Raw genomic sequence first — 57,126 nt, forward strand, 5'->3', positions numbered from 1 at the left:
GCGCCGCACGGGCGGCGGCGTGCCGTCGCCGCCGGCGTTTTGGCGGACTGCCGGCGCTCAGTGCAGCGCGCCAGGTTCTTGCGGAGTCGGTGCGGCGTACTGCCGGATAAGCCGCACGGTGTCGATATCGGCTTCCCGATAGGCCGACTTGACGATCTCCTGCGTCTGCCGCGCGTCTTCCGTATCGGCCGCCGGCAGGGTGGTGCGGTATTCGAAGCGCAGGAACAACTGAAGATCGTCGGGCTGCTCGATGGTCATCGTCAACGAGCCGCCGACGTGCGCTTCGGTCGCGAGAATGTCGTAGCGCACGCTTTCCTGCGGCGTGAGCGTGACGCGATCGCGCACCGTCGCGTGGCCGTAGTGCAGCTCGCGCTCGAGCGTGCTGTCGGTGCGCGACAGAATCGTGCAACTGTCGAGGCCCATCACGAACAATTGCGGCTGCTCGGCTCGCAGCACGAGACCTTCCCACAGCTGCGCGCGCGTCAGCGTATCGACGAACGGGTTCAGCGGATCGTTAATCTGAATCAGGTGTTCGAAATTCAAGGTGGGGGCTTCCTCTTAAAGCGCTGCAAGCGTCGGATCATGCGCCCCTAATCAGACTGCGACAAGCCCCGTATTAATTTCGATAGGGTGTGTCAGGATCTTGTGAACCGGGCACGCATTCGCGATTTGCAAGAGCCGTTCCCGCTGCTCGCTCGAGAGTTCGCCTTCGAGGTGGATGTCGCGGGTGATCGTCGTGCCTTCCGTGCCCGTTTCCATCGAAAGTTCGACTCGCACCGCGTCGAGCTGCCAGCCTTTGCGCTTCGCATACATCTTGAGCGTGATCGACGTGCACGTGCCGAGACTCGACAGCAGCAGCGAAAAGGGTGTGGGTCCCGTGTCGCCGCCGCCCGCGGATTCGGGCTCGTCGCCGAGCCACGTGTGGGTGCCGTCTTCGAGGCGGACCTGATAATCGAGTGAACCGATGCTGGCGACGACCGTGGTTGTTGACATGCGCTTGCTCCGAAAGCGGGGTGGGGTTTCTGCAGCGAGGTGAATGAGTCGCCTATTGTGACGCGATTTGCCCCATGCGGCCTGCTTGGTAGTCGACGACGGCCTGACGAATCTCCTCTTCGGTGTTCATCACGAACGGACCGTAGCGCACGACCGGCTCGTTCAGCGGCACCCCGCCGAGCAGCAGCACCTCGAGCGGTTCAGCGCCGGCGGCGAGACTGACGGCGTCGCCGTCGTTGCCGAAGACGACCATATGCTGCGCGTCGATCTTGCGCCGCTCGTCGCCATACAGGCCGCTGCCCGACAGCGGGTAGGCGAACACGCGGTAGTCTCGCGGCACCGGTTGCACGACCGATGCCCCGGGCTGCAGCGTGAAGTGCTGATAGAGAATCGGCGTGTGCGTTTCGATCGCCGCGCTGACGCCGAACGCTTCACCCGCGATCACCTTCACACGCACCTTGCCGTCGGCCGACGTGGCAGTGGGAATGCCGGCCGATGGGATCTCCTGATAGCGCGGCGCGGTCATCTTGTCGCGGCGCGGCAGGTTCACCCACAGCTGCAGGCCGTGCACGCGACCGCCTGTGCGGGCGAACGCCGGGTCGGGCATTTCGCTATGGACGACGCCCGCGCCGGCCGTCATCCACTGGACGTCGCCTGCGCGCAAGGTGCCCGAGTGCCCGGCCGAATCGCGATGCACGAACTGGCCTTCCAGCGCGTAGGTTACGGTTTCGAAGCCGCGGTGCGGATGGTCGGGGGCTCCAATGGCCTCGCCCGGCGCGTAGTCGACCGGGCCCATTTCGTCGAGCAGGAGGAACGGATCGAAGTCCATCAGCATGCGAGTCGGAAACGGCCGATGAACGACGAAACCGCCGCCCTCGATCGTACGAACGGCCGGAAAAGTACGTTGAATCGTGCGGATCGTGGTCATGAAAGGTCACCTGGAAATACGGGAATAGCGTTATTTTTGAAACGCAAAGCTATTATATGGAGCGATTCCTGGACTTCTAGGCACCCTTCAGCAATGGATTGTTCTATCAATGGAACGATAAGATGAAACTCGATCAGCACAATCTGAACGACCTGATGTACTTCTCGCAGGTCGTCGAGCACGGCGGTTTCTCGGCGGCCGAGCGCGTGCTCGGCATTTCGAAATCGCGTCTGTCGCGGCGTCTTTCCGAACTGGAGGCGTCGCTCGGCGTGCGGCTTTTGCAGCGCTCGACGCGCAAGCTCGCGCTCACCGAAGCCGGCCAACTGTTCTATCAGCATTGCCGGGCGATGTTGTCCGAGGCGGAAGCCGCAGTGACGGTGGTGCAGCAGATGCGGGCGTCGCCGCGCGGCACGGTGCGCGTGAGCGTGCCTGTGACGGTGTCGCAGACGCTTCTGTCGGGCATCCTGCCCGAGTTCATGCATCGCTATCCGGAGGTGCGGGTGGTGGTGCGCGTGACGAACCGCGTGATCGATCTGTACGAGGATTCGGTCGACGTCGCGCTTCGCGTGCGCTCCGATCCGCCGGAAAACGCGAATATCGTCGTGCGGCCGCTGTGGCGTACCGAGCAGATGCTGGTTGGCGCGCCGAGTCTCTTGAGCCGGGATTCGCCGCCGCTCGTGCCGTCCGATCTCGAGCGCTACGAGACGCTCGATACGCCGAGCTCGGACGGACGCCATGCGTTCCATCTGATCGCGCCGGACGGCACGCGCCACATCCATGAGCACGAGCCCCGTCTCGTGAGCGCCGATTTGCTGATGATACGGGAGGCCGTGATGGCCGGCGTGGGCATCGCTGCATTGCCGGAGATGATGTATGGAGCGGCGTTGCGTTCCGGCCAACTGTCGCCGGTGATGCCGGGCTGGACCTTGCCGACACCGCAACTCTATGCGGTGTTCGTGTCGCGGCAGGGGATGGTGCCGGCCGTGCGCGCCTTTGTCGACTACCTCGTCGAGATGCTCGAAGACGGCAACCATACGGCGGCCGAGTGTCCGGAAGGCCGCCAAGCGGACTTCCTGCGCAAGTTCAAGGCGGTGAGCGAGGCGTCGGAAAAAATCGCGCCGTAACACACGGCCCTTCGCGCCAAGACCGTGGCTCTCGGCTCCGCTGCGTGACGAAAATCGGTTTTGCCATTTAAGCGTCATCGGCGATCAGTAGTTTCAATGGGCGTTTTCTTGAATGCACGCGCTGTGCCGCCTATATTGAAATCCCTTTCGCAGTGGAGATTCCGCTGCGGAAATTGATGGCTGCTCTTATAGCAAGCCTGATAGGGCAGAAACGCGCTGTCCGTGACGACCACGGCTGTCGCATCCGGTGACTCCACGAGCTACTCCGATGGCAAGTGAGCCCGACGCCCGAAGGCGCTGCGTGCGCAAGACAAAAGGCCCTCATCTGACGATGAGGGCCTTTTACTTTGTACGACGCTGTTTGTGCGCTTGTTTGCGTGCTTGTTTGCGTGCTTGTTTGCGTGATCCAGCGGACTACTTCGTTTTCGGTTCGGTCACGAAGCCGATCTTCGTCAGCCCGCCCGCCTGCGCGGCGGACATCACATCGGCGACGCGTTCGTACGGCACCTTGCGGTCCGCGCGCAAATGCAGCTCCGGCTGCGGATCGGCTTGGGCGGCCTGCGCGATGTCGGCGCGCAGCACGTCGTCGGTGACCGGCTTGTCGTCCCAAAGAACGGTGCCGTCGGCCTGGACCGACACCGTCACGTGCGCGGGCTTCGTGTCCTGCTTCTGACTGCTCGCGTGCGGCAAATCGATTTTCACCGCGTGATGGATGGCGGGAATCGTCACCAGGAAGATGATCAGGAGAACCAACATCACGTCGACGAGCGGCGTCATGTTGATTTCGTTCATCAGGCCGTCGTCATCGTCTTCGGCGAATGCGTTCATTGACATCGTCGCTTCACCCTCAGTTCGTGCGTGCGGCGAGGCGCAGGCCGTCGCGCTTCGCCGATGCCACGTGCGAGCCGGTCACGAAGTATGCGTGCAGACCATGCGCGAAGCGGCGCAGCTTGCCGACGACAGCCTTGTTCGCGCGGGTCAGCGCGTTGTAGCCGAGCACGGCGGGGATCGCGACGAAGAGGCCGAGCGCGGTCATGATGAGCGACTCGCCGACCGGGCCCGCGACCTGATCGATGGAGGTTTGTCCCGTCGCGCCGATGACGAGGAGGGCGTGATAGATGCCCCACACCGTGCCGAACAGGCCGACGAACGGCGCGACGCTGCCGATCGATGCGAGCACGGCCAGGCCGCCCTGCATGCGCGCGATGCCGTCGTCCATCGTGTCTTTCAGGCAGCGCGTGATCCAGTCCGACACGTCCATTTTGTCGTGCAGATGCGGTTGCGTCTGATGATGGTGATCGACCGCCTCCTGTCCCGACAGCGCGAGCGCGAGAAACGGGTTGGCGTTCGCGCTCGACGACGACGCGCCGAGCTTCTTGATGCCGTCCGAGAAATCGTCGGAATGCCAGAACGCCTGCTCGGCGTTCTTCGTGAGGCGCTTCAGGCGCACCACGTTCATCCCCTTGATGACGATGACGCACCACGACAAGATCGACATGAAGATCAGCGCGGCCGCGATGCCGCGCGTCACGACATCCCCTTGCACCCAAACGTGCGAAAAACCGTAGTTCTGCATTTCAAGTCCTTTTCTTATTTTCCAATCAATCGTTAAAGCCGAACGTGAACGGCTGCGTATAGGCCGCACGCACCGGCGTGCCGTTTTCGACGTAGGGGCGGCAGGCGCTCGCGCGCATCGCGGCCATGGCCGCTTCGTCGAGGCGGGAGAAGCCGCTGCTCTTTTTCAGTTCGACGTCCTCGATCTTGCCGCTCAATCCGACCACGAACCGCACGTAGGCGGTGCCCGCTTCGCCGCGGCGTTGCGACAGCGAGGGGTAGGCCGGCTTCGTGATGTTGCAGTCGAGGTGGGCGACGTCCTTCGGCGCCGCGATCGCGAGCGTTTCGCGGCCGGCGGCCGGCCCGCCGGGAGCGCCGGTTGCCGGACCCGCCGGTGCTTCGGCGGCTGCCGGGGCTGCCGGGGCTGTCGGGGCTGCCGGGGCTGTCGGGGCGGTTGAAGCTGAGGGAGCGGGTGCCGTTGGTGCAACCGCGTTCGGCGACGGCGCAGCCGCCTGCGGCAACGGTTCAGACTTCGCCTTGGCAATCGGGGCCGGTTTCGGTTCGACCTTCGGCTTGGCGTGCGGCACTGGCGGCGCGGGTTTTGGCGCAGGCGCGCTCGACTGCAGCGCGGCGGGCGCCGCGGCAGGAGCCGGACTTAGCAGCTCAGCGGTAATGGAGCGCGATTCGAGCGGGCGCGCGGGCGGCTCGTTTCGGATCGTCACCAGGAGGGCAATCAGCGCGGCGTGAAGCAGCACCACGACGGTGACCGCCGAGACCACACGGGAATTCATTGGCGTGAGCGCCACCGACGATGCGTCGACGGAAACGGAAGGCTGAACCTGCATGTTAACTGGGTTGGGCGAATGCGCGAACGACGCGCGCGCTGGACCTTGCGCTACGTCGCGTCATTTTCGAAAGATCAAGAGGGAGATGCCTAACGTCACCACGAAACCAAGCAGCAATTCCATCTCAGACTCCTTGAGGAATGAGTGGTCGCTGGCTAGTGTGAGACTGGCTTGCTGACAGGATTCAAACGACAAGCCGGGCGAAAAATTAAAGCGTGCCCGGCCGGGTAAAGCGCTGCTGACGTGATATGGCGCCAGCTTGGAAGTGAGTTAGCGTGCGAAGGCGATCAAGCGGCCTTGCGCTCGTAGAACGTGACCGGAATCGCATGCGTGTGGTGCTCGACGCCGCATTGGCTTTGGCAGACACCGCTTTGCGCCATGACGTCGCGCACGGATTCCTCGCACTTGCCGCAACAGGTGGCAACACCCAACTCGAACTGAAGTTCGTCAAAGGTATCGATGCCTTCAGCGATGGCGGCGCGGATCTTCCGATCGGAAACAGACTTGCACACGCAGACGATCATAGTTAATGAGTACGATAGCTAACGTTAATGCGAACTATTATCATTATGATTGAGCCGCTTGGCAAGCTGCCAGGCCGTTTTTTTTGTAACAAAGCTGGGTCGCTGGCAGGGTTACTGCAGCAAGCGCGGATGGGCGGCGACCTGCCGCCTAACGGCGGCGTGGGGTACAGCGGGGTCGGATCAATAGATGGTCGGCTGAGCGGTCAGGCGGCTTGTGACGCGGTCGCCGAAGTGCGCCGCGATGGCACGTGCACCCGCTCGACCGGTGCTTGAAGACCGAGCAGCGTGCTGGCCAATTGGCGCAGATGCTCGCCGTCGCTGGTCGAGCAGAAGCGGGGCAGCGCAGGCGTCGCACCGGGTTTGGCCGCGCTCGCCCGCAGGCCGTTCGCATCGAGCACGCGCTCGAGCTGCCGGGCAATGGCGATGCTCGTATCGATCAGCATGAGACGGTCGCCCGCGATGTCGCGGATGACGCGATCGAAGAACGGGTAATGCGTGCAGCCGAGCACGAGCGTATCGGCGCCGGCGTCGAGCATCGGGTCCAGATAGCGCTTGAGCAGCGCGCGCACTTCGGACGAGTCGACGTCGCAGCGCTCGATGGCTTCCACGAGGCCATGCCCGGGCTGGCACAGGAACCGGCAATCGCCGGCATAGCGTTCCTGCAGCGCCTGGAAGCGAGCGCTCCTCAACGTGACCTGGGTGGCGAGCACGCCGGCCACGCGTGTCTTCGATTGGAGCGCCGCGGGCTTGATGCCCGGCTCCACGCCGATAAGCGGAATCGTGAGCCGCTCGCGCACGAGCGAGATCGCTTGCGCTGTCGCCGTATTGCATGCGACCACAAGCGCCTTCGCGCCCTGCGAGATCAGCCACTCGCCGATCGCGAGCGTGCGGTCGGCGATGAAGTCGTCGTCTTTCTCACCGTATGGCGCGTAGGCCGAATCGGCGACGTAGATGAGCGCTTCATCGGGCAGTTGCGCACGCACCGCGCGCAGCACGGACAGGCCGCCGAGGCCCGAATCGAAGATCCCGACAGGCGCGGACGACTGGCCGAAAGCGTCTGTCGAATTTCGGGCGGACCCGCTGGCGGGCGTGTCGTGCGGTGCGGTCATATGAGCGTGCGGCTGGAACAAACACGAAGCGCGAATGTTACCAGCTTGGGCTTACGATTCGTCGGCACCGCCCATGGCGGACTGCTGGTAGTTCTGGATGCCGACCTTGTCGATGAGATCGAACTGGGTCTCGAGCCAGTCGATGTGCTCTTCGGTGTCGTCGAGAATCTTCACGAAGATCTCACGCGAAATGAAATCGCGAACGGATTCGCAATAGACGATGGCTTCCTTGCAGGTGCCCTGAGAAATCTGCTCGAGCTTCAGGTCGCACTCGAGGATTTCCTTCGTCTCTTCGCCGATCAGGAGCTTGTGCAGGTCTTGCAGATTCGGCAGGCCGTCGAGCATGAAAATACGTTCGATGAGCCAGTCGGCGTGTTTCATCTCGCCGATCGATTCGTCGTACTCATGCTTGCCGAGCTTTTCGAGCCCCCAGTGCTTGTACATCCGCGCGTGCAGGAAGTACTGGTTGATCGCCGTCAGCTCGTTCTTCAACTGAGCGTTCAGATATTCGATGACTTTTTTATCGCCTTGCATAGTTGTTCCTTGTTGGGGGACTTCGACTCACAACGATAAACGCTGCAGATTGAAAAGCCAAGGTCGAAGTCTTTCGTTGACCGAAAGGGAGATCGCTCGGATCGCCATGAAAAAAGCCAGGCCCGGGGGCCTGGCTTTCGTTCAAAAGACAAGCAAAATCAAGCCGTAGCGACCGGAATCTTGCCGATCTTCGCCTGCCATTCCTTCGGTCCGGTCTGGTGCACGGAGGTGCCGTGGGAATCGACAGCAACTGTTACAGGCATATCGACGACGTCGAATTCGTAGATCGCTTCCATGCCGAGATCTTCGAACGCGAGCACCTTCGCTTCGCGAATCGCCTTCGACACCAAGTACGCCGCGCCGCCCACCGCCATCAAGTAAGCCGCCTTGTGCTTCTTGATCGCCTCGATCGCGACCGGGCCACGTTCGGCCTTGCCGATCATCGAAATGAGACCCGTTTGCGCGAGCATCGTCTCGGTGAACTTGTCCATGCGCGTCGCGGTGGTGGGACCCGCCGGGCCGACCGCTTCGTCGCGCACCGGATCGACCGGGCCGACGTAATAGATCACGCGGTTCGTGAAGTCGACCGGCAGCTTTTCGCCCTTCGCGAGCATGTCGGCGATGCGCTTGTGCGCAGCGTCGCGGCCCGTGAGCATCTTGCCCGAGAGCAAGAGCGTCTGGCCCGGCTTCCAGCTCGCGACCTCTTCCGGCGTGAGCGAGTTGAGATCGACGCGCTGGCTCGTTTCCGTGTTCGGCTGCCACGTGACCTTCGGCCAGGCGTCGAGCGGCGGCGCTTCGAGCTTCGCCGCGCCCGTGCCGTCGAGCGTGAAGTGTGCGTGGCGGGTCGCCGCGCAGTTCGGGATGATCGCGATCGGCTTCGAAGCAGCGTGCGTCGGCGCGGCCATGATCTTCACGTCGAGCACCGTCGACAGGCCGCCCAAGCCTTGCGCGCCGATCCCGAGCGCGTTGACCTTCTCGTGGAGTTCGACACGCAGTTCTTCGATCCAGTCTTGCGGGCCGCGCGCGATGATCTCTTGAATGTCGATCGGGTCCATCAGCGATTCCTTCGCCATGACCATCGCCTTCTCCGCGGTGCCGCCGATGCCGATGCCGAGCATGCCCGGCGGACACCAGCCCGCGCCCATCGTCGGCACGGTCTTGAGCACCCAGTCGACGATCGAATCGGACGGGTTCAGCATCGCGAACTTCGACTTGTTCTCCGAGCCGCCGCCCTTGGCCGCGACCTGCACGTCGACCTTGTCGCCCGGCACGATCTCGTAGTGGATGACGGCCGGCGTGTTGTCTTTCGTGTTCTTGCGCGCGCCTTCGGGCGGGCTCACGATCGAGGCGCGCAGCACGTTGTCGGGATTCAGGTAACCGCGGCGCACGCCTTCGTTGATCATGTCGGTGACGCTCATCGTCGCGCCGTCCCAACGCACGTCCATGCCGACCTTCACGAACACCGTGACGATGCCGGTGTCCTGGCAGATCGGCCGATGGCCTTCCGCGCACATGCGGCTGTTGGTGAGGATCTGCGCGATGGCGTCTTTCGCGGCCGCGCTCTCCTCGAGCTCATAGGCGCGGCCAAGCGCCTGGATGTAGTCGAGCGGGTGGTAGTAGCTGATGTACTGGAGCGAATCGGCGATGCTCTGGATCAGGTCTTCCTGTTTGATGACGGTCATGGCTTGGGCTCTGTGGGGACGGGGTGCTTCGTAGCGCGCCCGAAGGCGAAAAAAAGCGCGCTATTGTAACGCGCCAAGCCTTTTTCCCGCTTCCCCGCTTCCCCGCTTTGCCGCTCAAGGCGTGACGGGCGGCGCGCGCTTGACCTTGAGGCTCGCGAGCCCGATGCCCGCGATGACGCAGGCGAGCGCGACACCGTGCGCGAGCGTCGGACGCTCGCCGAGGAACACGATGCCGTAGACCGCCGCCGCGATGGGCAGCACGGCGCTGAACACGCCGGCAAGACTGCCCCGGCACGTGGCGAATGCCCTTCATCCACAGCCAGAACGAGAAGATGCTCGCCGACAGTCCGTACCAGATCACGAGCGCCCAGACGTTGCCCGGCACGCTCGCATAGTCGAACGAGACGAGCGCGCCAACGCCGAGCGGCAGCATCAGCAGCAAGCCGAACAAGTGGGTGTAAGCGCAGATGTCGATGGGCGCGAGCGTTTGCGTGAGGCGCCGCGAGAGAATCACATAGAACGATTCGCAGCAGACTGCGCCAAGCACCATCAGGTTGCCGGTCAGCGAGCTTTCGCTCGATACCGCGCTATCCGCCGAGCCGCCGTGCGCGAAGTTGATCACGACGACGCCCGTCATCGCGAGCGCAATCGAAATCAGCGCACGTCCGTTCGGCTTCTCGCCGAGAAAGAACCAGGAGAAGAGCGCGACCACGGCGGGAATCGTGCTCGTGATCACGCCCGCCGCCACCGCGCTCGTGCGCTGCACGCCGTTCAACATCAGGAGCGTGAACATGAAGGTGCCGAAGAACGCCTGCAGGAACAGGTTCAGCCATTCGCCGCGCTTCACGCTCTTCATCTTGACGGGGCGAAAGAGCGGCCACAGCACGGCGATCGCCACCACGAAGCGCAGCAGGGCGAGGACGGAAACGGGAACGAAAGCGACAATCGATTTGCCGACGCCGACGTTGCTGCCGACGAGCAGCATCGCGACAATGAGGAGAAAAGCGTAGCGGTTCAAGCTGGAATCCAAACGGGGAGTTCAGTTAGCATTGAGCATTGTAGGTTGACGCTTAATACGGCGTAAAGGCGGCTGCAAGGCGCTGGCGTGACGACCAGCGTTCGGGGCAACCGCTGGGTGCGGTGGCGTTCCCATACGTATGACGTAGGCCGACAGAGCGCTTTTACGTGGCGTAAGTGCGCGGTAAGTTGACGTGGTTATCGTCATGTTTGAGTGCGCGTGCATCCGCATGCTGCAGTGCCGCATCCCTGGTTTCGGGCGTGGCACGTCGACGGCACGTACCGCGGCGAGCGGTACGTGCGAGGGTTTGGGGACAAGCGCAGCGCCAAAGCTGCGCTCACAATACAAGGCGCGCCCAAGTGCGCCGGATACCGGATTCACTTTCACCTTCATGAAGGGGTTGTCGATGTCTACGATTGAATCGGTTCTTCACGAAAGCCGCGTTTTTCCGCCATCCGCCGACGTGGTGGCCAATGCGGCCATTTCCGGCATGGACGCCTACCGGGCGCTCGCCGCCGAGGCGGAACGCGATTACGAGGGCTTCTGGGCGAAGCTCGCACGCGAAACGCTCACGTGGCACAAGCCGTTCACGAAGGTGCTCGACGAAGCGAACGCGCCGTTCTGCACGTGGTTCGAAGACGGCGAGCTGAACGCGTCGTACAACAGCCTCGATCGCCATGTCGAAGCGGGCAAGGGCGGCACCGTCGCGATCATCTTCGAAGCCGACGACGGCACCGTCACGCGCGTCACCTATCAAGACCTGCTGCAGCGCGTGTGCCGCTTCGCGAATGCGCTCAAGAAGCGCGGCGTGAAGAAGGGCGACCGTGTCGTGATCTATATGCCGATGTCGATCGAAGGCGTCGTCGCGATGCAGGCGTGCGCGCGCATCGGCGCGCCGCACTCGGTCGTGTTCGGCGGCTTCTCGTCGAAGTCGCTCAACGAGCGGCTCGTCGACGTCGGCGCGGTCGCGTTGATCACGTCGGACGAACAGATGCGCGGCGGCAAGGCGCTGCCGCTCAAGAGCATCGCCGACGAGGCGCTCGCGATGGGCGGCTGCGAGGCGGTCAAGAGCGTGATCGTCTACCGGCGCACGGGCGGCAAGGTGGCCTGGAACGAAAGCCGCGACTTGTGGATGCACGAACTTGTCGCCAACGAGTCCGACACCTGCACGCCCGAATGGGTCAGCGCCGAGCATCCCCTGTTCGTGCTTTACACGTCGGGCTCCACGGGCCGGCCGAAGGGCGTGCAGCACAGCACCGGCGGCTATGTGCTGTGGGCCGCGCAGACGCTCAAGTGGACCTTCGACTGGAAACCCACGGATATCTTCTGGTGCACGGCCGACATCGGCTGGATCACCGGACACACCTACATCGCCTACGGGCCGCTCGCGCTAGGCGCTACGCAGGTGATGTTCGAAGGCGTGCCGACCTACCCGGACGGCGGCCGCTTCTGGAACATGATCGAGAAGCACAAGGTCACGCTGTTCTACACGGCGCCGACCGCGATCCGCTCGCTGATCAAGATCGCCGACGCTGACGCGAAGGTGCATCCGAAGAGCTACGACTTGTCTAGCCTGCGCGTGCTCGGCACGGTCGGCGAGCCGATCAATCCGGAAGCGTGGATGTGGTACTACGAGAACGTCGGCGGCGCGCGCTGCCCGATCGTCGATACCTGGTGGCAGACCGAAACCGGCGGCCACATGATCACGCCGCTGCCGGGCGCGACGCCGCTCGTGCCGGGCTCGTGCACGCTGCCGCTGCCGGGCATCATGGCCGCGATCGTCGACGAGACCGGGCAGGACGTGCCGAATGGGCAGGGTGGGATTCTCGTGGTGAAGCGTCCGTGGCCGTCGATGATCCGCACCATCTGGGGCGACCCTGACCGCTTCAAGAAGAGCTATTACCCCGAGGAGCTCGGCGGCAAGCTGTACCTCGCCGGCGACGGCAGCGTGCGCGACAAGGCCACCGGCAACTTCACGATCATGGGCCGCATCGACGACGTGCTCAACGTCTCGGGCCACCGGCTCGGGACGATGGAGATCGAGTCGGCGCTCGTGGCGAATCCGTTGGTTGCCGAAGCGGCCGTCGTGGGGCGTCCGGACGAGACGACCGGCGAAGCCGTGGTCGCGTTCGTCGTCTTGAAGAGTGCGCGTCCCATGGGCGACGATGCCGCGAAGCTCGCGAACGAGCTGCGCGCATGGGTCGGCAAGGAGATCGGGCCGATCGCGAAGCCTAAGGACATCCGCTTCGGCGACAACCTGCCGAAGACGCGCTCCGGCAAGATCATGCGCCGTCTCTTGCGTTCGCTCGCGAAGGGCGAGGCGATCACGCAGGATGTGTCGACGCTCGAGAATCCCGCGATTCTCGATCAGCTCGGCGAGTCGCTTTAAGCGGCGAGCGTTGGCGGCGGCGGTGCCGGGCTTCATCGCCTGGCGCATCGAGTCGCTGCACGACGTAGATGCATGAAGTCGAGGCACGGCGCGGACAATCCCAATTGTCCGCGCCGTGCCTTTTTGATACATAGGCGCATGGCCGCGCCCCACACATCACACGCTCTCCCTCTCAACCCTGTGCCCGAACCGCCGCCGGTTACGGACGCGATGGCGCGCGCCCATCGGCGCTATTGGCGCTTCAATGTCGTGTTGATCGCCGTGCTGATGTCGATCGGCTTCTTCGTGTCGTTCGTCGTGCCGGCGTTGGCGCGTCCGCTGTCGGCCGTGCGGATCGCCGGCTTTCGCCTGCCGTTCTATCTCGGCGCGCAGGGCGCGATCGTGATCTACCTCGTGCTGATCGCTGTCTATATCGTGCTGATGCAGCGCGCGGACCGCACGCTGCGGCGCGCCTTCGATGCGGATGCGGCCAACGCCGACAGCGCGACGGAAGCCGTTCGATGACGCTCACGCACCGGCTGATTCGCGCCTACGCGCTCTATACGCTCGGCTTCTTCGCGTTCATCTACGTGCTGTGGCGGATCGAGCGCACGACCGGCGCCGGCGTGTGGGTCGGCTACGTGTTCCTGTTCGTGCCGATCGCGGTGTACGCGGTGATCGGGCTGCTGTCGCGCACGTCCGATCTCGTCGAATACTACGTGGCGGGGCGGCGCGTGCCGTCGGCGTTCAACGGGATGGCGACGGCGGCCGACTGGCTCTCGGCGGCATCGTTCATCGGCCTCGCCGGCTCGCTCTACGCGACCGGCTACGACGGCCTCGCGTACCTGATGGGCTGGACGGGCGGCTACTGCCTCACGGCTTTTCTGCTCGCGCCGTATGTGCGCAAGCTCGCCCGCTACACGATTCCCGATTTTCTCGGCACGCGTTTTTCGAGCAACACGGTGCGCGCGCTCGCGGCGCTCGCCGCGATCCTGTGCTCGTTCGTCTATCTCGTCGCGCAGATCCAGGGGATCGGGCTGATCGCCACGCGTTTTATCGGCGTCGACTTCGCGATCGGCATTTCGTGCGGGCTCGCGGGGATACTCGTCTGTTCGTTCCTCGGCGGGATGCGCGCGGTGACGTGGACGCAGGTCGCGCAATACATCATCTTGATCAGCGCGTTTTTGATTCCGGTATCGATGATCGCGCACAAGGACGGCCTGGGCTGGGTGCCGCAGTTGAGCTACGGCCACTTGATGGAGAAGCTCGAGACGCTCGAGCACGACGTGCGCGACGCGCCGAAAGAGGAGAGCGTGCGCGTGTGGTACCGGCAGCGCGCGGCGCAGATCGATGCGAGGATCGCGGCGCTGCCTGCGTCGTATGACGATGAGAAAGGGCGGCTCGCGAACGACATCGCCGAACTGCGGCGGCACAACGGTCCGTTGCGCGAGATCGATCAGCACGAGCGCGAGCTGGCGGATTTTCCGCACGATGCCGCCGCGGCGCGCATCGTGTGGACGCAGGAGCGCGACGAAATGCTTGCGCTCGCAACCGATCCGGTGCCGATGCACGAGGCGTTTCCTGCCGCAAACGAGGACGATCGGCGCATCCATGAACGCAATTTCCTCTCGCTTCTGCTGTGCCTGTCGCTTGGCACCGCGAGCCTGCCGCATATCCTGACGCGCTATAACACGACGACCTCGGTCAGCGCCGCGCGGCGCTCCGTCGGGTGGACGCTTTTCTTTGTCGCGCTGTTCTATGTGACCGTGCCGGTGCTGGCGGTGTTGATCAAGTACGAGATCTTGTCGAACCTCGTCGGCCATTCGTTTGCCGACTGGCCGCAATGGGTGACGCAGTGGCATCGCGTGGAGCCGTCGCTGATCGGCATCGCCGATACGAATCGCGACGGCATCATCCGCTGGTCCGAGATCCGGATGCAGCCCGACATGGTCGTGCTCGCCGCGCCGGAGATCGCCGGGCTGCCGTATGTGATGTCGGGTTTGATCGCAGCGGGGGCGCTGGCCGCCGCGCTTTCCACGGCCGACGGTTTGCTGCTGACGATCGCTAACGCGCTGTCGCACGACGTCTACTACCACATGGTCGATCCGTCGGCGTCGAGCCAGCGGCGCGTGACGATATCGAAGATCCTGCTGCTGGGCGTGGCGTTGTTCGCTTCGTATGTGGCGTCGCTGAATACGGGGAATATTCTGTTTCTCGTGGGGGCGGCGTTTTCGCTGGCGGCGTCGAGTTTGTTTCCGGTGCTGGTGCTCGGCGTGTTCTGGAAGCGCACGACGAAGCGCGGCGCGGTGGCGGGCATGGTGGCGGGGCTCGTGGTGTGCGTCTATTACATCGTGTCGACCTACCCGTATTTCGCGCAGTTGACGGGCTTCGCCGGGCAGCGCTGGTTCGGGATCGAGCCGATCAGCTCGGGCGTGTTCGGCGTGCCGGCGGGGTTTGCCGTGACGATCGTCGTGAGCCTGCTGGATCGCAAGCCGGATGCCTATACGACGGCGCTTGTCGACTACATTCGGCACCCGTGACCGGGCAGGAGTGGAGGGTAGGTGGCGCGGGGCCCGAAGTTTGCTATAATGCGCGTCCCGCCGGAGAGATGGATGAGTGGTTTAAGTCGCACGCCTGGAAAGCGTGTATAGGTTAATCGCCTATCGGGGGTTCGAATCCCCCTCTCTCCGCCAGAGAATTGAATGAAAAGCCGTTGAATCTGAATGGATTCAACGGCTTTTTTCTTTGTGGCCCCGCGAACGAGCCTATCCGATTTCCTGTGTGAGCATAAAGCGGCTCCTTGGCCGTCAGTTTATGCCTCACACACAGGAAATCGGATAGGCTCGGCCAGTGCCAATCTTTACTCTCTCGTCGAAACGTGCAAGGCCTGTCGAATCGATCCGTACCGTTACCTCGCCTTGCTGTTCCAGCGGTTACCTGTAGCAAAGACCGTCGACGACTACGCCGTGTTGCTTCCTTGGGGCATGTCAGAGCAGTCTGGATGAGTTATAGATTTGCGCGCAGGAAGTCCACGACCTCGTGATCGATCTGGCGATGAACCTCCACTCGATCGACCCCGGGCGCATCCTGACAGATCAGTGCCACACTGGCGGCGACTGCGGCCGGACAAGGATCAATGAAAACGAAGTGGTTGCCTGGCACGATGTGGACTGCAGGCGGTGCGGGCAAGCCTGACACAACGGCAAGGGAGTTGCTCGCAGAACCAAGATAGCTGTCGTCCTGCGGTCGATAGAGCATCGTCGGTATGCGCACAGCGGACAAGCCAGATGCCTCAAACATCATGGCCAGTGGATCCATCAGCACCAGGGCCTTCAGACGGCGATCGACGGGCGGTTGCCAGGCTAACAGGTCAGCGGGTACTGCAGCTCTACCTTGGGTGCCGTTTGCACCATTGCGGGTTGCTGAACGTGGACACGATCCCGGATCATCGTGATTCGCGCAGTACGCACTGGCGTACGCAAAGTCGGGTTTCGCCCCCGCCAGAATCAGCGCAGTGTAGCCACCGGCCGAGTATCCGATCATGCCAATTCGGCCGACATCGGCGCTCGCCGAAAACCGCGGATCTGCGAGGACTGCATTGAGTGCGGCCTCTGCTTGCCGGGGGCGATCAATCAGAATCTGGGCTTGGGACGGAGCCCGGGGATAGCCTGAAGCGTCCCCAAGGTGCGTCGGCAAGACGACGATAAATCCGGCGCGAGCCAGAGCGGTAGCCAATTCACGGTGGCTGAAAGGGCCGCCACCTCGTCCGTGTGAAATCAATACAACGGGAAAGCGGTTATCCGGTACAGGTGGAACATTGCGCGTCGCCTCGACAGTGAACGGGCCTGCTTGCCATGGGACCTCACGCTCGTACGTAGGGTAAAAGACGACCGTGTCGAAAGGATCTGCCTCGCCCACCACCGTCAGACGGATCACCCCCGCGTTAAAACCTGCCGGCGCAGCCAGCGCGGAACAGGTGCACAAGACTGCCAGTACAAGGGTCGCGATCCAACGCATGTCACTACTCCTGGCCAGCCGGAATGAGACGCGAAGGATATCAGAACGCTCTTACACGTTCGATGACCGAAGGGCGTCGTTCATTGATCGCTTACATTGAAGCGGCTTCGACGATAACTACCATCTTGCTGCTGCAGCGTGACCCATTGCTTGTCTCATTGATGCCGCGAGATGTGTCAGCTTTTTTCGTCGAGCATGGGCTCGCAACGCGGCTGAACATCTCAGTCCGCTCTCGTACGGAGCCCTATGGCATCGTTACTCGCAGGGTCGCGGTCCTGTCTCCCCCGCGCGCCATGTGATTGGCGAGCTTGCTGCCGGCGCGCTGACTGGGGAAGCCGCTTAGTTTCAGACCTGCTGAGGGGGAGTATTAGTATTCTTGATACTGTCAACTCACCTGCTGTTTTCTTGAAATCGCCGTCCTACACTGGTTTCTGAAGGTGCATCGACATGAGCACCACACTGGAGACCGGAGACGATTGTGAGCAAACAGGTATTACTCGAAGACTTGCCTCTTCGCCCATTCCACGTCGGAGTTGCATTCAGTGGAACTGGCGGTCAGTTCAGCGATGGCTTCGTGCTGGGCATCATCGGCATTGCCGTCAGCATGGCCGCTGGCCCGCTGCACCTCGATGCGCTATGGATGGGGCTGCTCGGAGCGGCCTCGCTCGCGGGCCTGTTCTTCGGCAGCATGCTGGCGGGGCCGATTGCGGACAAATACGGTCGTCGGACTATTTTCGCGTACGACATGCTGCTCTTCGCGGTCGTCTCTGCCGCACAGTATTTTGTGACGTCACCCTCGCAGTTGCTCGTCTTGCGTCTGGTGCTCGGGCTCATCCTCGGCGCCGACTACGTGGTGAGCAAATCCCTCGTAACCGAATATTCTCCGCGCCGTTATCGCGGCCGTCTGCTGAGCGTACTCGCGGCAGCCTGGGCGGCGGGCTATGTCGGTGCCTACCTCGCTGGCTTTGCCATGCGCGACATTGGCCCTGATGCCTGGCGGCTGATGCTCGCAGCAAGCGGAGTTCCGGCACTCCTGATTCTCCCGTTCCGTCTTATCGTGCCCGAGTCGCCGATGTGGCTGATGAAGCGCGGTCGCGGCGACGAAGCACTGGCCATCATTCATCGCAGGTTTGGCGGCGAGGTCATGCTCTCGACGACAGCAGCCGTATCGCAGCAACACAAGGGCGCCTGGTCGCAGCTGTTCTCGCCCCGCTGGCGCAAGAACACGTTAGTCGGCTGCGTCTTCTACACCTGCCAAGTCATTCCTTACTTTGCGCTGGGCACTTTCGCGCCAAAAGTCCTTGAGGCTCTGCACGTCAAAGACAAGTTCGTGGGCGGCCTCGTCTATAACATCCTGCTCTTCGTGGGTGCTGTGATTGGCCTGCTGATCATCGATAGGCTCTCCCGTCGCACGTTCCTCCTCGGAACCTTCTATCTTGCGGCGCTCAGTTTGGCTGTGCTGACCTACGCCAGCTTTGGGCCCATGGGCACGATGCTCGTCTTCGGCCTCTTCGCGTGCATTCTCTCGGCAGCGGCGAACCTCGAATTTGTCTATCCGCCCGAGCTCTTCCCGACGCACCTTCGCGCGTCCGGCGTCGGCTTGGCGGTCGCTTCGAGCCGCTTCGGTTCAGCCATCAGCACGTTCCTGCTGCCGATCGCGGTTCAACATGTCGGCATCCACACAGCGCTGGGTGTTTGCGTCGCGGTACTGCTCTTCGGTGGCGTCTTCTGCCATTTCATGGCACCGGAAACGGGCAGCGAGAACCTTTCCGACGTGAAGTCCGAAAGTGTCGTTGAGGACGCGCACGAGGCCGCTGAGCAACATGACACATCGTTTGCGACCGCCACGCCGGGTGGTACGAAGACACGCCTCCGATGACATCGGAAGTCGACGGCGTGCCAGATGCGAGAACGTATGCCAAGACGCTCACATGAGGACACGGCATGTCGTCGAACAAACCCATTGATATGCACGCTGTACAAGTCTTCGTCGCTGTCGCGGAAGAGGGAAGCATGTCGGCCGCAGCAACAAGGATGGGCATATCCCAGTCGGGCGTATCGCAAATCATTCGGCAGCTCGAAGACGAACTGGGCGTCGTGCTGGTCAACCGGACGACTCGACCGATGGCGCTGACGCCCTATGGCATCGCACTGAGAAACCGAGGTGCGGTGCTAAGCGAAGAGATCGCCAATCTCAAGGCGCAAGTCGTCGAAGCAGGGCGCGGTATCAAACCCGACTTGCGCATCGGATTGGTCGACTCATTCGCGTCCACGTGCGGTTCGGTTTTTACGAAAAAGCTGCTGGGAAAGGTGTCCCAGTTGTCGATTCGAACCGGGTTGAGTCCTCAACAGGGAGAAGCGCTCCTGCGCCGCGACCTGGACTTGATCGTCACGAGCGACCCGCTGATGGACGCCAATGACGTCGTCCGGTATCGGCTGTTTTCCGAGCGGTACTTTGTGATAACGCCAAAGAACCTCGGAACGCCCGTGAAAACCATCGACGATTTGAGGACATTGACCAACAGCTTGCCCATCGTCAGATTCAACCGGACCTCTCAGGTGGGCATGCAAATTGAACGGTACCTCCGGCGCATCGAGATCCGCGCGCCGATCAGGCTTGAACTGGACAACGCCGATGCTTTGACCTCGATGGTGGCGGAAGGGATCGGCTGGGCCATTACATCACCCATGTGCCTTCTTCAGGCAGTGACTCATGCGGGCAACGTTGCCACTCATGTAGTCGAGAAGTTAGAGCTGGAGCGCTCGCTGTACCTCGTAGCGCGCCGGGACGAATACAACGCTTTCTTCGACGACGCTTGCGATACGGCGCGCGAAGTGATCGAGACGTCGTTCCTACTGAGGCTGACAGCGCTCGGTGGGAACATTGCAAAACTCATTACCGTTGGCGGAAGGAATTCCCATGAATAAGCAAGCACCGGGCGAACATCGAATTGAACGTGACTATGTTGGCGAGGTCACCATTCCTGGCGACAAACTGTATGGCGTGAATACGGTTCGCGGGGTCGACAACCTCACGGTTTCACCCTTGAACATCGCCTACTACTCGGAGTTCCGAGACGCCTTCTCGCAGGTCAAATGGGCCGCGGCATTGGCCAATCGCGACAACGAGGTCATTACCAACGAACAGTGTGAGGCCATCGTTGCTGCTTGCAAGGAAGTCATCGCGGGACAGTTCGACTCCTCGTTCGTGGTCGACCTGATGGAAGGTTCGGGCGGCACATCGACCAACATGAACTTCAACGAGGTCATCGCGAATCGTGCCCAGCAAATCCTGGGGCATGCTGCCGGAAGTTACGAGATCGTTCACCCGAATGACCACGTCAACCGCTCCCAATCGACGAACGATGCCTATCCGGCGGCCTTGAAGATCGCCACGTACGCGATGCTCGGACCGCTTATCAACGAGGTCACGCAACTCGCGGCCCTTTTTGCGAGCAAAGCCACGGAGTTCGCCGACATTCTGCATCTTGGCAGGACCTGCCTGCAGGACGCCCAGCCGATGCGTCTCGGTCAGCTCTTTGGAGGCTACGCATCGCTTACTGAACGTCTGGCGGAGGAGCTTGTCGCGGTGCGCGACAAGCTCCGCACGCTTCCGCTGGGCGGCACCGCAATCGGAACTGGGTTCGGCGCTCCGGCAGGTTACCGCGAGGCCGTGTATATGCATCTCCGAAGTGTCACCGGCGTGGACTATCAGGCGCCGGCAAATCCGTTTGACGCCATGCAGAACATGGACGTGTTCTCGCGCGTCTCCGCCGAACTTCGTACCTGCGCTGTGTCTCTCGCGAAGATCGCTTCCGACCTGACCGTGCTGTCGTCAGGTCCTGTCGGCGGACTTGGGGAGCTGAGGCTGCCGGAGGCACAGGCAGGCTCTTCCATCATGCCGGGCAAGGTCAATCCGGTCCTGCCGATGGCGATGATCCAGTTGAGCTTTGCGGTCGTTGGAAACGACGTTGCCGTAGCTCAGGCGGTTCAGTACGGCGAACTGGAAATCAACCATTTCGAGCCGGTGGTTGCTTCGCGTGTCTTCGACAGCATCGCTTTGCTCACCAACGGCATTCAGCGCTTTGCCGAAAAGTGCGTGAAGGGCATCAAGGCTGATGTGGCGCGCAACGAGAAGCACCTTATGGAATCGATGGCCGTTGCGACTGCGCTTGTCCCAAAGATTGGCTATGCGCGTGTCAGCAAGCTCGCGCGACAATCTGTGGCCGAAGGGCGCTCGTTGGTCACGATTCTGGATGAGTCCGGATTGCTCTCTCCGGACGACACGATCGCGGCTATCCGCAAGGCGTCGTACCCCGTGTTTGGTGCCTGATCAGTCGCTTGCCGAGAACCGGCCCTGGGACGCTTCCGTGGCCGGTTTTCTATTGAATCAAGATGAACGACAGCATGCTAGGAAAAGACGAAGTATTGAAGCTGCTTGAAGAAAGGGAGATTCCGTTTTCGTGCGAGGAGCACGACTCGGTACTCAACATGGCAGAGATCGGGCGAGTGCGCCGTGGACTGGTTTGCGCTTCAAACGCACACGAAGTGGAATGGTGTTCATGAGGCGTGACAGCGATTTATGGCGCCGCCATCATAGCGAAGCGCCGCCCGTCCGGGCGGCATCTCCATGATCGCTGTACTCCGAGATTCCACCACACCGTCATGCGTCGCATCGTTGTTCGCAATTCTCCGGTTCACGGCCGCGGCGTGTTCGCGCTCGCCGATATTCGAACCGGTTCGTTGATCCTCGAATACAAAGGCAAGCTCGTCTCGTGGAAGGAGGCGCAAAGAGCGTATGCGCGTTCAAACGCGGAGGGCGGACACACGTTCTTCTTCGACCTGGACGATGGGCGGGTGATCGATGGCGCGCAAGGCGGAAATTCCGCCAGGTGGCTCAATCATTGTTGCGCACCGAATTGCGCGGCCGAACAAGACGGCGAACGCGTATTCATCCGAGCCATCCGTGCGATCAAGAGCGGTGGGGAGCTTTTCCTCGACTATCGGTTGCAGGTCGACGTGCCCCGCACCGCGGCGGTGAGACGCACGTATGCTTGTCGCTGCGGTTCGGTCGAGTGCCGAGGAACCATGCTGGCAGCATCGTAGACACGCAGGAACGCTTCGGGCATTGGGATTGGGATCGCTATGCCCAACTGCCCCTTTTTCAGGAACTTGAGCGTGTGCGAAGCTCCGACGTGGTAGCGCCTAAAATGGATTCAGGCGCTCTCTCAACCCGTTGATCCACGCCTTGGCCGGTCTCAGAGCGGCGCCATGCCAGATGTTTCGAAGATGTCAGGAAGTGTTTGATGAATTCGACATTCCATGGATAAGCCCGTCATCCTTGCAGTCGACGACGACCCCATCGTGTCCGGCGCGGTCGCGCGTGATTTGCAGGTCGCGTACGGCGAGCATTACCAGATCGTACGCACCGAATCAGGCAAGGCGGCGCTCGACGCCGCGCAAGAGTTGCGCCGGCTAAACCGCCCAGTCGCGCTTTTCATCGCAGACCAGCGCATGCCGCACATGAGCGGTATCGAGTTTCTCGAGCAGGCAATCGACCTGTTTCCCGAAGCCAAGCGCGTGCTGCTGACCGCCTACGCGGATACGGATGCCGCGATCCGCGCGATCAATACGGTGCACCTCGACCAGTACCTGCTCAAACCCTGGCATCCGCCGGAACAGAACTTCTATCCGGCGCTCGACGATCTGCTCGCCGACTGGCAGGCCTCCTATCGGCCCGCGTTTCAGGGTATTCGTCTGCTCGATCATCGCTGGTCGCCGCAAGGGCATCAGTTGCGCGACTTCATGGCGCGCAATCACATTCCATACCGATGGCTGGACGTGGAACGGCACGACGAGGCAGACCCGCTCCTGAACGCGCTGAGCCCCATGCAGCGGCAACTGCCGGTGGTCGTCTTCGAGGACGGCACCGTCTTGAGCCGGCCCACGACCGGTCAGATTGCCGAACAGGTGGGCCTGCGCACGCGTTCGACCACGCCGTTTTATGACCTCCTGATCGTCGGTGGCGGGCCGGCCGGGCTGGCTGCCGCCGTATATGGCGCATCTGAGGGACTTCATGTGGCGATTGTCGAATGCGATGCGCCCGGTGGCCAGGCCGGCACCAGTTCTCATATCGACAACTATCTCGGCTTTCCGGCCGGCGTGACCGGCGCGGAGTTGTCGCGCCGTGCGCTGATGCAGGCGAAGCGTTTCGGCGCCGAAATGATCCTGACGCAACAGGCGGTGGGTCTGCGCATCGACGAGCCGTACAAATTCGTCAGGCTGTCGGATGGAGCCGAAGTGAGCTGCCTTGCGCTCATGGTCGCGAGCGGCGTGTCTTATCGCAAGCTCGAGGCTCGCGGTATCGAGGAGCTGACGGGTGCGGGCGTCTATTACGGTGCCTCGGTTGTCGAGGCTGTCGCCTGCGCCAATCAGGATCTCTATGTCGTCGGCGCGGCTAATTCAGCCGGACAGGGTGCGATGTTCCTGTCGAAGTACGCACGCTCGGTGACAATCCTGTGCCGCGGTTCGTCCTTGAACCCCGACATGTCGCACTATCTGGTCAAAGAGATCAACGAGACGGAGAACATCCATCTGCGTCCCAACACCATGGTGGAGAGCGTGAGCGGTCAGGGGCACCTTGCGCAAATCACGCTGCGCGATGTCCTGACCGGACAAACAGAGTCTGTCCCCGCGACTGGCCTTTTCGTTTTCATCGGCGCCGCGCCCTGCACGGAGTGGCTGCGTGGAGTACTCGAGCGCGACGAGCATGGCTTTCTGTTGACGGGCCGCGTCGTCCTCAAGGCAAGCCGGGGGCAGGGCGGATGGTTGCCTAGGCGCGACCCGTTCCTGCTGGAAACCAGCGTTCCGGGTGTGTTTGCGGCCGGCGACGTGCGTGCCGACTCGGTCAAGCGCGTTGCGGCGGCTGTCGGGGAAGGCACGATTGCGGTGCACTTCGTCCACCAGTACTTGGCGAATCTATGAGCGACCTGGCCACCTTGTTCGAGATGCCGCTCTTCGCGGGGTTGTCCGAAGAGCGCAAGCAATGGCTGTGCGAAAACCTGATCGAGCGTCGCCTGAAGAGGGGCGACGTGTTGATTCGGGAAGGGGAGCGCGTCACCCATCAATACATCCTGCTCGAGGGCGAACTCGTGACGGAAAAAATCGTCGGTGGACGGCCCATGTTCGACGACCGGCGCAGCGCGCCGACATCCATCGCGGAAGCGTCGCTGCTCGCCGAAGTGCCGGCGCCGTTGACCTTCACCGCCGTGACGGACTGCAGATTGGTTGCGCTATCCGAAGACGCGTTTCGCATGCTGCTAAGCGAATGCCAGTCCTACAGCCGGGCCATCTACCGTTCGATGTTCGCGCGCATTAGCGCGTACGACACGTTCATTCTCACGGGCGAGAAGCTGGCCGCACTGGGCCGGCTGTCCGCTGGACTGGCGCACGAGCTGAACAATCCCGCAGCCGCCGTCGCACGCGCGACTGACCAGTTGCGCGCATCGCTCGTTGGCACTGGCGAAGCGATACACGCACTTGTTTCAAGCACGATGCCTGTCGACGTCATGGGGACGTTGAACGAGTTGGCAAGCCGCGCGATACCCGAGCAAGCGAGCCATCAAAGCCCGGTGCAGCAAAGCGAAGCGGAAGGCTTGCTTGCGGATTGGCTGGCTGGACGCGGCACCGCAAAACCGTGGCTCGTCGCACCGCATCTGGTGGCCGCGGGGATCTCGCTGGATGATCTTGCGCCGGTAGCCGCACGCGTGAGCTCCGCGCAGTTCGGCGCCGGCATCCGGTGGCTGGCGGCAAGGCTGGAACTGCGTGCTCTCGCGGACGAGGCGTGGCTCGGCGCCGCGCGTATCTCCGAGCTCGTGAAGGCCATGAAAGACTACTCGTATATGGACCAGGCGCCGCTTCAGGAGGTCGACATTCACGACGGCATCGAGGACACGCTGACGATCATGCGGTACAAGCTCAAGCATGGGGTCACGGTCAAGCGTGATTACGATCGCACGCTGCCACGAGTGCCGGTTTACGGTAGCGAACTCAATCAGGTGTGGACCAACTTGATCGACAACGCAGTTGATGCGATGTCGGGCGAGGGCGAGATCACTATTCGCACGCGCCGGGAAGGGAATCTGGCATCAGTCGAGATCGCTGATACGGGTCCTGGCATCCCGGAGGAGATCCAGGCGCAGCTATTCGATCCGTTCTTTACTACCAAACCGCCTGGCAAGGGAAGCGGCTTGGGCCTGCACATTGCTTACCGAACTGTCGTCAACCGCCACGGCGGCACGATCAATATCGTCTCGCGAGCGGGCGAATCAATATTCCAGGTGCGTCTGCCGCTGGCCATCCATTGAGCGCAGGACGACGGGCTGAATCTGGGGCAGCGCGCGTGCTTCCATCGCGCTTGCGAGAGAATTCAGACCGCGTGTCCCTCGGCTCAAGCGACACCTGTTCCCGCGCCTGCTAACGGCAGCGTCACCCGGAAGGTCGTTTCGCCGGGACGCGAGCTTGCCTGAATCGTCCCGCCATGCCGATTGACCACGATACGGTAGGCAATATGCAGACCTAGCCCCAGGCCCTGGCCCTGAACTTGACTTACCGGCTTCGACGTAAAGAAAGGCTCGAACAGGTGTGGCACCGCTTCTGGCGGGATACCCGGCCCGGTATCGGTAATCTCGACCATGGCGCAGTCTGCATTGCAGCGAGTGCGGATAGTCAAGTCGCCGTGCCCGTCCATCGCCTCGATCGCGTTCGCGATGATCCTCGTCCACACCTGATTGAGTTCGCTGCCATACACGTGCAGACGCGGCAGGCTGCGGTCGTAGTCGCGGAGGATCACGACGCCCTGCTTCAGTTCGTGCGCAAGCACCGTCAGCGTATCCTCGATGCCGTCGTGAATGTCGGTCTCCTGCAGCGGTCCCTGATCCATGTACGAGTACGCCTTCATCGCCTTCACAATGTCCGAGATTCGCTCCGCGCCGCGCTTTGCCTCGTGCATGACCGAGCGAAGCTCCAGTACCTGAGCGATCCACCAGACGCCTGCATCGACCTGTTCCGCGTTCAGGCCGGCAGCCACTTGCCCGAGCTCGCGGGACGTGATCCCGTGTGCAACAAGACACGGCGCAGTCAGCCACGGTTTCGTCACACCATGTGCAGCGAGCCAGTCGCCGAGCAGTGCTTCGGCTTCGCTTTTCCGCAGTGCGTCCACGCCGCTTGCGCCGGTTTCCGATGTCTTGTTCTTCGCCAGTGCTCTCAGCGCGTCCACGGCATCGCGCGGTATCGCGCTCGAGCCAAGCGCCAACGCCGAACTCTCAAGCGCTGAGAGTTCGCCAAGCATGTGGTCGAGCGCTCGCGCAACGGCGGAAGCCGGATTATTCAGCTCGTGGGCAAGCCCGGCCGCGAGCTTGCCCAATGCGTCCAGTTTCTCGTGAGTGCGCCCCGCCGCTTCGAGCGTGGTGAGCCAGTCGGTCATCACGCGGGTGATGACGCGGTTGAAAGGGTCGCACGACATGAGCAAATCGCGGAAGGCCGCCTCCGGAAGCTGAGCGAGCCGGCAATGGGTTGCGGCCCTGAGGGTCGCCGGATAGGGAATCGAAGCAATCACGCATGGGGTGCCTAGGATCTCCGGCGCAACAAAACGTTCGCTCGGCAGGTGTCCCTCCGCTCGTCGCGTTACCGTGACCTCTCCCTCGAGCAGAATGAAGAGACTGGAGCTCAGCTCGCCTTCGTCGAGGATTACGCTGCCTGCCTCGACGGCGAACTCCGTCAGGTTGTCGCTCAGCCATTGCAGCCGTTCCGGCGAAAGGACCGCAAGCACCGGTATCCTGCCCAGCTTGTCGAGTTCGATCATGGTTCGCTCGCCTTACGGCGACACAGTTGCGCTCCAGGAACCGCGGCCGTTTCTCGGTCGTTTCGCGCCGTCGCCGGATGCGGATCTGCCGTCGTCGACATTGATGGCGCCAGCGTGTTCTATCGTACATCGCGGCGAAAAGGCGATCGAATATTTCCCGCGGGCCCTTCCTAACCCTCGCGTTGCCTCGTACGCCGTACAACGACTAGGGTTAACGCCAAATTTCTGGACACGTAATGACGCGTATATTCAGCACGGTTATGCAAACGATTGCATAGGAGCTGAATCGTGTCCCATCTGAGCATTCCGAAAGGCGTTATCGACGACGTGGCGTCCGTCACCGAGGTCGTCAAGGCCGCCATGTCCGGCACGCAAGATTCGCGGCTGAAGGAAATCGTCGACGCGCTCGTCGATCACGGCCATGCGTTCCTGAAACAAGTGCGCTTGACGGACGAAGAGTTCGAAAAGGGCCTGGCATTCCTGAAAGACGTCGGGCAGGCGTGTAACGACAAGCACAACGAAGTGGTCCTGCTCGCCGATGCGCTGGGCTTCTCGACGCTGGTGGCGTTGCTGAACAACTCGGACGCGAGCGAGCGGACTCCGAGCGCGCTACTCGGGCCGTTCTACCGCGCTCGTTCGCCGGCCTACGAGAACGGCCAGTGCATCGCATGCGAAGGGTCGCCCGGTTCGCCGCTGTTCGTTCGTGGGCGCGTGCTCGACAAACGAGGCCACCCGGTCCCCAACGCGAAGGTCGACGTCTGGCAAGCGTCGCCGGTGGGCTTGTACGAGAACCAAGATGCCAGTCAGCCCGACATGAACCTGCGGGGTCATTTCCATACCGATGCAAGCGGCGCGTTCCGCTTCAGGAGCGTTCGTCCCGCGGGCTATCCGGTGCCGACCGATGGCCCCGTCGGTACGCTGCTCGAACTGCAGCAACGTCACCCGTACCGGCCGGCGCACCTGCATTTCGCGATCTTCGCCGAGGGCTACGCGACGCTCGTGTCCCAGGTGTTTGCAGACGATTCGGAACACCTCGAATCCGATGTCGTATTCGGCGTGAACCGCCGTCTCGTCGGGGTGTTCGAGCGTCACGAGAACGGTTCGGGGCCGCACGCGGAGTTCGGCAAGGCGTATTACACGCTCGAATTCGACTTCGTTCTGGCAGAGGGGACGCCGACGTACCCCACGCCGCCCATTCAGTAGAAAGGAGCATTCCCGTGTCCAGTACGCTGCAAGGAAAGGTGGCCGTCATTTTCGGCGGCACAGGAGGGATCGGCGCCGCAACCGCGAAACGTCTGGCCGTTGCGGGCGCGCGCGTGGTGGTCGTCGGCCAGCGCGACGAGACGAAAGCGCGGCAGATCGCCGATACCCTGCCCGGCTCGGGGCACGGCTCGGCGGTCGCTTCGATCACAGATAGCCGCAGCCTGAACGCGCTCGCTGAGCAGGTCCGCGCGCAATACGGACGCGCGGACATTCTCGTGAACGCGTCGGGTTTCACCCAGGCCGTCAAGCACGCCGATCTCGATGCGCTGACCGACGAGCTGATCGACGAGATCATGAAGGTCAACTGGCGCGGCCAGTTCGCCGCCGTCCGCGCATTTCGCGCGCTGCTGGACGAGTCGGGCGACGGTCTCGTCGTCAACGTGTCGTCCATCGCGGGCTCGACCGGCTCGGGCAGCAACATCGCGTACTGCGCGGCCAAGGCCGGACTGGACGTGATGACGGCCTCGCTCGGCCGCGCGCTCGCGCCGCGCATCCGTGTGTTGAACGTGTCGCCCGGTGTCGTCGACACGGCGTTCGTGCCGGGGCGCAGCGCCGATTTCAACGACAAGGCGGCAGCGACGACGCCGCTCGGCCGCATCGGTTCGCCCGACGACGTGGCGGCCGCGATCGAAGCGTGCGCCACGCACCTGACGTTCAGCACCGGCGTGACGATCGTCGTCGACGGCGGCCGACGCCTGAACTGAGTCTCCGGAGACCTGCATGCATTCCCGCAAGACCATCATTACCTGTGCGGTGACGGGCAACCTCACGCGCCCCGAGCAGCATCCCGGCTTGCCGATCACGCCCGAGCAGATCGCGACCGCATCGCTCGAAGCCGCGCAGGCGGGCGCCGCGGCTGTCCACATTCACGTGCGCGACCCGGAGACAGGCCGGCCCTCGATGGGCGTTGATTTGTACCGCGAAGTCATCGAACGGATCCGCGCCGTCGACGACGCGCTGATCATCAATCTCACCACGGGCCCCGGCGGGCGTTTCATACCGAGCGACAACGATCCGAAAATCGCGGCGCCGGGCACCACGCTCTTGCCGCCAGAAAAGCGCGTCGAACACATTCTCGAACTCAGGCCGGACATCTGCAGCCTGGATCTGAACACGATGAATTCCGGGGGCGACGTCGTCATCAATACGCCGAAGAACGTGACGCGCATGGCGAACGTCATTCGCGAGGCGGGCGTCAAACCTGAGCTCGAGATCTTCGATTCCGGCGACTTGCACCTGGCGCGTGATCTGATCCAAGCGGGCGTGCTCGACGGACCCGGCCTCTGGACGATCGTGATGGGCGTCAAATACGGATTCGCGGCCACGCCCGAGACCCTGCTTTATGCGCGCGACCTGCTGCCTGCGGGCGCGGTCTGGTCGGCATTCGGCATCGGCCGCTTCGAGTTTCCGATCGTGGCGCAGGCGTGGCTCGCGGGCGGTCACGTCCGCGTCGGCCTGGAAGACAACATCTATATCGAGAAGGGCGTGCTTGCCGAAAGCAATGCCGCGCTCGTCGCGCGTGCGCGCGAGATCGTCGGCCTGCTTGGCGGCGAGGTGGCCAGCAGCCGCGAAGCGCGCGGCATGCTGGGGCTGTCATGAAGATGGACGCACCCGATATTCGCATGCCGGTCGTCGAGCCGAGTGCTTATGTCGCGCGCGGTGCGGTGCTGATCGGTGACGTGACGATCGGCCGCTCGGCATCGGTCTGGTTCAACTGCGTGCTGCGCGGCGACGTGCAACGCATCGTGGTCGGCTGCCGAACGAATATTCAGGACGGCACGGTGATCCACGGTTCGACCGGCGGCTCGCCGGTGATCATCGGCGATGACGTCACGGTGGGGCACGGGGCGATCCTGCATGCGTGCACCGTGGAGGATGCAGGCTTCGTGGGTTTCGGCGCGCGGGTGCTCGACGGCGCCGTGATCCGGTCTGGCGGCATGCTTGCCGCCGGCGCCGTACTGACATCGCGCAAAGTCGTCGGCGCCGGCGAGCTGTGGGCCGGCAATCCCGCGAGACTGCTGCGCACACTGGCTCACGAGGAACGCGAGGGATTGTTGGCGTCCGCCGCTCGATACGTGGCATTGGCTGAACGTTACAAGGCAGCGAAGCCTGCCTACGTCGTCGTTTAGGAGAACGATCAGAATGAAAAACGTCCGTGTTCTGGAAAAAAGCATCGACATCGATTCGCTGGCGTTGCACATCGATACGCAATCTGTTCCACAGGTCGGGGCTGCGGAGTGTCTCGTCGAGATCGAGAGTGCAGGGGTGAACCCGAGCGACGTGAAGGCGGCGCTCGGCCTCATGCCCCATGCGGTGTGGCCGCGCACGCCCGGTCGCGATTACGCCGGCCGCGTGATCGACGGCCCCTCGCATCTGCTCGGCATGGGCGTCTGGGGCAGCGGCGGCGAGCTGGGCATCCGGCGGGACGGCACGCATGCGCGCTACCTTGCGGTGCCGACCCACAGCGTGCGCGAGAAGCCGGCCAATCTCACGATGGACGAAGCGGGCGCCGTCGGGGTGCCGTTCATCACGGCTTTCGAAGGGCTGCGGCGTGCCGGTCGCGTGAAGGAGGGCGACGTAGTGCTGGTGCTGGGCGCCAACGGCAAGGTCGGTCAAGCCGCGATCCAGCTCGCGACAATGGCGGGCGCGAAGGTGCTTGGTGTAGGACGCAGCGAGCAGCCTTACCTCGGCCATGCCAGCGGCGACGTGAAAATGATCGACGCGTCATCGGTCAACCTTGATGAAGTCGTCCTCGACATGACCGACGGTCATGGAGCGGACTACGTTTTCAATACGGTGGGCAGCCCGTATTTCGAGCGCGCCAACAAGGCAATGGCGGTTCGGGGCACGCAGATTCTCATCTCGACGATCGAGCGGCCGGTGCCGTTCGATATCTTCGCGTTCTATCGCGGGCAGCACACGTACGTCGGCATCGATTCGCTCGCACTCGACGCGAAGGAGGCCGCGCTGATTCTCGACGTGCTGATGCCGCATTTCGAGCAAGGCACGCTCAGGCCATTTCCGATCGACGACGATTTCGTGTTCGATCTCGCCGATGCAACGCTGGCCTATCAGGCGGTGTATCGCGGTGCGGCCAACCGGGTGCTGCTCAAGCCATGAACGTGACCCGCTTCGACGAGGCGCCTGAGTACTTTCCCGCGAATCACGTTCTGATGCGCTGCGTGCGGTTGCAGGGGCACGAGGCCGGGCCGGCAGAATCGCTGTGGCTTGGCGTGTCCACGCTCGAACCGGGCGGATACACGACGATGGACGCGTCTTCCGTCGAAAAGCACTACGTGGTCCTCGCGGGCGAGGTCTGCGTGGCGACCGACGACGGGGAGGTCGCCTTGCGGACGTTCGATTCGTGCCGGCTCGCGCCCGGTGAGCGCCGCGCATTGCATAACCGTTCCGGTCGGCCTGCACAACTGCTGCTGGCGATGCCTTTCGCGCGACCGGCCCCGCGTTGAGCGAGTTCATGCGGCGCGACGGCAATTCGCGGAGGCTGCGCGCGTGAGCGATCGCGCCTGCCAGGTGGCGGACCTGCAACTCGGGCCGTCTGAACGGCGCGATCTCCCGCGTGACGCGAGCGGACGGTTCTTGTATGTCGGGCGCGGCGGGATCTGGGTCGCCAGCGCACGCCGTGCGTACTGCCTGACACGCGGCAGCGGCATCTGGTTGCCGCCTTCGGCTGCGTATCGGGTCTACGCGGCCTATGAGGCGCAATGGTGCGAGTTGCGGGTGGCGCCCGCGCTGAGCGCCGGGTTCGTTCGCCCAGGTCGAGTCGAGCAGTGTTCGAGCGTGCTCGCGTCGCTGCTTTCCTCAGGTGGACGACAGGCGCTCGCGCGCTCCCCGCAGGCGGCCGTCGCGTTGCTGTTCGACGAATTGCGCGCCGCGGGAAACGGGGCGTGGGGGCTCGCCATCGACATGCCGTCGCCACGCAGCCGGGTCGCGGAACTGTGTGATGCATGGATCCTGAATCCGCGCCGTGACATGCGTCTCGACGAGGTGGCCAGTCAGGCGGGGGTCAGCATCCGCACCCTGCATCGGATCTTCGTCGGCGAGCTTGGCACGAGCGCGGGGCGATGGCGCAGACATGCGCAGATCGGCGCCGGCATGTGTGCGCTGGCCCTCGACTTTCCCGTCGCGGAAATCGCTCACGGTCTAGGTTTCACTGCGAGCGCGTTTTCAACGTTCTTCAAGGCACAGGTCGGCTGTGCCCCGCGGGAATGGTTGGCGCAGCGTCGCGCGCCAGCTCAAGAGGACCCAGCATGACCGCCCCGAAGGCGGCGGTTCAGCGCGCCTGGGCCGCTGAGCGCGAACGCGAGGTGGCTTGGCGCGGCGCGGCGGTCGATCCACGCACCATGAGTTCGGGGGGGAGCGTGATGCGCAGCGGCGCGGCGCCCGGCGTCGAGATCATGCCGAGCAGCAAGCGCGCTGCCTGCCGGCCCATCTCGTGATGCTGAATTCGCAATGTCGTAAGCGGGGGATGCAGCATGTCGACGAGCGGCATGTCGTTGTGGCCGATCAGCGAGATGTCTTTGGGACACTCGATCCGGAGCGCTGCGAACACGTCGTAGCAGCCGAGCGCGATGAGATCGTTTGCAGCCACGATCGCGGTGACGTTGCGGTGGGCCTTGAGCAACTGCTCGCACGCGACCCGGCCGGCCTCGCGCGTGAATTCTTCGGCCTCGAAGACGACGGTCGAGCTCAGGCCGTGCTGCTGCGCCGCGATCTGGAAACCCTGAAGCCGGGACAGGCCGGTGGCGAGCCGCTCCGGCCCGGACAAATGCGCGATGCACGTGTGCCCGAGCTTGACCAGATGCTCGACCGCAAGCCGCATGGAAAGGAAGTCGTCGTTGACGACTTCCGGAACCTGCCCGCCGTCCTCGCCGCGATTCACGAGCACCACGGGTACGCCGTCGCGCATGCAGCGGCGCACCAGCGGGTCGTGCCGTGACGCCGTCGCGAGCACCAGTCCGTCCACCTGGCGCTCGAGCATTTGCTCGAGCATGCGCTCCTGGTCCTTCGGCTTGCCGACGACATTGGCGATCAGCACGCCGTAGCCCTCGGCAGCCAACGCTTCCGAGATGCCGCAGACGATCGGCGGAAAGACCGGGTTTTCGATGTCGGGCAGGCAAACTCCGATCACTCTTGACTGACCGCCGCGCAGCGCGGAGGCGAGCCGGTTCTGCCGATAGCCGAGGGACTTTGCGGCCGCAAGCACTCTGCGCACCACTTCGTCGCCGATCAGGTGGCGCGTGTCCGGATTCAGAACTCTCGACACGGTGGAAGCGTTGACGGAGGCTGCGGCGGCGACTTCGCGAATGGTGACGCGGCCGGCGCCGCGCGTGTCTGGTGTATTGGCCATGGAACCCGTTGGTCGATTTCGGCCGATTATAGATGCAAAGGGTTGCTTTCGATGTCGCAGTAAAAACCCTCATGTTTTCAGGCGCTAAAACGCTTGGACATTGCGTGGCTCGCCGGTAGGATATGCACACGTTTGCATGAAGCTGGCGCGAGCCAATCGCTTGATTCGCCTCACGGTCGCGAAATGTGCGCTGCAATATGGGGTCGGAGAAAAGCATCGATTCGCGGGTAGTCATGCAAACGGTCGCATAGGAGCATCTAAACGTGCCGCGACGCTGGCGAGGCCGCTTTCGCGTCGCGGCGTCGGCAATGTGCAGGATTACGTGGAGGGAGACGAACTTGAAAGTAGAACGGATGCCATCAGGCAATAGGTCGCGGGGGCGCATCGCCATCGCGTGTGCCGTCGCGCTTGGTGTGAGTCATGCATCGAGCGCTTTCGCGGCTGGCGAGAATCTTGCCGCTTTCTACAAGAACCAGGTCGATCCGCATTTCGCGCTGGTGCACGCCGGCGTCGATGCGGAGGCGAAGCTGCTTGGCGTGTCGGTGACGCACTACGCGCCGACGCGGCCCAACGATCTCGGGGAGCAATTGAGCGAACTCGAGGATGTGAGCGTAAAGAAACCGGGCGCGGTGCTGTTCATGGGGGTGAACCCGCGCGGCGTGGTGCCCGAGATCGAGAAGCTGAACGCCATCGGCATTCCGGTCGTCAACTACAACGACCGGGTTGCGGGCGGCGCATTCGCGTCGGTGGTCGTGGCCGACGACTTCAATCTCGGCCTCGAGATCGCGCGATACCTGTTCACGAACATGGGGGGCAAGGGAAATGTCGTCATCCTCGAAGGCGTGAAGGGCTCGACCACGAGTGACGAGCGCGTGCGGGGCTTCCGCAAGGCGCTCGAAGCATTCCCGGGCATCCATCTGCTCGCCTCGCAGCCGGCGAACTATCAACGCTTGCAGGCCCTTCAGGTGACGGAGAACCTGATCCAGGCGAACCCGAAGATCGACGGCGTGCTCGCTGCGGCGGACGTGATGGCGATGGGGGCCATCGAGGCGCTGGAGGCCGCCGGCCAGAAGCAGACGAAGGTGGTCGGCATTGGCGGCGTGCCGGAGTCGGTCAAGGCGATCAAGGACGGCCGCCTGCTCGCCACCGCCGAATTCAACGGCTTCAAGATGGGCTGCATCGCGACGATGGCGGCGGTCCGAACGCTTCGCAAGGAACCCGTTCCGAAGACGATCTTGTTGAAGGGCATCGTGATCGACAAGACCAACTACGCGCCATTCGAACTTCCCGGCGACCAGCGGCAATGCCCGGCATGGGATGACGTAGCCAGCAATTGACGCGACGGCGGGCCACGCGGGGCGCATTCAGGTGCGGCGCCCCAAGGCGCCTCGCGCGTCGTGGCCGCCGCTTCGTCAGCACCGCAGAGGCGAACATGGAAACCACGACTTCGACCGAGCGCGTGCCGCGGCTCGAGTTACGCAAGATCTGCAAGAGCTTCCCCGGCGTTCGCGCACTGACCGATGTTGATCTGCAGTTGTATCCCGGCGAGGTCCACATGCTCCTCGGCGAAAACGGCGCGGGGAAATCGTCGCTGATGAAGGTGCTGTTCGGCGCTTATCGCGCCGATTCCGGCGCGTTTTTCTTCGACGGCGAGCCGATTGCGATCGACTCGCCGGCCGACGCGAAGCGGTTGGGCATCGCCGTGATCTTTCAGGAATTCTCACTAGTTCCGCATCTGTCGATCGCGCAGAACATCTATCTCGGGCGCGAACCACGCAATCGTCTTGGTCTCGTCGACCATCGCAGAATGCACGCCGACGCCTCGGCACTGCTCCGCGAACTGGGGCTCGCGTATGACACGCGGGCCCACGTAGCCGATCTCGGCGTTGCGCAGCAGCAGATGGTGGAGATCGCGAAGGCGCTGTCGCACGACGCGCGCGTGCTCGTCATGGACGAGCCGACCGCGGCCATTTCGGACCGCGAGGCCGAAGCGCTCTTTGCAGTCGTCCATCAATTGCGCGACGCCGGCGTGGCGATCGTCTACATCTCGCATCGGATGAAGGAAGTCTTTGACCTCGGCGATCGCGTGACGGTGTTGCGCGACGGACGCCTCGTGAAATCGATGCCGGCTGCCGAGACGACGGCCGAGGCACTGATCGCGCTGATGGTCGGCCGTCCGGTAGGAACCGTGTACCAACGGCGCTATTTCGGCACGCCCGGCGAAGTCGCACTCGACGTGCAGCAACTGACGACGGCGACCGGTGTGAAGGGCGTCGATCTCCAGGTCAGATGCGGCGAAATCGTCGGCCTGTCCGGACTTGTCGGTGCGGGGCGCACTGAAGTGGTCCGCGCGGTGTTCGGCGCTGATCCGGTTCAGGGCGGCCGCATCGAGATCTTCGGCGAGCCGGTGACGGGCGGGCCCGACAAAGTGGCGGCGCGCGGCGTGGGCTTGATTCCTGAAAACCGCAAGCAGGAAGGGTTGGCGCTGAACCGCTCGGTCCACGAGAACCTGCTCGCAGCGAGCCTGTGGCGGCTCTTTCCAAAAGGCTGGTATCGCGCGGAGCGGGCGCGGCGCGCAACGCAGGAACTGATCGAGACGCTGCGCATCGCCCCGGGAGATCCGGCAAAGCGCGCGCGGTTCCTGAGCGGCGGCAATCAGCAAAAGATCGTGATCGGCAAATGGCTCAGCGCCCGCTGTCGCCTCTTCATCTTCGACGAACCGACGCGCGGCATCGACATCGGCGCGAAGACGGAAATCTTCAACTTGATCGAGCGGCTGGTGGAAGAGGGGGCGGCCGTGCTGCTGATCAGTTCCGAACTCACGGAAATCGTGCACGTTTGCGACCGCGCGTATGTGATGCGCGAGGGCGCCATCTCGGGCGAACTGCCGCGCGACCGGTTGAGCGAGCAGAACATTCTTGGTTTGGCCATGCATGGAGGGTAACGATGTCACGCGATGGGAAGCAGGACAGGAAAGTCGACACGGCACGGCGCAGGCGGCCGCTGCCTTCGATCGTATGGGCGAGCGCCGTGCTTGCCGTGGCGGCGTCGATCGGCGTGCCGGGATTCGCGTCGCGCGCCAACGTGACCGATATCGGTCTGCAAATCGCGATGCTCGTGATGATGGCGATGCCGATGACACTCGTCATCCTCAGCGAAGGGCTCGACCTCTCGGTGGGTGCGCTGCTTAGCCTGTGCGGCGTGGTTTTCGCCATGACGCTGGGAGCAGGGTTCGGCATGGCGGCCGCACTATTGAGCGCGGCGGCGGTGGGCATGGCGATCGGCTTCGTGAACGGCACGCTCGTCGCAAGGCTCGGACTGCCGCCCTTCGTCGTGACGCTGGGCACGCTCGGCATCTCACAGGGCATCGCGCTCGCCTTGACCGACGGCAACGCCGTCGTGGTCGGCACGCCCGCGGTCGCGCAACTGTACGCGTGGTCGGCGTTCGGCGTGCCGTTTCCGGTCCTCTGCGCGCTGGCGGCCTATGCGGCGATGCATCTGCTGCTCTATCACACGAAGTTCGGCACCTACGTGTTCGCCATCGGCGGAAATCGGGAAGCACTCGTGCTGGCAGGCGTGAAGGCGAGGGCATTTCACGTCGCGATCTACGCATTGAGCGGCCTTTTTGCCGGTCTTGCCGCACTGCTCCTGGTCGGCCGCATGAACGCCGCGGAACCGGCGTCGGCGATCGGCATGGAGTTCGACGCGATTGCCGCGGTCGTGCTCGGGGGCACCTCGTTCGAGCGCGGCGAAGGCGGATTGCCCGGCACGGTGATGGGCGTCGTGACGATCGGGGTGCTGCGCAATGCGCTCAACCTGCTCGGCGTCGAGTCGTCCCTTCAGGTGGTGTCGGTGGGCATGCTGGTTCTGCTCGTCGTCGTTGTCGACAGCGTTCGCAAATCCCGTGTCATTGGAGTGCAAGCATGAGTATCGAGAATCACACCCGGTCCCTGTGGGCTCAAGTGGGCCAGTTCGATGTCCGCCGTCGCGTGCGCGAGGAGCCCGCCGGGCTGATCTCTCGCGCGATCCTGGTGGGGGCGATCGCGCTGGCGCTCGCCGTGGCAACCGACGGATTCGCCACCTCCGCGAATCTGCTGAACGTCATGCGGCAGGCAAGCCTGATGTTCCTGCTGGCCTCCGGCCTCACGCTCGTGATCCTTTCCGGCGGCTTCGATTTGTCGATAGCGGCCAACATGACATTGTCCGCATGCCTTGCCGCCGGTGCGATGAAGTCGGGTGGATCGCCGGTGCTGGCGGTCGCGACCGCGCTTCTATGCGGCACATCGATCGGGCTGTTGAACGGACTCGCCGTGACGTTCCTGAGGCTGCCGCCTTTTCTGGCGACATACGGAATGCTGTGGGTCGTGCAGGGGCTCGCCTTTCACTACATGGGCGGAAACGAAATCTTTGGGTTTCCTGAGGGATTTCGGGCGCTCGGCACAGGATTCTGGTGGCACGTGCCGTTGCCGGTCTACATGATGCTGTTCGTGTTGATCGGCGGCACCGTTGTCACAGCTTGTCTGAACTTCGGCCGCGAGATCTATGCCATCGGCGCCAATGCTGAGGCGGCGCGGCTCTCCGGCATTCCCGTGCGGCGGCGCCGGATCGCTGTCTATACGATCAGCGGCCTGATGGCGGGGATCGCCGCGATCGTATTCCTCGCGCGAGTCAACGCGGCGGACTCGGCGATGGGAGAACCGATTCTGCTGCCTGCGATTGCCGCGATTCTGATCGGCGGCGCGTCGCTATTTGGCGGAACGGGGTCGTTGCTGGGCACGGTCTTCGGGTGCGTGATCCTCGCGCTGGTCATCGACGGGATGAACCTGTTGAACCTCAACGCGAACTGGCAGCCGCTGGTCGTGGGCACTGTCTTGCTGATCGCCGTGCTCGCCGATGCGCTCGGCCGCCGGCATGCGGAGAAGGCCCGCTAATCGCCGCCGCGTTGCAGGGCACAACAAAGAGACGATTTGATAAGCGGCGGGACTGTTCGGCGACCGTGCATGACAGAGTTTTCCGTAGCATTGATGTAACGACGCCGCATGCGGCGTGCCTTGAAAACCGCAGCAACGGATTTAGCCACTGCGGTCAACCGGGCGAACGATCCGTTATCGATTTTGAATGCCGCTGACCGGCATCGCTTCATCGGAACGGAATCGAAATAACAAAATAAATTCGTAGTACGAATTGTATAACGATCGAAATACGACATGCACCAGTTAATGGTTTGCTGACATGGAGGGGATGGTGGAGATGAAAAGAAGGATGATCGCGGCGTCGATTGTTGCGGCAATCAGCAGCACGGCGTTCGCACAGAGCAGCGTCACGCTTTCGGGCAGGATCGACGAAGGTCTAACGTATGTCTCGAAAGACGGAGGGAGCAGCAACACGAAGATGGACAGCGGCGTGCTGTTTCCGAACCTGTGGATACTTTCAGGCACTGAGGATCTCGGCGGCGGAAACAAGGCATTGTTCAAGCTGTCGTCGATCTACAACCTGAACAACGGAGAACTGGGCCAGCCCAACACGCTGTTCGGGCAGCAGGCCTGGGTGGGCTTGCAGACCAAGTACGGCACGATTTCGTTGGGCAATCAGTTCGATTTCAGCGCCGACTACTTCGGGCAGTTCAACGTCAGCTCGTCGGGCAGCGGCTATGCGATTCACCAGGGCGACTTCGACCACACCAACAACGACCGGATCAAGAACTCGATCAAGTACGTCAGCCCGACATGGGGCGGGTTCTCGTTCGGCGCGATGTACGGATTCAGCAACACGGCGGGAAGCTTTCACGACAACAGTGGCTGGAGTGCAGGCGTGCAGTATGCGAACGGTCCGCTGACGGTCGCGGCTGCGTACACCTATGTCGCGACACCGACTTTGGATCCGTATGCACAGATCGGCACGCACACGTTTTTCGGTTTGCAGGTGGCGAGCGTGTCGAACAACGTCGCTACGGATCTCGAGCCCAATTTTCAGATCCGCTCGCTGGGTACGTTGGGCGTCGGCGCGTCTTACGCGATCGGTGACTTCACGCTCTACGGCAACTTCAGCGACACGGTGCTGAAGTACCTGGACGAGACGTCTGTCATGCACGTCTACGAAGGGGGCGCCACCTGGCAGCTGACACCTGCAACCCAATTGGTGGCGGGCTATCAGCACACGACGTTCGAAGGACATGCGTGGAATCAGGTGACCGCCGCCGCGCTTTACGCGTTGTCGAAGCGGACCCAGGTCTATGTGTCGTCCGACTACCTGAAGGCATCGGCCGGCGTCGATCCCGTGATCGGCGCGAGCTTTGCGCCATCGCTGGCGGGGCAGCAGGCCGACGTGCGCATCGGTATCTATCACACCTTTTAGTCGAAGCTAGCGGCGCGCCGGCGGGCGCGCCGAAGGCGAACAGCTGCAACAACCTGTCCCAGCTTCGGCTGGAGCCATCAACGAGTGTAGGAGGAGGCGAAACATGAAACGAGCATTGGGTGCAATCACCTTGGCGGGCGCGCTGGCGGCGTGCGCGTATGCATGGGCAAGCGATTCGGGCAACGCGCCGAAATGGCTCACCAACATCCCGATGACGAGCGCGAAGCCGTTCGGCTTCGACATCAGCGCGACGGCGGACGGCACCTACTATTTGGCGGACGGTTCGAACGCGACGCTCGACGTATTCGATGCGAAGACGATGACGCTGCGCGACAGGATCTCCGCGGATTTCGCCGGCATCGGGCCGAGCCACGACAAGTCGGGGCCGTCGGGCGTGATTCCAGTGCCGGGGTCGTCGCTCGTCTACGTCGGCGACGTCAACGCGGTGAAGGTGATCGACGTGGCGTCGAAAGCGCTCGTCAAGCGCATCGAAGTCAGCACGAGCGGAATTCGCGCTGACGAGGGCTGTCTCGATCCGCAGCATCACATCGTCATGTTCTCGAGCGGCGCCGAGGAGCCGCCGTTCGCCACCTTCATCAACACCGACACACAGTCGGTCATCGCCAAGGTCACGTTGAGCGACTCGACCGGACTGGAAGCGTGCGCGTATGACCCGAAGGGCAACAACTTCGTCCTCAACAACGACGGCACGAAGGCCAATCCCAAGGGCGAGGTCGATGTGATTCCGGTGGCATCGGTACTGGAGGGCAAGCCGGCCGTATCGAACGTCTTCAAGTTGAAGGGCTGCGAAGGACCGAGCGGCATCGCCATGGGGCCCGGCAACGACGCATTGATCGGCTGCGACCCGGACGAGGGCGGCAAGCAGTCCACCGTGATCATCGATCGCACCAACGGCACGACGCTCGCCGAATTGCCGTTCGGCGGCACGGACGAAGCCGTCTACGACCCGGTCTCGAACCGCTACTTCCTCGCCGCCGGTCATCACTCGGCGGACAACGTCTCGCGCGTCGGCAACAAGGCCGCGAAGTTCGATCCCGCTCTCGGCATCGTCAATGCGAGCACGCGCAGCCTGGTCGCGGTCGTGCCGACCGGCGCCGGCGCGCATTCAGTCGCGGTCGACGGCGAATCGCATCACGTGTTCGTCCCGTTTGCCGCGGGCCCGTCGGAGCAATTCACGGGTACCGGTGTGTCGGTCTTCGAGAGCGAATGACGGATTCATCGTCGCGCGATTGAGGCGGCTTCCCCGTGAGACCGCCGGAGGGTCTCACGGGTTTTTCCTACGCGGCGGTTTCGTCATGCCCTGTTGCGGTCCGGGCAGCGCTCACGAGTTGGCGTGCTGGGCCGTGTCGGAAGCCGATCCGCTGGCGTCGCCCTGACTCTGCGGCGGCGGCTGGTAACGCGTGTGGTCGTGTTCGTGATCGACGTGAAAATGATTGCTTGCAACAGCCGAACCTGCCAGGAGCACCCCCAGCATTAGCGCGGCGCCATACATCAACGTTTTCATGAGGGTTCTCCAGGTTCTACGTCACGCAAGCTTGAAATCAAGGCTAGGCAGATTTCGCCTGCCGCTCTAACTCGTGAATACCCGTAAAAGTGGCCGATTTTAAAAGCATTTTGGATGTCGATTCGAATGACGGACGCGACCCTGCCGTCTGCAACAGGAAGGAGAGGGATGTGAAGTTCAAGTTTTCGATTCAGCAGCTGGCGCAGGTGGCGATCGCGTCGTTGGGATTCGCGGGAGTGGTTCATTCCGTGGCTGCCGGCGAGGCCGGCGCGCTCGCGCCCGCGCCGGCCTATTCGCTCAGCTACGCGCAGACCGAAAAGCTGATCGGGCTCGCGGTCGCGGCAGCGAACGCGCGCCATCTCGCGATGAGCTTCGCGGTCGTCGATCCCGGCGGTCATCTGATCGCCGCCGCGCGCATGGACGGGGCGCCGTTCGCGAGTCTCGATTTCGCGCGAGGCAAGGCGTTCGCGTCGGTGGCGCTCGGCGGGCAATCGGGCACGACGCTCGAGCAGCGGTACCGCGACGATCCGTCGGAATACAGCAACGTGTCCGGCGCGGGCTATTACGCCCCGTTCCTGCCGGCGGGCGGCACCTTCCCCGTCTTCTCGAACGGACATTTGCTGGGCGCATTGGGCGCAAGCGGCGCCCCGTCGGCGATTGACGACCAGGTAGTCAAGCAAGCGATCGAAGCGCTCGGCGCAAGCACCGTGCGTTGAGCACGCATTGTCATTGAAACTTTGTCAGGATGACTTATGACACGCAACACTGAGATTGACCGCTCGGCCGGCATGGCGGCGAGCGACCTGGAGACGACGGGCGCCGAGACGCGGGATGCGACGACGATCTGCCGGCGGACGATGCTGCGGCTCGGCTTCGGCGCGCTTGCCGCGGGCGCGGCCGGCTTTGCGGGCGCGGCCCGTGCGCAATCGGCCCATGCGGCCGCAGGCGGCGCGAGTCCCCATGCGTTGCGCGGCGGCAAGGTCGTTCGCCTGGTGCCATCGTGGGACACGGTTCAGGTCGGACGCATGGAGCCGAACGCGGTGCCGGCCGTCACGATCAAGCCGGGCGATACCGTGTGGTACGACGGGACGTGGACCAATTGGGGCAACGAAGCGAAGTACGGGATGGGCTTCAAGGAACGCGAGCCGATCCGCAAGAAGTATCCGAACGGCGCCTTCTCGTTGATCGGCCCGGTCGTGATCGAAGGCGCGGAGCCGGGCGATCTCGTCGAATGCCGGATGCTGAAAATGCGGACCATCGACTGGGGCTGGAACTCGGCGCCGCCGGGCGTCGGCGCGTTGCCGCACGATTTCAAGCCCTATCTTCGCTACCTGAAGATCAATAGCGAGCGCACCCATGCGGCGTTTGTGCCCGGCGTCGACATTCCGCTGAAGCCGTTTCAGGCCTATCTCGGCACGCAACCGCCGGGCGACCGGCCGATCAGCGCGAATTTCGCAGGCAGCTACGGCGGCAATCTGGATTGCGCCGTGCTCGGTGCCGGCACCTCGATTTTTCTGCCAGTGCAGATGACCGGCGCGCGGGTTTGGACGGGCGGCTCGATGGGGGCGTCGGGCGAGGGCAACGTCGATCAGACGTCGATCGAAACGGCGTTCGAGGAGATGCGGATCCAGTTTCTGCTCCACAAGCAGTCGGCCCTCGACGGGCCGATGGCGGAGACGCCCGAGCACTGGATCGGCTTCGGCTTCGCCGACAGTCTGGACAGTGCGCTGGTCGCATGCCTGCGGCAGATGATCGGCTGGCTGTCGGCCGCCACCGGCATCGCGCCGGAAGACTGCTATGGCATCTACAGCGTGGCGGGGAGCTTCCGCGTGTCGCAGTACGCGAATCAGACCGGCACGGTGTACGCGACCAAGCCGCCGAAAGGCATTCATTGCATGCTGCCCAAACGCATTTTCTCGGCGGAGTTGCAACAACGCATTTCCGATTACACGCGGGCGTGATGCAGCGTTCCTTTCCAATGTAGCGAGCAAACGGCGGTGCCGGCGCTTCCGTGTTTCGGACGGGGGCGTGCAGGCACGCGCCGTGAGGAGTGGATGTGATGGAAGTGAAAGACAAGAAGGCCGCGGTCGCGGAGGAAGCTTCCGCTGAAGTTTCCGCGGCAGTTTCCGCCGAAGTTTCCGCAACAGGCCGCGCGGGCCGGTGTTTTGCGCTGGCGGTGTGTTTTCTCATCGTCGTGCTGGACGGATTCAATACGACGTCGATCTCGTTCGTCGTTCCGACGCTGGCGCGTGCGTGGCAACTGGCTCCGGCCTTGTTCACGCCGGTGTTCGTCGCGACGAACGTCGGTGCAGCGATCGGATTCGTCGTCACGGGGCCGCTTGCGCATCGCATCGGACAGAGGCTCGTCGGCCTCGCGAGCGTCGTGCTGTTCGGCGGCTGCACGCTGCTTACCGTGTATGCGGGCGACATCATGAGCCTGTCCGCGATGCGCGTGCTCGCGGCGATCGGACTGGGCGCGGCATTGCCGATCGCCATCACGGCTTCCGCGGGCATCCTCGGTGCGAAGCACAAGGTCGCCGCATCCATTCTGGTGACGACCGGCATGTCCGTGGGGGCCGTCATCGGCGGCCTCGTGGGCGGGCCGCTCATGCACCGGTTCGGCTGGCAATCCGTCTTCGTGCTCGGCGGCACGCTGCCGTTCCTGGTGGTGCCCGCGTTCTACCGCGTCCTGCGAACAGCCGGGCAGGCAAGCGGGCAGCACGCAGCGGAGCGGGGCGCAAATCAATTGAAGGCGCTATTCAAGAACGGTCTTGCGGGCTACACATGCCTGCTTTGGCTGTTCTCGTTTCTGATCTTCATGGACGTCTATGCGCTGCTGTTCTGGCTGCCGACGCTGTTGGTCGCCTTCGGCTTCTCGCTCGATCATGCCCCGGCCGGGATGGCGGCATTCAGCGTCGGCGGGCTGAGCGGCAATCTGCTGATGACGGCGGCTGTCGCGGCGATGACGCTGAAGGGCAACCTGCGCATCAAGTCGGCGCTGACCATCGGCGTGGCCTGCGTGATCGCCAGCATCGCGGCGCTGAGCCAGGCCGCCTTGCCGCCGCCAGGCGTGCTGTTGCTGATCGGCGTCATCGGCGCGGGACTTGTCAACGGCATCATGGGACAAACCGCGCTCGCAGTGGACTTCTACCCGGCGAACCTCCGCGCGACGGGTGTGGGCATGGGCCACGCGATGGGGCGGATCGGGTCGTTCGTCGGTCCGGCGATCGGCGGTGCATTGCTGTCCCTGGGCTGGGCGCCGCGCGACATCATCCTGACCGCGATCCTGCCGGCGCTCGGCGCGATCGTCACGCTCATTGCATTGACGTTGACCGGACGCCGGGCGGGTAGCCGGGCAGCGGGTCACGCGCTGGTCGAGCACTGAACTCCCCACTGCAGCTTTCTTTTCTTAACCCAACTCGAAATCACGTCTTAATCATGAAAATCATTGCTTATGCGAACGCGGGTCGCACCGCGCTTGGCGTCGTCACCGGCGCGACCCACTTCATCGCCGTCCACGATGTCGCTCCTGAGTTGCCTACCGGTCTCATCGATATCCTCGAAATGCGCGATGGCCTCGCGCGACTGCGGCAAGCGGTCGAGGGAAAATCTGGCGACCGGGCGCTCGCCGACGTGACGCTCAAGCCGTTTCTCAATCGGCCGAACGCGATGTGGGCGCTGGCGCTGAATTTCAAAAGCCACATTGCGGAAACCGGCTTGCAAACCAACCCCGACTACCCGCATCTCTTCATGCGCACGGCGGCGTCGTTCGTCGGCGCAGAAGAGCCGATCGTCGCGCCGCCGGATGAAGTGGCGCGCGCATTCGACTACGAGGGTGAACTGGCCGTCGTCATCGGCAAGCCGGGGCGCTATATCCCCGTCGAGCGCGCCATGGAGCACGTGGCGGGCTACACCTGCTTGAACGAAGGTTCGGTGCGCGAGTATCAGATGCACAACCGCCAATTCGGCTTGGGCAAGAATTTCGAGGCATCCGGCTCGTATGGCCCTTGGCTGATGACACCCGACGAGTTCGGCGACCCGCAACGGCACACCGTGCTCACGCGCGTCAACGGCGTCGTGCGGCAGCGTGCGCCGTTGGACGACATGCTGATCGATGTCGCCAATGTGATCAGCTACCTCAGCTGCGGCTACTCGTTGCGCCCCGGCGACCTCATTGCGATGGGCACGCCCGGCGCACTGAAGCCGCAACCAGACGATGTGGAGGGCCTCGATCTGTCGCGGCAATACGGGCCGTTCCCGACGCCGGGTCTGGTGCACATGCGGCCGGGAGACTGTGTGGAGGTCGAGATCGACGGGCTGGGCGTCCTGCGCAATCGGGTGATTGCAGACCCGTCATATGCCGGCGTCGAGTGACGGATGCTGCCTGCAGGCGCCTGGCGCATGAGCCGGGCGCGTGCGGCAGCGAGCTCGACGGCGATGCCGTCTTCGCGCGATCAGCCTTCGCGCGTAGTCAGCGTGACCGAGTGCCGCCGGAATTCGCTCGGCGGCACGCCCATGTGCTGCGCGAAAAAGCGCGTGAAGTGACTGTGTTCCTCGAAGCCCAGTTCGTCTGCGATGTCGGCAAGCGGCTTGTCGCTTGCGCCGAGCAGTTGGATCGCGTGCGACATGCGCACCCAGTCGATGTAATGCTGCGGCGAAATTCCCATGCAGCGCCGGAACTGCTCGAAGAATCGCGATCTTGAAAGCCCGACCTCCGCGGCGACTTGCGCAACGCTCGGGTTCGCGACCGGAGACCGCTGGATGAAGTCGAGCGCCTTGCGGATCCGGAAGTCGACTGGACGACGTGACGGCACGATGCCCGTCGTGAGCGCGGGGTCCGCGAAATCACGCCCGAGCGCCTTGATCAGATCCTCCAGAATCGGCAGGCAGCCCTCGTCGTGTGCAACGAGATGATGGGTGATCGCGGCTGCGAGACGGTCCACATGGTGACGCACGTCCGGCGTCACCACGACCAAGCGGTTCGGGAAGAGATCGGCCGATCCGTTGTCGGCCAACTGCAACCTGTCACGCAGCCAGGAGGGTTCGATCACCAGCGAAAGGATCAGCGACCCCATTTCGCCGTTGCCGTTTTTCGCATGCTCGACCCAGGGGTTCAGGCAGATCGCGCCTTCGGCGGTCAGCGTGCAGTCCTCTGCAGCGACACGGAAATCGCAATCGCTTCCGCCCAGCTTGAACAGGAACTGATATTGCGAATGCGCGTGAGCGACGAGCGGCCGGATGATGAAGTTGACCGTCGCGCGGCCGAAATCGCCACGCAGGATCCAGACAGGCTTCTCTGCGTTCTCTGCATCGGTGACTACGGTCGGCATACTCAAATTCTCTCTTGGCGGATCGGCTAAGCACGTGCCGTCACGCGTGTTTCGATCAAATGCTCGCGGCAAGCATCCCATTGCGCGCGCACTGCTTGACTCCGGAATGCGCGCACGAACGTCACTTAATCAAATGCCTGTTAACACGTCAATCGGTGAAAGCATGTTGGCCCCATTTCCGCTGCGCAGCCGCACTTGGGTGAACGAACGATTCGTGTGCTGCAGCCCGAGTGCGACTAGGCAGGTGAATTTCGGACGATTGGGTAAGTGACCGGCGCGTTCGACCAATCGCCGCGAGAGCGGCGACCCTATATTGAGAACCACGCGCATCGTGGCGCGAACAGAGCGACTCGACGTTTGACGAGAGGCAAGACATGGGATGGTTTGAACGCGAAGGAATTCGCTTCGCTTACGAGGAATTCGGGCTGCGCACCGCACCGGCGATCGTGTTCAGTCACGGCTTTCTGATGGACGGAGCGATGTTCCAGCCGAACGTTGCCGCACTCAGTGACGTGTTTCGATGCATCGTTTGGGACCAGCGCGGCTTCGGTGCGACCGGACCGACTGATCGCACCTTCAGCTACTGGGACTCCGCTCGGGATCTGATCGGTTTGCTCGATCATCTGGAGGTCGATTCGGCTTCGCTCGTCGGCATGTCGCAAGGCGGATTCCTGTCGATGCGAGCGGCGCTGCTCGAGCCCAATCGCTTTCGCGCGCTCGCGCTGATCTCGACCCGCAGCGATCGGGATGACGAGCCGGTGAAAGCGTCGTTCGAACAGCTGAAGATCGAATGGGCGCGCAATGGGGCGGCGAATGTGGCGTCGCCGATGGCTGCCTTCCTGTTCGGCCCGGACTATCGCGCATCGGCGTGGACCGCGAAATGGCTTCGAATGAGTCGCGACCATTTCGAGCGTCCGGTCGACGCGCTGACGACGCGAGACGATATCACGCCTCGACTTGAGAGCATTACGCACGCGTCGATGGTGTTTCATGGTCTGGACGATGCTGCGATCAGCCCGAGCTGCGGCGAGGCGCTCGCCTTGGGGCTGCCGAACTGCAAGGGGCTGGTGCTGGTGGACGGTGCGGGGCACACGCCCAATCTCACGCATCCCGCGAGCGTCAATCCGGCGTTGCGGGAGTTCTTGCTGCGCTACGGGCGTTGATTGAGCTCGGCTTGCCGTTACCGCTTTTCCTCTTCCGGCGCATCAATCGGAATTGAAATGAAGGAGGCTTCGAATACTTTGCAAAAATTGCTCTGCCGGACCCATGTCAGGCGAGGCGAGAACTGCAATCTTTCGATGAAGCGCTTCCATTCCGCGACGTACTGATTTGTCGAGATCAGCAGTAAATTCGGTATGTTTCGCCAACAGCGGCTCGATCGCATTGCGCGGGAGCCGATAGACTTTGCAGTGCGTGCGCGCGACGGCAGTAGCCGCGTGCGGTGCCTCGGTGAACATGGCAATCTCGCCGACGTATTCGCCAGCACCAATGCAGCCGAGCGTTTCGGCCGAGGCTCCTGATTGTTGTGTTAGTTCGAGAATGCCCCAAGCTACGACATAGAGCGCGGCGTCGATCGCCCCTTCCGAAAAAAGCGCTTCCCCGGGTTCCAGTCGAAGCAATTCGAGCAGCGCTGCAAGACTGTCGAGTTGTTGCTCGTCGAGGCACTCGAACAGGATGACGTCGCGAAGCAGACTGCGAGTGGTCAGCGCTTCTTCCGAGAGGTTGAGCTTTGAGGGTTCTTCCCGGCGGCTCTGGTCAAGAAACCCGGCATAGTGCAGTTGGCGGCGTACGCTTTGCAGCAGGAGATCCTTGGTCGATCCGAGAAGACTGGTGTCTCCGACAATAAATGAAATTTTGTAGGCGTTCCGCCTCGCACCGAGCTGAGTCAGAACGGCACTCGGCGCCGGCGTTTGGAGGATGTCCGGGCAGAGCAGCGTCGCGTGAAGCAGGGTCTCGATGACGCGATCCGGAACGGCACTTCCCGGACAGGATAGTTCGACGGATGCGGCCCTGCGCGGACTCGGGATGCTTCTGTTGATGATCTCGGCCTTGGCGATCAGGCTGTTTGGAATGATCGCCATGTCGTCCCCGTCCGTGTGGATCCGGATCGACCGCCAGTTGACCTGCACGACGATGCCCTCGATCTTGTCTGCGATCTGAATTCGATCACCCACGCCGAACGGTGCCTCGATGCCGACTGCGATGCCGGAAAACACGTCGGCTAGTGTGTTTTGCAAAGCGAGACCGAGCACGATCGCCACGACGCCTGAGGTGGCGACCACGCCTGTTACCGGCAGCGCGAAGACCGAGTTCAGCACGATCGCGGCCGTCGCGACATAGATAGCGGCGGCAAAGAGGTCTGAGAAAAGCCTGGCTCCGCGCGAGCGGCGATCCCGATGAAGCGCGAACCAGAGGGCGGCGACAATAATCCGCGAGCCCAGCAGCCACCATGCACCGCCTATGGCACGCAACCACAAGGCGCCACTGTCGGCCGGAGCCTGCAAGGGCGGAAATACCGGGAAGAAAATGCCCTGTTTGTGAAAGTAGAAGCTGATGGCGAGAAAACAACTCAGGTCGAACGTGATCCGGACTTTGTCCGAGAATTGCCGAAGCCCGAGCACGCCCACGATGGTGATCGCGACCAGCATGGCGGCGGATAGCAGTGTCAGATTCACGTCATTGCACCGAGTGTGCCATCGCCGCGCCGGGTGTTGCGCCCCGCGAAGGGCGCGACGACGTCAGATCTCGTGCTGTCGAAGGGACAGGAGGCCGAGCAGTATTTCATCGCGATGCGCAGCAAGGTCCTGCACGGAGCGGTTTTTCGTCTGTTCGTGAACACCTCGGATAATGGTTGCCCGAACCTCGGGGGTCAACTCGGGCGTGCCAAGCACGTGCCACCACGCGGTCAGCGGCCCAGTGAACTGGTCGAAGAAATGTTCGATGCCGCCGTCGCCTCCGCCCAGATGAAAAAGCAGACTAGGCCCCATACCCCCCCAGCGCAAACCCGGACCCCAGCAAACCGCCGTATCCGCATCTGCCACGCTGACGACCCCTTCTGAAATCAGGTACACGATTTCCCGGTAGAGCGCCGCTTGCAGGCGATTAGCCACGTGTCCTGGTACCTCCTTGTGCAGGCGGACGGTACGCTTTCCCAGGCCGCGATAGAAGGCCGTTGCGCGCTCGATCGTCTCTTCAGAGGTCTTCGCGCCTCCGACAATTTCCACGAGCGGTATCAGGTGAGGCGGATTGAACGGATGCCCGAGCACGCAGCGCTCGGGATGTCGTTCGCAAGCCGATTGGATCTCGCTCACGGTTAGACCTGAAGAGCTCGAAGCGATGATTGTGCCGGGCGCCAGAATGGCGTCGAGATGCTTGTAGAGGTTCTTTTTGAAGTCGAGTCGTTCGGGGCCATTCTCTTGTACAAAATCGGACCCAGCCACCGCTTCGTCGAGATTGGCAGTGAACTGCAGTCTCGAGCGCGAGGCGCCCGGCGCGAGTCCCAGGCGTTCCAGAGCGGGCCACGCCGCGTCGATGAATGCTTCGAGCTTTGGCCCGGCATCTGGCGCAATGTCCGTAGCGACGACGTCCAGGCCTCTGGCTAGAAACAGGGCGGCCCAACTTGCGCCAATGACGCCGGTACCGATAATGGCGGCGCGGTTGATGTCTTTGCTCATGGCTGACAATCCTTCGAGTGGAGTGGGGTCAGACGAACGCGCTAAAGCCGGTGACCGCCTTGCCGACGATCAGGGAGTTCATTTCGCGCGTGCCTTCGTAGGAATAGAGCGCTTCCGAGTCGGCAACGAAGCGGGCGACGTTGTAGTCGAGCACGATCCCGTTACCGCCGAATATCTCCCGCGCCCATGCAACGGTTTCACGCATACGGCTCGTGCAAAATACCTTGGCCAGTGAAGCGTGCTGATCCAGCAGCTTGCCTTGGTCCTGCAATTGGGCAAGCCGTGCAACCATGCATTGCGACGCTGTGATGTTGCCGAGCATTTTGGCGAGGTGGTCCTGAATCATCTGGAATGACGCGATCGGTTTGCCGAACTGCTCGCGAGTCTGCGCGTAGCGCAGCGCATGTTCGTAAGCGCCCATGCTGCAGCCGACGGCTTCCCATGCGACGTATTGACGGGTAAGCCGAAGGACCCGCGCCGTATCGCGGAAGGATAAATCGCCCTGGAGGCGGTTCTCTTCGGGCACGCGGCAATGGTCGAGTGTGATGACGCCGTTCTGCACGACTCGCAGTGCGATCTTGTTTTCGATTTTTTCGACGGAAAAACCCGGGGTGGTTTTGTTCTCGACGATGAAACCTTTGACCTGATTGTCATCGACGTCGCGTGCCCAGATAATCGATAGGTCACACCAGGTCGAATTGCCTATCCACCGCTTTTGACCATTTAGGATCCACGTATCGCCTTCCCGCTTAGCGGTGGTCAGCAACCCGCCGCCGGCGCCCGACCCTACCAGCGGTTCGGTCAATCCGAAGCAACCGACTTTTTCCAATCGCGCCATGGGTGGCAGCCATTTCTGCTTCTGTTCCTCAGAGCCGCCGAGAAAGATCGATCCCATTGCCAGTCCACCATGGACCCCGATGAAGGTCGCGATGGACGAGTCGACGCGCGCCAGTTCCATGGCGATAAATCCATCGAGAAGCGTGCTGCCGCCAGGGCAGCCGTAGCCTTCGAAGCCGACGCCGGCGATATTGAGTTCCCGGATCCCGGGAATGAGCTCGAACGGGAACGCGTCCTCGGCCCAATATTTGTTGATCACGGGAGCGACCTCGCTCTCCATGAAGGCACGCACCCGCTTTAGCAGGGCTTTCTCAGCATCACTAAGAATCTCGTGAATCTGATAGAAGTCGCTGTCGGGATCCGGAAGCGGGTGGTTTGGTTTCGTGCTGGCAGTCATGATGATTTTCTCAGGAGTGTGGGTCACGATGCGTTAGACGGGCCGCGCAGATAGTCGTGAACGACTTCTGCGCCCGCGATCGTCAGATCGGTCAGGATATGGATTGCGGATAGAACCTCGAGCACGGGCAGCTTTGCGACGGGCGCGAAACAATGAGGATGCAGTTCCAGAGAGGCGGGCCCGGTCCAGGCTCCTTTCACCGTGATGTCGGTCACGTAATACTTGACCAGTTCGCAGACCCGGGCCGACCCATCGACATGAGGCAGGATTTTCAGCAGGAAGCCGGGTGCCGCGAGCGTCTTCTTGACGGCGGCGAGATCGAGCGGCTCGTACTTGTAGGCCATGGTTGCGGTCGCAACGCGCACGCCGTTGTAGTCGAGGGTTCCCACCAGCGCGTCGTTGCGGATTTCAAGCTTCGGTTGCGCACGTACTTTTGGAAAGCCGAGCAACTCGCGGCCGGAAGCAATGCCGGCTTCATTGTCGAGGTACATGGCGTGGGTGAAGCCGCCGGATTCGCCGTTGAACGTCACCGGAACGACTTGACCGGTCTCGGTATAGGAACCTAGCCCGCTAGAGTCGGGCATGCTGATGAACTCGTATTTGACAATAGGCTCGGCTGGAAGCAGCGGCGCGGGCACGAAGCTGGCAAGCGCTTCGGGATCGGTGCGATAGGTGATGATGATCGTCTCGCGATCGACGAAACGGAAAGGAAACTTGGGATAGGCTGGGCTGCTGATCGGCATCGCGTAAGCGCGGGCGCGGATTTCGTCTTCAGTCATGGGAAGCTCCGAGTGTGTGGTGGGGCGGTAGCCTGTCAGTGGTTTTCCGCCAGGGGCGTTCGTTCAAGTCGCTAAACGCGATCGGGTTCAGAGCGAGCCTTCGAAGCGTGCGACCACGCCCGCGTCGTGAAGACGTGCGATTTCGCTCTCGTTGAAGCCCATCTCTTTCAGGATCTCCGCGCCGTGTTCGCCAAGTTGCGGCGCGGCGCATGGCTTGACCTTCTGCTCTCCCATGATCTGGATCGGATTGCTGACCGTTCGCGTGGCAGGCTTGCCCGGCAAGTCGAGCGGCACGACGATCCCATTGGCCTCCAACTGAGGGTCGTGAATGATCTCCTCGGCAACCTGCACGACGCCGAAAATCACACGCGCGGCAGTGAGCGCCTGTTTCCAGAAGGCAAGCGGCTGGCTGGCGAACAACGGGTCGAGAATCTCGACCAGTGCGCCCGCGTTGTCGGTGCGCCGGTCGTCGGCAAAGCGCGGATCGTCCAGAAGCTCGGGCATGCCAATGGCGCGGGTGAGGGCAGGCCAATCCTTGCGTTGGGCCGCGACCAGCAGGATCCAGCGCCCGTCGGCTGTCCGGTAAGGGTTGAGCAGCGCATTGGGCGGATTTTTTCGATCGTGCTGGGCGAAGAACCGACCGCCATTGAGACCACCTTCGACCCACGCCGCAGCTGCCCAGATGCCATTGGCGATCAGCGAAGTCGACACATGGCTGCCTTTGCCGGTCGTGGCGCGCACATAGAGCGCCGTGACGATCGCAGCATAGAGTGTGGTTGCCGTGGCGTGGTCGCCGATCCCGGGAATGGGTAGCGTCGGCGGGCTGCCCGCATCGTGGGTGACCTCCATGAGACCGGAGCGTGCCCAATAGGCCGTGACATCGAAACCCGGGGTGTCGGCCTCGGGCCCCTCCGAACCATAGCCGGTAATGTCTGCGTAGATCAGCTTGGGGTTGAGCGGCGAGAGGGCCTCGTAGGTCACGCCCAACGAGGCCTTCACGCGTGGCGGGAAATTGACGACTACAACGTCTGCCCATTGAACCAGGCGCACCAGTACTTCTCTGGCTTCGCTGGACTTGAGGTCGATGGCGATGCTGCGTTTGTTGCGGTTTGTCAACTGCCAGGCGTAGTTTGTGTTGGCCACCGGGTTCGGCGGCATGGTCGAGAAGAAGCGATAGACATCGCCCGTACCCGGCGGTTCGATCTTGATGACGTCTGCGCCGAAGTCGGCCAGAATCGTCGTGGCTGCGGGGCCCGCAATGTAGCTCGCGAGATCGAGCACCTTGAGACCTGAAAAAACGTGTTGTCCTTCAATCATGAAAGTGTTCTCGATTCGGGGTTAGGTATTGACTCAACGCAAGTGGAAGCTCGTCCGGATCGCAAGCTGGAACAACGCACATCCGTCACGTCTCAACGACCCTGAAATTTCGGCGGGCGCTTCTCGAGAAAGGCCGTGGTCCCTTCTCTTTTGTCCTCGGTCGCGGCGCATAGCGCGAAAAGCTTCCCTTCCAGGGCGAGACCTTCCGGCAACGCCGCGTTGAGTCCAAGGTTGACGGCATTCATCGCATAGGCGACGGCCAGCGGCGCGTTAGCGGCAATCTGCGCCAGAATCGCTTCGGCGCGAGCGATCAGACCGCTGGCTTCCACGACTTCGTTCACGAGGCCGACCCTATAGGCTTCCTCTGCCGACACCATCTCGCCGGTGAGGATGAGTTGTAGCGCGACACCTTTGCCGACGAGGCGAGGAAGTCGTTGCGTTCCGCCAAAGCCAGGGATGAACCCCAGCTTAATTTCAGGCTGCCCGAACTTCGCGCTCTGACTGGCTAGCCGGATCGTGCAGGCGAGCGCGGTTTCGCATCCGCCGCCAAGTGCCAGTCCGTTCACCGCAGCAATGACTGGCTTGCCGAGGTTTTCGACAAGATTGAGAAACGCTTGACCCGCACGTGTCTGGCGTTCGGCCTCAATTGGCGTTGCCCTGGCCAACTCGCTGATATCGGCACCGGCGATGAATGCCCGATTGCCTGCGCCGGTTATGATCACGCCGCGAATCTGCGGGTCGTCTTGCGCATCTTCGAACGCAGCGTGTAGTTCTGCGATCGCCTTCTGATTCAGCGCGTTCATCACCTCGGGACGGTTCAGCGTCACATAGGCCGTCGCATTTCTCTTTTCATAGAGAAGGGTGTCGAAGGAGGGCGCGGATAAAGTGTGTGGCATCAGATTGATCTTTGCGTGTTTATGGACGTCTGGCTTTCGTTGAACACGTCCTGGCATCGAGTGATTAGCACCCTCTGCTCTGGTCAGCACCAGACCACCAGGTCATAACCGACCGTGCGTCGGTAAACACTTTTGTTGTCCCATGTACATGTCGTGTATTCCATGTAAGCGCTGCTGAGTACAACTATCCAGTGTGAAAGCGTTAGCATCGCGACCTCCAGAGGTCAGAAGTGCTTTCCAAGCGCACCATGCGGTGCGCCCGTCGACAAGTGGAAGTCGAGAAGATCAACAATAGATCGGAGCATTGAACGCTCACCGAACCTGGGTTCGTTTCAGAGTTCCATCTTGTCTTAATGATAGTGAGCTGTGGAAGGCGCCGCTATTACATAAAGCTGGAGTCCGATCCGATGAGCGCGGCCTCGTCCAAATACATAAATATGTAATTTCGGACCGAGCGCGGCCGGGATAGCCTCGCAGCATGGGTCGGCAGCGCGTTTTGCTACGGGCAAAGAGAACCGGCGAAGACAGGGTATCGGTCCGCTTCCTACTGTCAGGATCACGAAGATAGTGTCAGTAGACGCTTCTCGTGCGCAGTGGCGCGCCCGCGCCCCAACAGTTGTCACCGTGTTTTTTCAAACCATGAGGCTTTGCAGCTATGAACGTCACAATAAGCGCCTTGCTCGCGCTGTCGTTCCTAATCTCAGTGCTTGGCCTCTTTATGTTTATCTGGGCCCAGACGCAGGGCCTGATGCGGGCCGGCCCCGATGCGGCGGCCGTCATATTCGAGAAGGGCGAAGTCGGTGTGGTGGAAGAGCCCGCAGTCTCGTCGACGCAACGCGTTGCGCTTCAGAACATCGAAAGCAGCTCGGTTAATACGTACTTCAGCTCGGACTCGAAAGGGATCGTCGGCGGCTCTCCGGAACTCGAGGCACGCGAGGCCCAGGACAGGTCTAGTCGAGCCGCAGCCTTCGCGTTTATTACCTCGTCGATTCTCTGGCTTGTGTTGGGTTCCATCGCGGGATTGATCGCCTCGCAGAAGCTGACCTCTCCCGATTTCCTGACACAAACCGCTTGGCTCACATTCGGCCGTGTCCGGACTGCGCATCTAAACATGGTGATCTACGGGTGGGCTTCGATGGCTGGCCTCGGCATCGCCCTATGGATGCTCCCCAGATTGTTGAAGACCAACCTGGTGGGCGAGCGTTTCGCGGTGGCCGGCGCCGGGCTATGGAACGCGGGTGTCGCCGCGGGCGTCGTCGCGATCCTTTCGGGTTGGACCGACGGCTTGCAGTGGCTCGAGATTCCGTGGCAGATCGGCATCCTGCTCGCTGCGGGGGGAGCGATGTGTGCCGTGCCGCTCTTTCTGACCCTGTTGCAGCGCAAAGTTGACCATCTCTATGTATCCGTTTGGTACATCTCTGCGGCGTTGATCTGGTTTCCGATTCTGTACATCGTCGCAAAGGTCCCTTACGTCCATTTCGGCGTCGAACAGGCAATCGTCAACTGGTGGTTTGCCCACAACGTGTTGGGCTTGTGGCTTACACCGCTGGGTGTCGGGGCAGCGTATTACTTCATCGCCAAAGTGCTGGGGCGCCCGATCTATTCGTACAACCTGTCGCTGGTCGGCTTCTGGGCGCTTGCGATGTTCTACAGTCAGGCCGGTATCCACCACTTGATCGGTGGCCCGGTTCCCAACTGGCTAGTGAGTGTGTCGGTCGTGCAGAGCGTGATGATGGTTGTTCCCGTGCTGGCGGTCGGGGTCAATCAGCACATGACAGTGGCCGGACGGTTCGCCACCCTAAGGTATTCGCCGACCCTGCGCTTTATCGTACTCGGTGCAATGCTTTATACGCTTGTCTCGTTGCAGGGGACACTGGAAGCGCTGCCCTTCTTCAACCGCCTCGTCCACTTCACGCAGTACAAGGTCGCGCACGCACACCTTGGCTTGTACGGCTTCTTCTCGATGATCATGTTTGGCTCGATTTATTTCGTGATGCCGCGCGTGCTCGAGCGCGAGTGGCCCTATCCGAAGCTGATTGCTTGGCATTTCTGGCTCAGCTCGATCGGCTTCGCAATTTATTTCGTTCTCTTGACCATTGGGGGCGTACTGCAGGGCGCAGCCATGCTTGACGCAACGCGTCCATTCATGGACTCGGTCACACTCCTGACGCCTTACCTCTTAGCCAGAACATTTGGCGGCGTGCTGATGGCGGCAGGACACTTCCTCTTCGCCTGGCACTTCTTCTCGATGGTGATGAATCGCGGACCTGAACGATCCGGACGCGCTTTCATCGGCAGCGCTCCTGCGGCAGGAGCCTGATCATGAACAAGGTTCTGACCGTCATTATTGGCGCACTGATCATGATCGCCATCGCGACGCTGGTCCTGGTTGCCCTGCCGTATCGCCAACTGACGGACGAGTCACCGCCGGAGCAGCTGAAGCCTTACACGATCGCTCAACTGCGTGGCCGAGCCACCTACGTCGGCATGGGATGTGTTTACTGTCACTCGCAGCAGCCGCGGCCCGCTGACCTGGGACCGGATGGTTTGCGAGGCTGGGGCCGTGCTTCCGTACCGGCCGACTACGTCTATGACTACCCGCATCTGCTAGGCGTGGCCCGTACCGGCCCAGACCTTTTCAATATCGGCGCGCGACAACCGAGCGTGGACTGGCATCTCACACATTTGTACCAGCCGCGCAGCGTGGCGCCAGGCAGTGTCATGCCGGCCTATCCGTTTCTGTTCAAGGTGGTGGCTCATGCTGCGCCTGGCGAGAAAGTCGTCACGCTGCCTCCGCAGTACGCACCTGTGGGCGGCCAGGTCGTTGC

Annotated in this window: 51 protein-coding genes, 1 tRNA gene and 2 pseudogenes (1 of these 54 cut by a window edge); 32 read left to right on the forward strand and 22 right to left on the reverse strand. The window is 62.6% G+C overall.

Translation table 11 applies throughout. The features are described from left to right. Nucleotides 1–57 precede the first annotated feature (57 nt). Genes FAZ95_RS06285 through FAZ95_RS06295 form a run of 3 tightly spaced genes read right to left on the reverse strand, consistent with a single transcriptional unit; the run spans nt 58 to nt 1,921 of the window. On the reverse strand, nt 58–543 hold the full coding sequence (locus FAZ95_RS06285) for an SRPBCC family protein (protein ID WP_137331660.1): 486 nt from the start codon (nt 541–543) through the stop codon (nt 58–60). Nucleotides 544–594: 51 nt separating this feature from the next. Beyond that, nucleotides 595–993 (reverse strand): OsmC family protein, encoded by a 399-nt coding sequence (locus tag FAZ95_RS06290; protein WP_137331661.1) that lies wholly within the window; start codon nt 991–993, stop codon nt 595–597. 52 nt (nt 994–1,045) lie between these two features. After that, nucleotides 1,046–1,921, reverse strand: a complete 876-nt coding sequence (locus FAZ95_RS06295) for a pirin family protein (protein ID WP_137331662.1) — start codon at nt 1,919–1,921, stop codon at nt 1,046–1,048. A 122-nt stretch (nt 1,922–2,043) separates the two neighbouring features. Between FAZ95_RS06295 and FAZ95_RS06300 the strand changes: the two genes are divergently transcribed. Continuing rightward, nucleotides 2,044–3,045, forward strand: a complete 1,002-nt coding sequence (locus FAZ95_RS06300) for a LysR substrate-binding domain-containing protein (protein ID WP_137331663.1) — start codon at nt 2,044–2,046, stop codon at nt 3,043–3,045. Nucleotides 3,046–3,459: 414 nt separating this feature from the next. Here FAZ95_RS06300 and FAZ95_RS06305 read toward each other — a convergent pair whose 3' ends face one another. The 8 genes and pseudogenes from FAZ95_RS06305 to FAZ95_RS06340 form a co-directional block, all read right to left on the reverse strand. After that, the gene (locus FAZ95_RS06305) at nt 3,460–3,879 is read right to left on the reverse strand and encodes an ExbD/TolR family protein (RefSeq protein WP_137331664.1); all 420 of its coding nucleotides are present in this window, start codon (nt 3,877–3,879) and stop codon (nt 3,460–3,462) included. A gap of 13 nt (nt 3,880–3,892) precedes the next feature. After that, nucleotides 3,893–4,621, reverse strand: a complete 729-nt coding sequence (locus FAZ95_RS06310) for a MotA/TolQ/ExbB proton channel family protein (protein WP_137331665.1) — start codon at nt 4,619–4,621, stop codon at nt 3,893–3,895. A 25-nt stretch (nt 4,622–4,646) separates the two neighbouring features. Continuing rightward, complete coding sequence (locus FAZ95_RS06315) at nt 4,647–5,444, reverse strand: energy transducer TonB (RefSeq protein ID WP_137331666.1); 798 nt, start codon at nt 5,442–5,444, stop codon at nt 4,647–4,649. Nucleotides 5,445–5,731: 287 nt separating this feature from the next. Then, nucleotides 5,732–5,968 (reverse strand): (2Fe-2S)-binding protein, encoded by a 237-nt coding sequence (locus FAZ95_RS06320; protein ID WP_137331667.1) that lies wholly within the window; start codon nt 5,966–5,968, stop codon nt 5,732–5,734. A gap of 203 nt (nt 5,969–6,171) precedes the next feature. Next, nucleotides 6,172–7,077: a glutamate racemase gene (murI, locus tag FAZ95_RS06325; RefSeq protein WP_137331668.1), complete on the reverse strand. Its 906-nt coding sequence runs from the start codon at nt 7,075–7,077 to the stop codon at nt 6,172–6,174. A gap of 51 nt (nt 7,078–7,128) precedes the next feature. Beyond that, nucleotides 7,129–7,611, reverse strand: a complete 483-nt coding sequence (gene bfr / locus FAZ95_RS06330) for a bacterioferritin (protein WP_137331669.1) — start codon at nt 7,609–7,611, stop codon at nt 7,129–7,131. Nucleotides 7,612–7,769: 158 nt separating this feature from the next. Beyond that, nucleotides 7,770–9,293, reverse strand: coding sequence for a fumarate hydratase (locus FAZ95_RS06335; protein ID WP_137331670.1), 1,524 nt, complete (start codon nt 9,291–9,293; stop codon nt 7,770–7,772). A gap of 114 nt (nt 9,294–9,407) precedes the next feature. Next, nucleotides 9,408–10,311, reverse strand: a pseudogene (locus FAZ95_RS06340) (DMT family transporter). Nucleotides 10,312–10,717: 406 nt separating this feature from the next. On the opposite strand from FAZ95_RS06340, the gene acs reads away from it, so the two are divergent. From acs to FAZ95_RS06365, 5 genes and pseudogenes are all read left to right on the forward strand, one after another. After that, on the forward strand, nt 10,718–12,700 hold the full coding sequence (acs, locus tag FAZ95_RS06345; protein ID WP_137331671.1) for an acetate--CoA ligase: 1,983 nt from the start codon (nt 10,718–10,720) through the stop codon (nt 12,698–12,700). 138 nt (nt 12,701–12,838) lie between these two features. Continuing rightward, nucleotides 12,839–13,204, forward strand: coding sequence for a DUF4212 domain-containing protein (locus FAZ95_RS06350; protein WP_137331672.1), 366 nt, complete (start codon nt 12,839–12,841; stop codon nt 13,202–13,204). Beyond that, the gene (locus tag FAZ95_RS06355; protein WP_137331673.1) at nt 13,201–15,219 is read left to right on the forward strand and encodes a sodium:solute symporter family protein; all 2,019 of its coding nucleotides are present in this window, start codon (nt 13,201–13,203) and stop codon (nt 15,217–15,219) included. Before FAZ95_RS06350 ends, FAZ95_RS06355 begins: the two co-directional genes overlap by 4 nt. A 62-nt stretch (nt 15,220–15,281) precedes the next feature. Next, nucleotides 15,282–15,372, forward strand: a tRNA-Ser gene (locus FAZ95_RS06360). A 153-nt stretch (nt 15,373–15,525) separates the two neighbouring features. Beyond that, nucleotides 15,526–15,684: pseudogene (locus tag FAZ95_RS06365) on the forward strand (transposase domain-containing protein); the annotation flags it as partial. Nucleotide 15,685: 1 nt separating this feature from the next. On the opposite strand, the gene FAZ95_RS06370 reads toward FAZ95_RS06365, so the two are convergent. Next, a complete protein-coding gene (locus FAZ95_RS06370) occupies nt 15,686–16,696 on the reverse strand; it encodes an alpha/beta hydrolase family protein (RefSeq protein WP_137331674.1) in 1,011 nt (336 codons plus the stop codon). A gap of 478 nt (nt 16,697–17,174) precedes the next feature. Here FAZ95_RS06370 and FAZ95_RS06380 point away from each other — a divergent pair, with 478 nt between their 5' ends. From FAZ95_RS06380 to FAZ95_RS06405, 6 genes are all read left to right on the forward strand, one after another. Next, nucleotides 17,175–18,575, forward strand: a complete 1,401-nt coding sequence (locus FAZ95_RS06380) for an MFS transporter (protein ID WP_137331675.1) — start codon at nt 17,175–17,177, stop codon at nt 18,573–18,575. Nucleotides 18,576–18,640: 65 nt separating this feature from the next. After that, on the forward strand, nt 18,641–19,624 hold the full coding sequence (locus tag FAZ95_RS06385) for a LysR family transcriptional regulator (protein WP_137331676.1): 984 nt from the start codon (nt 18,641–18,643) through the stop codon (nt 19,622–19,624). Continuing rightward, entirely contained in the window at nt 19,617–21,029 is a 1,413-nt protein-coding gene (locus tag FAZ95_RS06390) for an aspartate ammonia-lyase (protein WP_137331677.1), read from the forward strand. The genes FAZ95_RS06385 and FAZ95_RS06390 overlap by 8 nt, the downstream gene beginning before the upstream one ends. A gap of 332 nt (nt 21,030–21,361) precedes the next feature. Then, the gene (locus tag FAZ95_RS06395) at nt 21,362–21,802 is read left to right on the forward strand and encodes an SET domain-containing protein (protein WP_137334443.1); all 441 of its coding nucleotides are present in this window, start codon (nt 21,362–21,364) and stop codon (nt 21,800–21,802) included. Between the two features lie 216 nt (nt 21,803–22,018). Continuing rightward, nucleotides 22,019–23,680, forward strand: a complete 1,662-nt coding sequence (locus FAZ95_RS06400; RefSeq protein ID WP_137331678.1) for an FAD-dependent oxidoreductase — start codon at nt 22,019–22,021, stop codon at nt 23,678–23,680. Further along, nucleotides 23,677–25,062 (forward strand): ATP-binding protein, encoded by a 1,386-nt coding sequence (locus tag FAZ95_RS06405; protein WP_137331679.1) that lies wholly within the window; start codon nt 23,677–23,679, stop codon nt 25,060–25,062. Before FAZ95_RS06400 ends, FAZ95_RS06405 begins: the two co-directional genes overlap by 4 nt. Before the next feature lie 83 nt (nt 25,063–25,145). On the opposite strand, the gene FAZ95_RS06410 is transcribed toward FAZ95_RS06405, so the two are convergent. Then, nucleotides 25,146–26,558 (reverse strand): ATP-binding protein, encoded by a 1,413-nt coding sequence (locus FAZ95_RS06410; protein WP_137331680.1) that lies wholly within the window; start codon nt 26,556–26,558, stop codon nt 25,146–25,148. A gap of 360 nt (nt 26,559–26,918) precedes the next feature. Here FAZ95_RS06410 and FAZ95_RS06415 point away from each other — a divergent pair, with 360 nt between their 5' ends. The 7 genes from FAZ95_RS06415 to FAZ95_RS06445 are packed head-to-tail and all read left to right on the forward strand — an operon-like array spanning nt 26,919 to nt 32,093. Next, nucleotides 26,919–27,761, forward strand: coding sequence for a dioxygenase family protein (locus FAZ95_RS06415; protein ID WP_137334444.1), 843 nt, complete (start codon nt 26,919–26,921; stop codon nt 27,759–27,761). A 14-nt stretch (nt 27,762–27,775) separates the two neighbouring features. Beyond that, complete coding sequence (locus FAZ95_RS06420; protein WP_137331681.1) at nt 27,776–28,525, forward strand: SDR family NAD(P)-dependent oxidoreductase; 750 nt, start codon at nt 27,776–27,778, stop codon at nt 28,523–28,525. A gap of 16 nt (nt 28,526–28,541) precedes the next feature. Further along, entirely contained in the window at nt 28,542–29,420 is an 879-nt protein-coding gene (locus FAZ95_RS06425; protein WP_137331682.1) for a beta-keto acid cleavage family enzyme, read from the forward strand. Then, complete coding sequence (locus tag FAZ95_RS06430; protein WP_137331683.1) at nt 29,417–29,950, forward strand: gamma carbonic anhydrase family protein; 534 nt, start codon at nt 29,417–29,419, stop codon at nt 29,948–29,950. Before FAZ95_RS06425 ends, FAZ95_RS06430 begins: the two co-directional genes overlap by 4 nt. 13 nt (nt 29,951–29,963) lie before the next feature. Continuing rightward, nucleotides 29,964–30,941: a quinone oxidoreductase family protein gene (locus tag FAZ95_RS06435; RefSeq protein WP_137331684.1), complete on the forward strand. Its 978-nt coding sequence runs from the start codon at nt 29,964–29,966 to the stop codon at nt 30,939–30,941. Next, nucleotides 30,938–31,288, forward strand: a complete 351-nt coding sequence (locus FAZ95_RS06440) for a cupin domain-containing protein (RefSeq protein ID WP_137331685.1) — start codon at nt 30,938–30,940, stop codon at nt 31,286–31,288. Before FAZ95_RS06435 ends, FAZ95_RS06440 begins: the two co-directional genes overlap by 4 nt. Nucleotides 31,289–31,331: 43 nt before the next feature. Beyond that, nucleotides 31,332–32,093, forward strand: a complete 762-nt coding sequence (locus tag FAZ95_RS06445) for a helix-turn-helix domain-containing protein (RefSeq protein WP_137331686.1) — start codon at nt 31,332–31,334, stop codon at nt 32,091–32,093. A gap of 19 nt (nt 32,094–32,112) precedes the next feature. On the opposite strand, the gene FAZ95_RS06450 is transcribed toward FAZ95_RS06445, so the two are convergent. Next, nucleotides 32,113–33,189, reverse strand: a complete 1,077-nt coding sequence (locus FAZ95_RS06450) for a LacI family DNA-binding transcriptional regulator (protein ID WP_137331687.1) — start codon at nt 33,187–33,189, stop codon at nt 32,113–32,115. A gap of 413 nt (nt 33,190–33,602) precedes the next feature. Here FAZ95_RS06450 and FAZ95_RS06455 point away from each other — a divergent pair, with 413 nt between their 5' ends. The 6 genes from FAZ95_RS06455 to FAZ95_RS06480 all read left to right on the forward strand — a co-directional run bounded on the left by FAZ95_RS06455 (nt 33,603) and on the right by FAZ95_RS06480 (nt 40,774). After that, a complete protein-coding gene (locus tag FAZ95_RS06455) occupies nt 33,603–34,526 on the forward strand; it encodes a sugar ABC transporter substrate-binding protein (RefSeq protein WP_254699820.1) in 924 nt (307 codons plus the stop codon). Between the two features lie 95 nt (nt 34,527–34,621). Further along, a complete protein-coding gene (locus FAZ95_RS06460; protein ID WP_137331689.1) occupies nt 34,622–36,133 on the forward strand; it encodes a sugar ABC transporter ATP-binding protein in 1,512 nt (503 codons plus the stop codon). Nucleotides 36,134–36,135: 2 nt separating this feature from the next. Then, nucleotides 36,136–37,116, forward strand: coding sequence for an ABC transporter permease (locus FAZ95_RS06465; RefSeq protein ID WP_137331690.1), 981 nt, complete (start codon nt 36,136–36,138; stop codon nt 37,114–37,116). After that, a complete protein-coding gene (locus FAZ95_RS06470; protein WP_137331691.1) occupies nt 37,113–38,120 on the forward strand; it encodes an ABC transporter permease in 1,008 nt (335 codons plus the stop codon). The genes FAZ95_RS06465 and FAZ95_RS06470 overlap by 4 nt, the downstream gene beginning before the upstream one ends. Nucleotides 38,121–38,439: 319 nt before the next feature. Then, nucleotides 38,440–39,543 carry a porin gene (locus FAZ95_RS06475; protein WP_137331692.1) on the forward strand — a complete coding sequence of 368 codons (1,104 nt, stop codon included), beginning with the start codon at nt 38,440–38,442 and terminating at the stop codon, nt 39,541–39,543. Between the two features lie 103 nt (nt 39,544–39,646). After that, on the forward strand, nt 39,647–40,774 hold the full coding sequence (locus FAZ95_RS06480) for a YncE family protein (protein WP_137331693.1): 1,128 nt from the start codon (nt 39,647–39,649) through the stop codon (nt 40,772–40,774). A 111-nt stretch (nt 40,775–40,885) separates the two neighbouring features. Here the strand turns inward: FAZ95_RS06480 and FAZ95_RS06485 are convergent, their stop codons facing one another. Continuing rightward, entirely contained in the window at nt 40,886–41,068 is a 183-nt protein-coding gene (locus FAZ95_RS06485; RefSeq protein ID WP_137331694.1) for a hypothetical protein, read from the reverse strand. A gap of 170 nt (nt 41,069–41,238) precedes the next feature. On the opposite strand from FAZ95_RS06485, the gene FAZ95_RS06490 reads away from it, so the two are divergent. From FAZ95_RS06490 to FAZ95_RS06505, 4 genes are all read left to right on the forward strand, one after another. After that, nucleotides 41,239–41,784, forward strand: a complete 546-nt coding sequence (locus FAZ95_RS06490) for a GlcG/HbpS family heme-binding protein (protein WP_217497428.1) — start codon at nt 41,239–41,241, stop codon at nt 41,782–41,784. 36 nt (nt 41,785–41,820) lie between these two features. Next, nucleotides 41,821–43,029 (forward strand): acetamidase/formamidase family protein, encoded by a 1,209-nt coding sequence (locus FAZ95_RS06495; RefSeq protein ID WP_137331695.1) that lies wholly within the window; start codon nt 41,821–41,823, stop codon nt 43,027–43,029. A gap of 98 nt (nt 43,030–43,127) precedes the next feature. Then, a complete protein-coding gene (locus FAZ95_RS06500) occupies nt 43,128–44,453 on the forward strand; it encodes an MFS transporter (RefSeq protein ID WP_137331696.1) in 1,326 nt (441 codons plus the stop codon). A 53-nt stretch (nt 44,454–44,506) separates the two neighbouring features. Continuing rightward, nucleotides 44,507–45,442, forward strand: coding sequence for a fumarylacetoacetate hydrolase family protein (locus tag FAZ95_RS06505; protein WP_137331697.1), 936 nt, complete (start codon nt 44,507–44,509; stop codon nt 45,440–45,442). Between the two features lie 80 nt (nt 45,443–45,522). Here the strand turns inward: FAZ95_RS06505 and FAZ95_RS06510 are convergent, their stop codons facing one another. Beyond that, nucleotides 45,523–46,398 (reverse strand): helix-turn-helix domain-containing protein, encoded by an 876-nt coding sequence (locus tag FAZ95_RS06510; RefSeq protein WP_137331698.1) that lies wholly within the window; start codon nt 46,396–46,398, stop codon nt 45,523–45,525. A gap of 374 nt (nt 46,399–46,772) precedes the next feature. On the opposite strand from FAZ95_RS06510, the gene FAZ95_RS06515 reads away from it, so the two are divergent. Further along, complete coding sequence (locus tag FAZ95_RS06515; RefSeq protein ID WP_137331699.1) at nt 46,773–47,561, forward strand: alpha/beta fold hydrolase; 789 nt, start codon at nt 46,773–46,775, stop codon at nt 47,559–47,561. A 42-nt stretch (nt 47,562–47,603) separates the two neighbouring features. Here the strand turns inward: FAZ95_RS06515 and FAZ95_RS06520 are convergent, their stop codons facing one another. The 6 genes from FAZ95_RS06520 to FAZ95_RS06545 all read right to left on the reverse strand — a co-directional run bounded on the left by FAZ95_RS06520 (nt 47,604) and on the right by FAZ95_RS06545 (nt 54,298). Then, nucleotides 47,604–49,073, reverse strand: coding sequence for a mechanosensitive ion channel family protein (locus FAZ95_RS06520; RefSeq protein WP_137331700.1), 1,470 nt, complete (start codon nt 49,071–49,073; stop codon nt 47,604–47,606). A gap of 63 nt (nt 49,074–49,136) precedes the next feature. Next, a complete protein-coding gene (locus FAZ95_RS06525; RefSeq protein WP_137331701.1) occupies nt 49,137–50,072 on the reverse strand; it encodes a 3-hydroxyacyl-CoA dehydrogenase NAD-binding domain-containing protein in 936 nt (311 codons plus the stop codon). A 28-nt stretch (nt 50,073–50,100) separates the two neighbouring features. Further along, nucleotides 50,101–51,306: an acyl-CoA dehydrogenase family protein gene (locus tag FAZ95_RS06530; protein ID WP_137331702.1), complete on the reverse strand. Its 1,206-nt coding sequence runs from the start codon at nt 51,304–51,306 to the stop codon at nt 50,101–50,103. Between the two features lie 23 nt (nt 51,307–51,329). Beyond that, nucleotides 51,330–52,085, reverse strand: coding sequence for an acetoacetate decarboxylase (locus tag FAZ95_RS06535; RefSeq protein WP_137331703.1), 756 nt, complete (start codon nt 52,083–52,085; stop codon nt 51,330–51,332). An 87-nt stretch (nt 52,086–52,172) separates the two neighbouring features. Next, nucleotides 52,173–53,402, reverse strand: coding sequence for a CaiB/BaiF CoA transferase family protein (locus tag FAZ95_RS06540; RefSeq protein WP_137331704.1), 1,230 nt, complete (start codon nt 53,400–53,402; stop codon nt 52,173–52,175). A 92-nt stretch (nt 53,403–53,494) separates the two neighbouring features. Further along, nucleotides 53,495–54,298, reverse strand: coding sequence for an enoyl-CoA hydratase-related protein (locus FAZ95_RS06545; RefSeq protein WP_137331705.1), 804 nt, complete (start codon nt 54,296–54,298; stop codon nt 53,495–53,497). 655 nt (nt 54,299–54,953) lie between these two features. Here FAZ95_RS06545 and FAZ95_RS06550 point away from each other — a divergent pair. Continuing rightward, a complete protein-coding gene (locus FAZ95_RS06550; RefSeq protein WP_137331706.1) occupies nt 54,954–56,618 on the forward strand; it encodes a cbb3-type cytochrome c oxidase subunit I in 1,665 nt (554 codons plus the stop codon). Nucleotides 56,619–56,620: 2 nt separating this feature from the next. Continuing rightward, nucleotides 56,621–57,126: the 5' portion of a cbb3-type cytochrome c oxidase subunit II gene (locus tag FAZ95_RS06555; protein WP_137331707.1), read on the forward strand. The gene runs 91 nt beyond the window's last position; 506 of the gene's 597 nt are visible here — the first part of the coding sequence; the start codon lies at nt 56,621–56,623; the stop codon falls past the right edge of the window.

The sequence above is a fragment of the Trinickia violacea genome (genome assembly GCF_005280735.1).
In the GTDB taxonomy this organism is placed as follows: Bacteria; Pseudomonadota; Gammaproteobacteria; order Burkholderiales; family Burkholderiaceae; genus Trinickia_A; species Trinickia_A violacea.

Coding starts and splice junctions, on each gene's coding strand:
- FAZ95_RS06290 (WP_137331661.1), bottom strand. CDS start 993: ATGTCAACAACCACGGTCGTCGCCAGCATCGGTTCACTCGATTATCAG.
- FAZ95_RS06295 (WP_137331662.1), bottom strand. CDS start 1,921: ATGACCACGATCCGCACGATTCAACGTACTTTTCCGGCCGTTCGTACG.
- FAZ95_RS06300 (WP_137331663.1), top strand. CDS start 2,044: ATGAAACTCGATCAGCACAATCTGAACGACCTGATGTACTTCTCGCAG.
- FAZ95_RS06305 (WP_137331664.1), bottom strand. CDS start 3,879: ATGTCAATGAACGCATTCGCCGAAGACGATGACGACGGCCTGATGAAC.
- FAZ95_RS06310 (WP_137331665.1), bottom strand. CDS start 4,621: ATGCAGAACTACGGTTTTTCGCACGTTTGGGTGCAAGGGGATGTCGTG.
- FAZ95_RS06315 (WP_137331666.1), bottom strand. CDS start 5,444: ATGCAGGTTCAGCCTTCCGTTTCCGTCGACGCATCGTCGGTGGCGCTC.
- FAZ95_RS06320 (WP_137331667.1), bottom strand. CDS start 5,968: ATGATCGTCTGCGTGTGCAAGTCTGTTTCCGATCGGAAGATCCGCGCC.
- murI (WP_137331668.1), bottom strand. CDS start 7,077: ATGACCGCACCGCACGACACGCCCGCCAGCGGGTCCGCCCGAAATTCG.
- bfr (WP_137331669.1), bottom strand. CDS start 7,611: ATGCAAGGCGATAAAAAAGTCATCGAATATCTGAACGCTCAGTTGAAG.
- FAZ95_RS06335 (WP_137331670.1), bottom strand. CDS start 9,293: ATGACCGTCATCAAACAGGAAGACCTGATCCAGAGCATCGCCGATTCG.
- acs (WP_137331671.1), top strand. CDS start 10,718: ATGTCTACGATTGAATCGGTTCTTCACGAAAGCCGCGTTTTTCCGCCA.
- FAZ95_RS06350 (WP_137331672.1), top strand. CDS start 12,839: ATGGCCGCGCCCCACACATCACACGCTCTCCCTCTCAACCCTGTGCCC.
- FAZ95_RS06355 (WP_137331673.1), top strand. CDS start 13,201: ATGACGCTCACGCACCGGCTGATTCGCGCCTACGCGCTCTATACGCTC.
- FAZ95_RS06370 (WP_137331674.1), bottom strand. CDS start 16,696: ATGCGTTGGATCGCGACCCTTGTACTGGCAGTCTTGTGCACCTGTTCC.
- FAZ95_RS06385 (WP_137331676.1), top strand. CDS start 18,641: ATGTCGTCGAACAAACCCATTGATATGCACGCTGTACAAGTCTTCGTC.
- FAZ95_RS06390 (WP_137331677.1), top strand. CDS start 19,617: ATGAATAAGCAAGCACCGGGCGAACATCGAATTGAACGTGACTATGTT.
- FAZ95_RS06395 (WP_137334443.1), top strand. CDS start 21,362: ATGCGTCGCATCGTTGTTCGCAATTCTCCGGTTCACGGCCGCGGCGTG.
- FAZ95_RS06400 (WP_137331678.1), top strand. CDS start 22,019: ATGGATAAGCCCGTCATCCTTGCAGTCGACGACGACCCCATCGTGTCC.
- FAZ95_RS06405 (WP_137331679.1), top strand. CDS start 23,677: ATGAGCGACCTGGCCACCTTGTTCGAGATGCCGCTCTTCGCGGGGTTG.
- FAZ95_RS06410 (WP_137331680.1), bottom strand. CDS start 26,558: ATGATCGAACTCGACAAGCTGGGCAGGATACCGGTGCTTGCGGTCCTT.
- FAZ95_RS06415 (WP_137334444.1), top strand. CDS start 26,919: ATGTCCGGCACGCAAGATTCGCGGCTGAAGGAAATCGTCGACGCGCTC.
- FAZ95_RS06425 (WP_137331682.1), top strand. CDS start 28,542: ATGCATTCCCGCAAGACCATCATTACCTGTGCGGTGACGGGCAACCTC.
- FAZ95_RS06430 (WP_137331683.1), top strand. CDS start 29,417: ATGAAGATGGACGCACCCGATATTCGCATGCCGGTCGTCGAGCCGAGT.
- FAZ95_RS06435 (WP_137331684.1), top strand. CDS start 29,964: ATGAAAAACGTCCGTGTTCTGGAAAAAAGCATCGACATCGATTCGCTG.
- FAZ95_RS06440 (WP_137331685.1), top strand. CDS start 30,938: ATGAACGTGACCCGCTTCGACGAGGCGCCTGAGTACTTTCCCGCGAAT.
- FAZ95_RS06450 (WP_137331687.1), bottom strand. CDS start 33,189: ATGGCCAATACACCAGACACGCGCGGCGCCGGCCGCGTCACCATTCGC.
- FAZ95_RS06460 (WP_137331689.1), top strand. CDS start 34,622: ATGGAAACCACGACTTCGACCGAGCGCGTGCCGCGGCTCGAGTTACGC.
- FAZ95_RS06465 (WP_137331690.1), top strand. CDS start 36,136: ATGTCACGCGATGGGAAGCAGGACAGGAAAGTCGACACGGCACGGCGC.
- FAZ95_RS06470 (WP_137331691.1), top strand. CDS start 37,113: ATGAGTATCGAGAATCACACCCGGTCCCTGTGGGCTCAAGTGGGCCAG.
- FAZ95_RS06475 (WP_137331692.1), top strand. CDS start 38,440: ATGAAAAGAAGGATGATCGCGGCGTCGATTGTTGCGGCAATCAGCAGC.
- FAZ95_RS06480 (WP_137331693.1), top strand. CDS start 39,647: ATGAAACGAGCATTGGGTGCAATCACCTTGGCGGGCGCGCTGGCGGCG.
- FAZ95_RS06485 (WP_137331694.1), bottom strand. CDS start 41,068: ATGAAAACGTTGATGTATGGCGCCGCGCTAATGCTGGGGGTGCTCCTG.
- FAZ95_RS06495 (WP_137331695.1), top strand. CDS start 41,821: ATGACACGCAACACTGAGATTGACCGCTCGGCCGGCATGGCGGCGAGC.
- FAZ95_RS06500 (WP_137331696.1), top strand. CDS start 43,128: ATGGAAGTGAAAGACAAGAAGGCCGCGGTCGCGGAGGAAGCTTCCGCT.
- FAZ95_RS06505 (WP_137331697.1), top strand. CDS start 44,507: ATGAAAATCATTGCTTATGCGAACGCGGGTCGCACCGCGCTTGGCGTC.
- FAZ95_RS06510 (WP_137331698.1), bottom strand. CDS start 46,398: ATGCCGACCGTAGTCACCGATGCAGAGAACGCAGAGAAGCCTGTCTGG.
- FAZ95_RS06515 (WP_137331699.1), top strand. CDS start 46,773: ATGGGATGGTTTGAACGCGAAGGAATTCGCTTCGCTTACGAGGAATTC.
- FAZ95_RS06525 (WP_137331701.1), bottom strand. CDS start 50,072: ATGAGCAAAGACATCAACCGCGCCGCCATTATCGGTACCGGCGTCATT.
- FAZ95_RS06530 (WP_137331702.1), bottom strand. CDS start 51,306: ATGACTGCCAGCACGAAACCAAACCACCCGCTTCCGGATCCCGACAGC.
- FAZ95_RS06535 (WP_137331703.1), bottom strand. CDS start 52,085: ATGACTGAAGACGAAATCCGCGCCCGCGCTTACGCGATGCCGATCAGC.
- FAZ95_RS06540 (WP_137331704.1), bottom strand. CDS start 53,402: ATGATTGAAGGACAACACGTTTTTTCAGGTCTCAAGGTGCTCGATCTC.
- FAZ95_RS06545 (WP_137331705.1), bottom strand. CDS start 54,298: ATGCCACACACTTTATCCGCGCCCTCCTTCGACACCCTTCTCTATGAA.
- FAZ95_RS06550 (WP_137331706.1), top strand. CDS start 54,954: ATGAACGTCACAATAAGCGCCTTGCTCGCGCTGTCGTTCCTAATCTCA.